The following is a 56,577-nucleotide window of genomic DNA, read 5'->3' as shown; positions in this document are numbered from 1 at the left end:
CGATGTCCAGCCCGGCAAAGGTAACGGTCAGCGCCTCGCGCTTGAGGCGCTTGCCTTCGCAGACCCGGCAGGGGCTGGCGCGCATATATTGCGCCACCCGCTTGCGCATCTGCGCGCTTTGCGAATGCATGAAGGTGTGCAACAGGTAGCGCCGGGCCCCGCTGAACGTGCCCTGGTAGCTGGGCTCGAGTTTGCGCTTGAGGGCGTCGCGGGTCTGGGCCGGGGTGAGCCCGGCGTACACCGGGACGGTGGGGGTCTCTTCCGTGAAGAGGATCCAGTCGCGTTGCTTCTTCGGCAGGTCGCGCCAGGGAATGTCGACGTCATAGCCGAGTGTCACGAGGATGTCCCGCAGGTTCTGCCCTTGCCATGCCATGGGCCAGGCGGCTACCGCGCGTTCGCGGATGGTCAGCGAAGGGTCGGGGACCATGGTGGCTTCGGTCACTTCGTAAACCCGGCCCAGGCCGTGGCATTGCGGACACGCGCCCTGGGGCGTGTTGGGCGAAAAGTCCTCGGCATAGAGCATCGGTTGGTCGGCCGGGTAGCTGCCGGCGCGGGAGTAAAGCATGCGGATCAGGCTCGACAAGGTGGTGACGCTGCCCACCGAGGAGCGCGCGCTGGGCGTGCCGCGCTGTTGTTGCAAGGCGACCGCCGGCGGCAGGCCTTCGATGCTGCCTACGTCCGGCACGCCGACCTGGTCGATCAGGCGCCTGGCATAAGGTGCAACGGACTCGAAATAACGACGCTGGGCTTCGGCGTAAAGCGTGGAGAAGGCCAGCGAGGATTTGCCGGAACCCGACACGCCGGTGAACACCACCAGGGCATCGCGAGGAATGTCCACGTCAACGTTCTTGAGATTGTGTTCGCGGGCGCCACGCACCCGGACGAAACCGGTGCCAGCGGTCAAAGCAGGGGCGGAGCGTTGGGGCATCGGGGATTCCTTGTGGTTGTCGGTGCGTTACGGGCGGTGGGAGCGGACTGCATCCCGGCATGGACGAGTATGCGACCGGGCTAGATCGTTTGCGTGCGAAAAAATTTACTGCGCAGGAGGGAGAGGGGCGAAGCGCTGCGCAGGACGGGAGGAACCTGTTCGTGCCCTATGCACCGCACCCCTTTGTGGCGAGGGAGCTTGCTCCCGCTGGGCTGCACAGCAGCCCCCGGAACAGTCGCCGCGGTAGGTCAGGTTGATGGCGTTTGGCCCGTTGGGGTCGCTGCGCAATCCAGCGAGAGCAAGCTCCCTCGTCACCGGGAGCGCGCCGTTTCCTAGAGCTTCGGCAACTGCCCGATCCGCCCCATCATTTCGGTCACGACCTGTAGGTCCAGCAGAAACTGCTCCACGGTCTTGAACTCGTTGTCGTTGTGGCCGGTGTACTTGACGTCGGGCATGGCCAGGCCGAACTGCACGCCGTTGGGCAAGTCATGGACCGACGTGGCCCCGGCAGACGTGCCAAACTTGTGCTCCATGCCCAGGTTCTCGGTGGCGACGGCCAGCAGTGCCTTGACCCATTCGCCCTCGGGGTTACGGTACATGGGTTCGTCGATAGTGTTGTCGAAGGTCACGACAACCCCGGACTTCTTGGCCCACGCGGAGAGCTTGTCGTTGATCTCAGCCTTCAGCGTGTCCGTCGGCTTGCCCACGGGCACCCGCAGGTTCACGGCGAGCTTGAAGCTCTTGTCGTCCATCCCGACGTAGGTGAGCGAGGCGGTCAGCGGGCCCATGAACGCGTCGGAAAAGCCGATGCCCAGTTTGTTGCCCAGGTAATCCAGGCCCCAGTTGTCGGTGGCGTAACGCGCGGCGTCGGTGATGTGGTTGTGCTTGAGCGCGACCTTGCCATCCAGGCCATTAATGAAGGCCAGCATCCTGGCGACCGGGTTGACGCCTGACTCGGGCTCGGAGGAATGGGCGGATACGCCGGTAAAGGTCAGCTTGACGGTTTTATCGGCCCCTTCGCTCCTTACTTCAAAGTCGCCGCCATTGGCTTTGGCGTAGTCGGTGCCGGCCTTGAGCAGGCTGGCGGCCAGTTCGGCGGGTTTGTCGGTGGTGAATGTCGCGACTGAAGTTGACGGGATCTGGTTGGTCGCCATGCCGCCGGTCATTGCAACGACTTCAGCGCCTTTGCCTTCGCCCGCCCGGCGAGGGAAGTTCGCCATGACCGTGCCGTAGCCTTTCTCGGCGATCACCACTGGGTAGCTGCCATCGAGCGCCAGGTTGTAATTGGGCGTCGGGTTGCGCTCGAAATAGTAGGGGATGGCGTCGCCGGTGGTTTCTTCGGTCGTGTCCACCAGCAGCTTGAAGTGGCGCGCCAGCGGCAGTTTTTCGTCCTTGATGATCTTCATGGCGTAGAGCGCCACGACGATGGCGTTCTTGTCATCCTCGGTGCCTCGACCGTACATGCGATCGCCCACCAGCGTGACCTTGAACGGATCGAGCCTGGTGCCGTCCTTGAGCACCCAGTTTTCCGGCGTCACCGGCACCACGTCGGCATGGGCGTGAATGCCCACGACTTCGTCACCGCTGCCTTCGAGTGAAATCTCATAGACGCGGTTGTCGATGTTGCGGAAGTTCAGGTTGAAGTCGTTGGCCAGGCTTTTGATCTTGTCGGCGATCTTGAGAAACTCGGGGTTTTCATGCTGGGCCACGCCGTCCTTGCGAAAGGTCGGGATTTCCACCAACTGGCGCAAGGTCTCGGTGGCGGCCTTGCCATACTTCACCCGGGCGTAGATACCGAGCAGCCGATGGATTTCGTTCTGTTGTTCCGCCGACAGGGTTTTGTTGCCTTGGAAGGCATCGATGGCCGGGCCGAGATTCGCGGATTCGGCCAGCTCACTCTTGGCGACGCTCGCCAGGAACTGGCGGAAATCGCTGACCGAGGTATCGGCGTAGGTCTTGACGAAGTCCGCGCTCTGTTGCGCGGTGATGTTGGCGTTGGCGGATATCGAGTAGGACGAGAGGGTGGACAGGACGAGGGTGGCAATAGCCAGGCGCTTGAACGGGAAGTTCATGGTGAGGGCATTCCTTTGCAAGGGAAAAGTGTCGTTTGGTGAAACAATCACTTACAACCTAGCACCATGAGCGCCGGTTGGGGGAGCCCTAAGAACGGAATATGTCGCCGGAAAAAGCGCAAACGGCGCAGAAATGAAAAATCCCCTGTGGGAGCGAGCAAGCCCGTTCCCACAGGGTTCGGTGGTGACTGGAGTCAATGCGTCCCGCGCGGAATCGTCTTGAGCAGATCTTCCGGGCTGATATGCCCCACCACTGGCTGAGCCGTGCTGCCCGGCAATGGCAGGTCGAGGATATGCCCCTTGATCTTGCCGACCACATGCATCTCGCAGGGTTTGCAATCGAACTTCAAGGTCAGCACTTCATCGCCGTGAATCAGCTGCATCGGCGCGACCTTGGTGCGCACGCCGGTGACGCCCTTGGCTTGCTTGGGGCAGAGGTTGAACGAAAAACGCAGGCAATGCTTGGTGATCATCACCGGTACTTCGCCGGTTTCCTCGTGGGCCTCGAACGCCGCGTCGATCAGCTTGACGCCGTGGCGGTGGTAGAAGTCCCGGGCCTTCTGGTTGTAGACGTTGGCCAAAAACGACAGGTGCGACTCCGGGTACACCGGTGGCGGCGTGGTTTCAGCCTTGCGCCCGCCCCGTGGATGCGCCGCGACGCGCGCCGTGGTCAGGGCTTCGATCACCTCGCGGCGCAGTGCCTTGAGCTGGGAGTTGGGAATGAAAAACGCCTGGGGCGCGTCCAGCTTGATCGACGTGGCGTGGTACTCGGTGGTGCCCAGTTGGCCGAGCAGGTCCTGCAACTGCTCCAGGGCTTGTTCTGGCTTGTTCGCCAGGCCGAAAGGACCGTCGAGGGCAACGCTGGCGCTGATGCCTTCTTCGCTGGTGGCGGTCAGCTCCAGACGCTCTTCGCGCAACTGCGCGACCCAGGCCAAGCCTACGCGACGCTCGGCGGAGGTCTTGAGCAAAGCTTGCTGCCAGTTGTGGTCCAGGTTGCGGCTTAGCGGATGGTTGGGCCGCAACTGATACATGCCGGCGGGCATCTCGTTGGGCTCGACGCGGTAGCGGTAGCGCTTCTGGCCTTCGTCATCGAGGAACTCGCCCTTGGGCTCGGCGATGTTGGCCCGGAAACCCACCACTTCGCGCTTGACCAGCACGTTCAGGCCGTCGCCGTTGGACAACGGATCAGACGTCACCACGTGCAGGTCGCGCTTGCCGACTTTCTCCACCACGCCCACCGGCACGCCGGTGAACGTGGGGGAGTCGAAGGCGCCGATATCGATCTTGCGCTCGCTGACGAAGTAGTCGGTGCTGCCACGGTGGAAGGTCTTGTCCGGGTCCGGCACGAAGAAGTGCGCGATGCGGCCACTGGAAGCGCGGGCCAGGTCCGGGCGGTCTTCGAGGACATCGTCCAGGCGCTGGCGATAGTAGGCGGTGATGTTCTTCACATAGGCCGCATCCTTGTAGCGGCCTTCGATCTTGAACGAGCGCACGCCAGCTTCAACCAGGGCGCGGATGTTGGCGCTCTGGTTGTTGTCTTTCATCGACAACAGGTGCTTTTCGTAGGCGACCACCCGGCCTTGATCATCCTTGAGGGTGTAGGGCAGGCGGCAGGCCTGGGAGCAATCGCCACGGTTGGCGCTGCGGCCGTTTTGCGCGTGGGAGATGTTGCACTGGCCGGAAAACGCCACGCATAACGCGCCGTGAATGAAGAACTCAATGGCCGCGTCGGTCTCGTCGGCGATGGCGCGGATTTCCTGCAGGTTCAGCTCGCGGGCCAACACCAGCTGCGAGAAACCGGCTTGGTCGAGGAATTTCGCCCGGGCGAGTGTGCGAATGTCGGTCTGGGTGCTGGCGTGCAGCTCGATCGGCGGAATGTCCAGTTCCATCACGCCCAGGTCCTGGACGATCAGGGCATCGACGCCGGCATCGTAGAGCTGATGGATCAACTGGCGGGCCGGCTCCAGCTCGTTGTCATGCAAGATCGTGTTGATCGTGGTGAACACCCGGGCATGGTAGCGATGGGCGAACTCCACCAGCCCGGCGATATCGCTCACCTCGTTGCAGGCGTTGTGACGCGCACCGAAACTCGGGCCACCGATGTACACGGCGTCGGCGCCATGCAGGATCGCCTCGCGGGCGATGGTCACGTCGCGGGCGGGGCTGAGCAATTCCAGATGATGTTTAGGCAAGGACATGTTTTTTTAGTCAGGCTGGTCACGGTCGAAGCGCGCATTGTAGCCGCCAGGCGCCGGATCGGCACCTGTGCAAGCCTGTGTCGGGGGAAATGAGCCGATACGCGGTCAGCCCTGGGCGGCGCCGATGCTGCACCAGCGGTTGCGCCCGGTGTTCTTCGCCAGGTACAGGAACGCGTCGGCGGCCTTGATCAACATGGCGGGGCTCACGTCCTCGTTGCTCGGCTGGCAGGTGTTGATGCCCGCGCTGATGGTGACGATGCCCAGGGGATGATCGCCATGCTCGATGTTCAGGGCCCTGACGGCTTCGAGGATTTGTTGCGCGACCTGGGCGGCGCCAGTGCTGTCGGTATTGGGCAGCAACACCGTGAATTCCTCGCCGCCGTAGCGGACCGCCAGGTCCCCGGGCCGCTTGATCGTCTGCCCGATCGCGCTGGCAATCGCCCGCAGGCAGTCGTCGCCGGCGGCATGGCCGTACTTGTCGTTGAAGCGTTTGAAGTAGTCGACGTCGAGCATGATCAGGGCCAGGGACGAACCCTGGCGCTTGGCCAGGCGCAGCTCATCGGCCAGGGCGCTGTCTAGCCGCCGACGGTTGCCCAGGCCGGTCAGGCTGTCGGTCAGGGCCATGTCCCGCATGGCCTGGTGGGCGCTGCGGATCTGCTTTTCCATGGTCATGCGGTAGCGCAGCTGGCTCAACACGATGAGCCCGAAACCCACCAGGATGGCGATCAGGAATATCAGGACCAGGCTGGTCTTGAACAAGTCCCGGCGCCACGGGGCGACGATCGATTCGCGGGACAAACCGGCTTCCACCACCAGCGGGTAGGTGGTCAGGGCCCGGTAGCCGTACAAGCGTTCGGTGTCGTCGACGACCGCCCGGGCTTCGGCCACGCCCTGGTTGGAGGTTGGCAGGTGCTCACGGAAGATCACGCTGTTGACCAGGCTCTTGCCGATCACCGAGGCGACGAAGGGCCGTCGTACCAGGATCGTGCCACTGCGCAATGCCAGGACCAGCGCGCCTTTGTCGTCGATCTTGAAGTCACCGTAATAGTCGACGAAATAGCTGACCTTGACGGTCCCGAGCATCACGCCGGCGAAAGAGCCGTCGGGGTTGTTCAAGCGGCGCGAGACAGGAATGATCAAGTCGTCGGTGGAACGACTCTTGATCACTTCGCCGATACGCACGCCACGGTCCTGGTGGGTGCGGTGGTACTGGAAGTAGTCTCGATCGGCGTTGTTCGCCATTTCCGGTATCACGTCCTTGTCTGTCGCCAGCCATTGACCGTCCGGGCCGTAGATAAACAAGCCGTGCAGTTGCGGCATGATCGCGGCTTGCTGGATGAGCAGCTTGTGGATACGCGCAATGTCCATGTTTTGCAGCCCGTCGCCTTCCACTCGTTCGGCAAGGGCGGCGGTGAGCACGTCCACTTGGCGGATGGCGTCTTCGGCGTGTTGGGCGGTCGCCCTCGCCAGGTTGGTGACCGAGTCGCGGGCGGAAGCGAAGGCCGCGCGATAATCGCGCCATGTGCGCCAGCCCTCGACGGCCAGGAAGGCCATGACGACCACGAGCATGAAACTGACCGTCAGCCGAAACGCCGCCCCGGCTCGCACAGCCTGCGGGAACGCTTGATCGGGGCTTTCAATCCTGGGCTCTGGCTGTTTGCGTCCGAGCATTGGCTTATCCTTCTACACGACGGGTCCGTGCGCTTGCAGCGCACAGCCTATCCTATTCCATTTCAGCACGTTAGCTAACTGCGACGAGGCCTATACAGCCGACGACACACGGCACAAGGGGAAGGTTCATGAAAGTTGGCGTCATATCCGACACCCACGGCTTGCTGCGCCCCGAAGCGTTGGACGCGCTGCAAGGCTGCGAGAGGATCATTCATGCCGGTGATATCGGCAGCCACCAGATCCTGGAAGCCCTGGCATCCATCGGCGAGCTGTACGTGGTACGTGGGAACAACGACCTGGAGGCCGACTGGGCGGGACAGATCGCCGATCAGTTGCAATTCGATCTGGGCGGGTGCCAGGTGCTGTTGGTCCATGACATCGCCGATGTGCCGGCGACGCTCGATCCAGCTGTAAGGGTGGTGATCACCGGCCATTCCCACAAGCCGCTGATCGACTGGCGTGGCGAGCGGCTCTACCTCAACCCCGGCAGCGCCGGCCGGCGGCGGTTCAAGCTGCCGGTGACGCTGGCGTTGCTGGAGGTCAGCGAGCAGGGGATCGAGCCGCGGATCGTGCCGTTGCTACCGTGACAGGTCTGAGTTACCTGAAGTATTTGTCGACGTAGGACTGGATCTCCTGGCGCATGAAACGCCCGGATTCATCGGCCCGTTCCTCCCAGCCGAACACACACGCCGTGACGATGCCGTCGAAGCCGGTCTTCGCCAGTTCGCCAAAGAACAGGTCCCAGTCGATCTCGCCCTGGTGCATGTCCATGTGCTGATGCACCGTCACCTTGGCTCCGGGTGGGTTGACGATATAGCGCAGGCCGGACGAGGCCTTGTGGTTGTAGGTGTCGGCAATGTGGACATGGGTGATCATCGACCCGGCTTCAGCGATCATGGCTTGCATGTCATCGCCGAAGTAGAACGTGTGGGGGGCACAGTACAAAAACTTCACGTTGTCTGAACCGACGGTCTTGAGCATGTCCAGGGCCGGCTGAAGGGTCTCGCACCAGTCCTCCGGATGCGGCTCGACGTTGAGGGTTACGCCTTCGGATTCGAGAATCGGCACCAGCTCTTCCATCGAGCGCCACCAGGCCGCTTCGCTCGACTCATGACTGTGCATGCCGCCACAGCAGCTGACCTTGTGCCCGCGATCGGGCGACGGCCCGCGACCAAACTCCGAGTTCATCGTCGTACACCCCATCTCCACGGCAACCTGGATCGCTTCCTTCCAGTAGTTCACCGCCGCCCGGCGTTCGTCCTCGTGGGGGCTGGCCCAGCGGTACATCGGCAGCAGCGACGCCAGTTGCAGGTCATGGTCGCGCAGGGCTTTCTTGAATTCGGTGATGCGTTCCTTGTGGGCGCGAGGGCGAACCCACCACGGCAGGAAATCTTCACGCGGCGACAGTTCCAGGTATTGGTAGCCGAGCTCGGCGGTCTTGCGGCACAGGTCCGGCAGGCTCAGGTGGCGGTGCATGTAGGGATCGAGGGCGATTTTCATTGTTGTTCTCCGTTGATCAACATTGGTTACCTGTGGCAGCAGGTTAATAGGCGATCCAGGTTGAATCGTTGTTGGCCGATTCCACGCAGCGCTCCACCCAGCGCACGCCGTCCACGCCGGCGTCGATGTCGGGATAGCGCAGCGCGGCCAGCATTTGGGCGTCGCCACGGTTGGCGGCGTCCATGGCGAGGGCGAAGCGGCGATAGAGATTGGACCAGGCCTCGAACAGCCCTTCGGGATGACCGCCACCGATGCGGTCGTCCAGCAAGGCGTCGTCGTGCAGATAGCCCATGCCGCGCTCCAGGGTTTGCGCGGGCTGGCCCTGGATCTCGAAACTGAGCTGGTTGGGGCGCTCATCCCACCATTCCAGGCTCGCCCGGGACCCGATCACGCGGATTTTCTGGCCGTGCATGGAACCGGCATTCACCGCGCTGGACCAGACCATGCCCATCGCGCCGCTTTCGTACTCCATCAAGGTGTAGGCGTTGTCCTCCAGCGGCGCGCGGCTGGCGACGAAGCTCTGCCGGCTGCACATCAAGCGCTTGATCTTGAGCTCGGGCAGCATCACCTTGGACAGATACAACGGATGCGTACCGACATCCCCCAGCACATAACTGGGCCCGGCCTGGCGCGGGTCGACGCGCCATTGCGTCGCCTGGCTCTGAGCCTCTACCGGCGCGCTGTGAAAACCGTGGGCGAACTGCATATGCACCATGCGGATCTCCCCCAGCTCCTTGGCTGCAATCATTGCCCGCGCCTGTTCGATCAACTGGTGCCCGGCGTAGCCGTAGGTCAGGCCGACGATACGGCCCCGGGACCTGGCCAGGGTCCGCAACGCCTCGGCTTCGTCGAGGGTGAAGCACAGCGGTTTCTCGCAAACCACATGCAAGCCGGCTTCCAGGGCGGCGCGGGTGATGGCGTAGTGCGTGCCGTTGGGGGTGGCGATCGACACCGCCTCGATGCCGTCGGGCCGCTGTGCTTCCAGCTCGAACAAGCTCAGGTAGTCCGGATAACAGCGCGCCGGGTCGATCCCCAACGCTTCGCCGAAGGCCTGGCCACGGCCCGGATCGATGTCCAGCGCGCCGGCGACCAGTTCGAAGTTGCGATCCCGCAGGGCGGCCGAGCGGTGGATGTAACCGATCTGGCTGTGCTCGCCGCCGCCGACCATGGCCCAGCGCAGGGGCCGTCCAAGGGTTTTGCTGCCATTGATCATAAGTGTTGTCCTCGTTTGGTCAGAAGCCGATGCCGGCTAGATAGGCGCGGCTGGCCGCCACGTCGTCCAGGCTGGTGGCGGCGTTGCGCGGGTCGCGTTCCTGTTCGACGGTAATCGCGCCTTGGTAGCCGAGCTCACGCAGCAGGCCATGCAGGGCCGGGTAGTCGATGGCACCGCGTCCTATCGGGCACATCACGCCCCGGGCACAGGCGGCGAAGAAGCGGATGCGCTCGTTCAGCACTTGGTCGAAGACCGCCGGGTCTATGTCTTTGAAGTGCAGGTAATCCAGGCGATGGGCGTAGGTGCGCAGCGATGCGAGCGGGTCCATGCCGGCGTAGTAAAGGTGCCCGGTGTCCAGGCACAACCCGGCAATGTCGTGGGGGATGTCATCCACCAGCCGCGCCAGCTCATCGGCGAATTCGATGTAGCCGCCCGCGTGAGGATGGATGACGGCGCGGATGCCATAGGTCTCCCAGGCGAGGGCGGCGATGGCGCGGATATGCGCCATCATCGCGTTCCAGTGCGCGTCGTCCAGGCGTGGCGCGCGGTCCGAATGGCCGGCCGCGTAATCGCGTTCGTCGTGGCCCCAGTCGATGATCACCAGGTAGGGCCCGCCGAAGCGCTGGCCGGGCTGGGGTTTGAAGGGCGGCAGTTGTTTGAGCGAGCCGCAGATGGAGTGGGTCTGGCGCAACAGTTCGGGCAGATTGGCTGGGTTTACCAAGTCATCGAAAATCGTTCCCGCGACGATGTGCAGGCCGTGCTCCGACAGTGCTGGATTGAGGATTTCCGCCTCCAGCGGCAGATAACCATAGGGCCCCAGCTCGATGCCGCGATAGCCCGCATCGGCGGCTTCGCGCAGCACCCGTCGCCACGGTGGCAGAAACGCGTTCTTGATGTCATCGACGCCCCAGCAGCAAGGCGCCGTGCAGATGTGGATCGCCATTTGAAGCACTCCGGCTGTGTTGTTGTTTTTGTCTTGGGCTGATGCTATTGCCTCGTTGCGGAGCGGGCCATGGGGAGATGGCTTAATGTGTCAGAACCCCTCATGATGGCGAAAAGAGGTGTCAAGACATGTCAAAGCAGCCACGCCGAAAATTGCGCCCCACCATGGCCGATGTCGCCCGGGAAGCCGGTGTGAGCCTGTCGACGGTGGACCGGGTGCTGAACCTGCGCGCCGACGTGCGTGCCGATACCGCCCAGCGCATCGCGGCAGCGGCGGGGCGCTTGGGCTTCCATGCCAAGGGGGTGATCGAGCAGCGTGTGCTCAACGACCGTCCCACCCTGCGTCTGGGGTTCCTGTTGCAGAAAAGCGGGGTGCCGTTCTATCAGGGGCTGGCCCACGCCCTGTCAAACGCCGCCGCCACCTGCACGCGAGCGCGGATTCGCGTGGTCATTGGTTACCTGGACGACCTTGATCCGGTCAACGTGGCCCAACGCATCCTCGCCTTGCGTGACCAGGTGGACGGCCTTGGCGTGGTGGCGGTCGATCACCCCAAGGTGCGTGAGGCGGTGGCCCAATTGCGCGCGACAGGCATATCGGTCGTGGCGCTGCTCTCGGAACTGTCCAGCGGCGCCGGCACTGGTTACGCCGGCCTCGACAATCGCCTCACGGGACGCACCGCCGGTTGGTTCATCAGCCGCCTCGCCAGGCAGCCCGGGCCAGCGGCGGTCATGCTCAGCAGCCAGCGTTTCCAATGCCAGGAATTGTGCGAATTGAGCTTTCGCAGCTACTTGGCGGAGCAAACCGGCGAATGGGAGCTGCTCGCCTCGCGCCTGACCCTGGAGGACGACGAGTTTGCCTATGGCAACACCGTCGACCTGCTTACGGCAGAACCCGACCTGGCAGGGCTTTACGTAGCCGGCGGCGGCATCGCCGGGGTATTGCGGGCCCTGCGCAGCCTCCAGCAGCAACAGCTGCGCCTGCCCGTCGTGGTGTGCCATGACCTGACGCCGCTGACCCGGGAGGCGTTGAAAACCGGATTGGTCCAGGCGGTGCTCTCCCACCCGGTGACCACCCTGGCCGAAGAAGCCGTGGATGCTCTGGTCGAAGCCGCGACGGCCACGTCGGTGGGGCCGGTGGCGAGGCGGGTGGTGGCGTTGCAAGTGGATGTTCCGGAAAGCGTCTAGGCTCTGTACGAAATGTATCCGCACTCACCCATACAGCGTTGAAACGGGGCTGGCCTTCGCGCGAACACATTTCAAACAGACCCTGGGACACCCGCGCGCGCTGGTCCAGCCATTCGTTCCCCAACCAGTTTTTTCCTTCCCAGCCACAACAAAAACCCTCGTTTCGTAAATTCCCGCCTGCCAACACAATCGCCTCGACAGCTTGTTTCGATAGCTGCAATCGCAGAACAACAAGAAACCGGAACCCGAGGCGGCGACACGCCGACTTGAGCCAAACCCTCTGCCGGAAGTGCCAAGACATGCCCGTTGAAACCCTACGCATCGATACGCTTGTAATAGGCGCCGGCCAGGCCGGCGTCGCCATGAGTGAACATTTGAGCCGCCAAGGCGTGCCGCATCTGGTGGTGGAGCGCGACCGCATCGCCGAGGCCTGGCGCACGGCGCGCTGGGACTCGCTGGTCGCCAACGGCCCGGCCTGGCATGACCGCTTTCCTGGGCTGGAATTCGACGGCCTGGATCCCGATGCGTTCGCCTCCAAGGACCAGGTGGCCGAGTACTTCGAAGCCTACGCCCGCAAGTTCAACGCGCCGATCCGCACGGGTGTGGAAGTGCGCAAGGTCGAGCGCACTGTCGGTCGCCCAGGTTTTACTATTGATACCTCCGACGGTGTGATCGAAGCCACTAACGTGGTGGTCGCCACCGGGCCCTTCCAACGTCCTGTCATCCCGCCCATCGCGCCGCAGATGCCTGCGGTCACCCAGATTCACTCGGCGCAATACCGCAACCCCGGGCAGTTGGCCGAAGGCGCCGTGCTCGTGGTGGGGGCGGGGTCGTCGGGGGTGCAGATCGCCGATGAATTGCAGCGTGCCGGCAAGCAGGTCTACCTCTCTGTCGGTGCCCATGATCGTCCGCCACGCGCCTATCGCAATCGGGATTTCTGCTGGTGGCTCGGGGTGCTGGGCGAGTGGGATGCCGAGGCGGTCAAGCCGGGCAAGGAGCACGTGACCATCGCTGTGAGTGGCGCCCGGGGCGGCCACACCGTGGATTTCCGCCGGCTGGCCCACGAGGGCATCACGCTGGTGGGCCTGACCCGAGCGTTCAACGGCCACGTAGTGAGTTTCGAATCCAACCTTGCCGAAAACGTCGCCCGTGGCGATGAAAACTACCTGGCGTTGCTCGACGCCGCCGATGCCTACATCGAGCGCAATGGCCTGGACCTGCCGTCCGAGCCCGAGGCGCGCCGGCTATTGCCCGATCCTGAATGCATGACCCATCCGATCCTTGAGCTGGACCTGGTCGAGGCGGGTGTCAGCACCATCATCTGGGCCACCGGGTACTCGGTGGATTACAGCTGGCTGAACGTCGATGCGTTCAAAGCCGATGGCAAGCCTCGGCATCAGCGTGGGGTCTGCAGCGAACCTGGCCTCTATTTTGTCGGCCTGCCTTGGCTGTCGCGCCGGGGGTCGGCGTTCATCTGGGGCGTGTGGCACGACGCCCGGCATATCACCGACCACATCGTCAAACAGCGCACGTATCTCGACTACCGCGATGCATCCCAGCGCATTTCGCCACCTTTGAAAACCAGCCTGACGGGAGTTCGTTGATGCCTACTCACACTCGCATCCGCATGTTCAACACCAAGGACACCTACCCCAACCAGACCCTGGACAACGACCTGTGCCAGGCCGTGTGCGCGGGCAATACCGTTTACGTCCGTGGGCAGGTCGGCACCGATTTCAACGGCCAGCTGGTGGGCCTCGGCGATCCGCGGGCCCAGGCCGAACAGGCCATGCGCAACGTCAAGCAACTGCTGGAAGAAGCCGGCAGTGACCTGAGCCACATCGTCAAGACCACCACCTACCTGATCGACCCGCGCTACCGCGAGCCGGTGTACCAGGAGGTCGGCAAATGGCTCAAGGGCGTGTTCCCGATTTCCACCGGGCTGGTGGTCAGCGCCCTCGGCCAGCCGCAATGGCTGATGGAAATCGATGTGATCGCGGTCATCCCCGAATAAGGAGCACGACATGACGTTTTCCATCGTCGGACGCTGCGCCGAAACCGGCCAGTTGGGCATCGCCATCAGCTCGTCGAGCATTGCCGTCGGCGCCCGTTGCCCCTGGCTGCGGGCAGGGGTTGGCGCGGTGTCGAGCCAGAACATCACATTGCCTGCGCTGGGCCCGCAGATCCTCGACGAATTGGCCGCCGGTTCGGTGGCCCAAGAGGCGCTGGACCGTGCCCTGGGACGCAACGGCTACAGCGAGTATCGCCAGGTGGCCCTGGTGGATGCCCAGGGGCGCACGGCGGTTTTCAGCGGTCGCCACGCGTTGGGCGTCCATGGCGCCGGGGTCGGCGAACAGTGTGTGGCGGCCGGCAACCTGCTGGCGAGCGACGGGGTCATTGCCGCAATGGTCACGGCATTCGAACAGGGTGAGGGCAGCCTCGCGTCCCGCCTGTTGGGCGCGTTACAGGCGGGACAGGTCGCAGGCGGAGAAGCCGGGGCGGTGCATTCGGCGGCGTTGTCGGTGGTGGATGACCTGACCTGGCCAATCGTCGATCTACGGGTCGATTGGGCGGATGAAAATCCCATCGGCGAACTGGAAAAACTCTGGCTCGCCTATCAGCCGCAGTTGCAGGACTACCTCATTCGCGCCCTCGATCCAACCCAGGCGCCCAGCTACGGGGTGCCGGGCGATGAGTGAGTTGCGCAGCCGTGCATTACTCGCCGAGCTGGTGGGCTTTGCCACGGTCAGCCGCGATTCGAACCTGGCGTTGATCGAGTTCGTTCGCGATTACCTGCACGGCCTGGGCGTGACCAGCGAGCTGATCTACAACACGGAACGGACCAAGGCCAACCTGCTTGCGAGCATCGGCCCGTCGGTGCCGGGCGGCGTGGTGTTGTCCGGGCACACTGATGTAGTGCCAGTGGACGGGCAAGCCTGGACCGCGGAGCCGTTCCGCCTTAGCGAGCGGGACGGCAAGTTGTTCGGACGCGGTACGGCGGACATGAAAGGCTACCTGGCCTCGGTGCTGGCTGCGGTGCCGACATTCCTGTCCAGCCCGTTGAAGCGTCCTGTACACCTGGCGTTCTCTTATGACGAAGAAATCGGTTGCCTGGGCGTGCGCGGCCTGCTGGAAGTCCTGCCGCAACGCGTCCCGCAACCGGCCTTGTGCCTGATCGGCGAGCCCACCGAGCTGCGACCGGTGTTGGGCCACAAGGGCAAGTTGGCGATGCGTTGCCACGTCAAGGGCGCGCCTTGCCATTCCGCCTATGCGCCTTACGGGGTCAACGCCATCGAACAGGCGGCGCGCTTGATCGGCCATCTGGGTGAGATCGGTGCGGAGCTGGCCGAGCCCTCACGACACGATCCGCGTTTCGACCCGGCGTATTCGACCGTACAGGTCGGCGTGATCCAGGGCGGCACGGCATTGAACATTGTCCCGGCCGATTGCCGCTTCGATTTCGAGGTGCGCGCCTTGCCGGACTTCGCCCCGCAGGCAGTGGTCGAGCAGTTGCGCGATTACGCCGAACAGACGCTGCTGCCCAGGATGCAGGCAGTAAACGCCGACACCGCCATTCGTTTCGAACCCTTGTCCGCTTACCCGGGCCTGGCGACCTCGCCGCACAGCGCGGCCGCGCGCCTGGTGGCCCGGCTGTGCGGCAACGACGATTTCGGCACCGTGGCGTTCGGCACCGAGGGCGGGCTGTTCCACCAGGCCGGCATCCCAACGGTGGTGTGCGGCCCCGGCAGCATGGACCAAGGCCACAAACCCGACGAATACGTGAGCGTCGAGCAAATGGCTGCCTGCGATCGCTTGATGGACCGCCTGGCGGTTTACCTCAGCGAACCCAATGACGTTTGATCCAAGGAAATACCCGTGAACGAATTCAATGATTGGAAGGCGCGTGCCGCTCAAGTGCGCCTGCGCGACAGCGCCCTGATCGACGGCGAGCCCCACGAAGCTCTCGATGGCGCCCGATTCGAAGTGATCAACCCCGCCAACGGCGTGTTGCTCGCCAATGTCGTGGCCTGCGCTGAACCGGAAGTGGACCTTGCCGTGAAAAGCGCACGCAAGGCATTCGAGCAGGGCCCTTGGGCGCGCATGGCGCCCAGCGAGCGCAAGGCCGTGTTGTTGCGTTTGTCTCAGTTGATGCTGGCTCATCGCGAGGAACTGGCGCTGCTGGATTGCTTGAGCATGGGCAAACCGGTCATGGATGCCTGGAACATCGACGTGCCGGGTGCCGCCCATGTGTTTGCCTGGTATGGCGAAAGCCTCGACAAACTCTACGACCAGGTCGCGCCCTCGGCGGCGAACGTCCTCGCCACGATTACCCGCGTTCCGCTCGGCGTGATTGCGGCGGTGGTGCCGTGGAATTTTCCGTTGGACATGGCGGCCTGGAAAGTCGCGCCAGCGTTGGCGGCGGGCAACAGTGTCGTGCTCAAGCCGGCGGAGCAATCGCCGTTTTCGGCCCTGCGCCTGGCTGAACTGGCCCTCGAGGCAGGCGTGCCACCGGGTGTGCTCAACGTCGTGCCGGGCCTGGGCGAGCAGGCCGGGCGGGCGCTCGGCTTGCACCCGGACGTCGATTCGCTGGTGTTCACCGGATCGACCGAGGTCGGTAAATATTTCATGCAGTACTCGGCCCAGTCGAACCTCAAGCAGGTCTGGCTGGAGTGCGGTGGCAAGAGCCCGAACCTGGTGTTTGCCGATTGTCAGGACCTCGACCTGGCGGCGCGCAAAGCCGCGTTCGGAATCTTCTTCAACCAAGGCGAAGTGTGCTCGGCCAACTCGCGGTTGTTGGTCCAACGGTCGATTCACGACGCGTTCGTAGAACGCCTGGTGGAACAGGCTCGCCTGTGGCAACCCGGCAATCCGCTGGACCCTGCGAGCCCTGCCGGCGCTATCGTCGATGCGCGTCAGACCGCGAGGGTCATGCAATACATCCAGCAGGCCAAGGCTGAAGGCGCACGCCTGGTGTGTGGGGGACGCCAACTGAACATCAATGGGTCGAGCAATTTCATCGAACCGACGATCTTCACCGACGTGCGCCCAACCATGCAATTGGCCCGTGAAGAGGTGTTCGGGCCGGTGCTGGCAATCAGCGCGTTCGATGACGAAGAGCAGGCCATCGCCATGGCCAACGAACACATCTACGGCCTGGCGGCCTCCGTGTGGACCGACGACCTGAACCGGGCCCACCGTGTGGCGCGGCGTTTGAACGCGGGCACGGTGTCGGTCAATACCGTGGACGCCCTCGACGTCACCGTGCCCTTTGGCGGCGGCAAGCAATCGGGCTTCGGACGCGATCTGTCGCTGCACGCCTTCGACAAATACACACAACTCAAGACCACCTGGATCCAGCTGCGCAGCTGACCGCGGTCCAGGTCGTCGTTCGCAATCGATTTGTTCTCCCTAAAAAAAGAAAACGGAGCAACCGATGGACAGTTCCTCAAGCGTGCCGCTACAAACCATTACGCCATCGCAGGTCGGCCCACGCAAACGGCTGGGCCTGAGCGCCCTGTTGGCCGTCGCCGTGGGCCTGGTGGTTTCCCAAGGCGTCATGGTGCTGATGCTGCAAGGGGCCGGGATCGCCGGGCTGGGCTTCGTGATTCCGTTGGCCCTGGCCTGGCTGTTGGCCCTGAGCTACGCCTGTTCGTTTTCCGAACTGGCCTTGATGATTCCCCGCGCAGGCAGCCTGAGCAGTTACACCGAAGTCGCCATCGGCCAGTTCCCGGCGATCCTGGCGACGTTTTCCGGTTATGTGGTGGTGGCGATGTTTGCCCTGTCGGCGGAACTGCTGCTGATGGAGTTCATCATCGACAAGGTCTACCCGCACTCGATGCCGCCGTTGAGTGTCGCGGTTGGCGTGCTGTGCCTGTTCACTGTGCTCAACCTGTTCAACATCGACATTTTCTCTCGGCTTCAAACGGTGTTGGCCCTGGTCATGGCGGTGATGCTGTTGGTCATGGGCCTCGGCGCCTTGGCGAGCGATGGGGCAGGCAGCGTATCGACGTTGGTGGCGGCTACGGGCTGGAACCCCATGGGCCTCGGTGTCATTGCCCTGACCGCGATGGCGGTGTGGGGATTTGTCGGGGCCGAATTCGTCTGCCCACTGGTCGAGGAAACCCGCCGTCCGGAGCGCAACATCCCGGCCTCGATGATGATTGGCCTGACGGTGATCTTCGTCATTATCTGCCTGTATTGCCTGGGCGCTTTGCTCACCGTTCCCCAGGCTGAGCTCGCCAGCAATGGCTTGCCGCACTATCTGTTCGCGACTTCGGTGTTCGGCGAGGCCGGGCAGGTATTCCTGGTGACCGCCGCCATCACCGCAACGTGCAGTACGCTGAACAGTTCCCTCGCTGCCATACCGCGCATGTTGTTGGGCATGGCCCGTAGCGGCCAGGCGTTCGGCATCTTCAAACGCCAGGGCAAGCGCAGCGGTGCTCCTTGGGTGGCGGTGCTGTTCGTGGCGCTGGTTACCGGCTTGCCGCTGCTGCTGATGCACGACACGCCCGACGCCATCAACCTTTTGCTTCTGGCGGCGGCCCTGGCCTGGCTGCTGGCCTATGTCATCACTCACATCAACGTGATTGCCCTGCGGCGCCGCTACCCCCATGTCCACCGGCCGTTTCGCACGCCGTTCTACCCGGTGCCGCAGCTGTTCGGCATCGCCGGCATGCTCTTTGCCATCTGGCACGTGTCCCCCAGCCCTGAAATGACTGTTCCGATCTTCGCCAGCGCTGGCGCGGTGCTGGGCATCGTTTCGCTGATCGCGCTGGTGTGGGTCAAGTGCGTGATGGGCAAACCGCTGTTCAAGCCCGAGCCGCTGGCGTCTGTCCAGGGCACCGAAACCGACAAGATCAACAAAGGAGACCTTTAATGAACGCGCCATTGAACCCGAACCGCAGCACCCGCGAATATCAGGCCCTGGATGCGGCGCACCACATCCATGCGTTTCTCGACCAGAAAGCCCTCAATGCCGAAGGGCCACGGGTCATCGTCCGTGGCGAAGGGCTGGCGCTCTGGGACAACGATGGCAAGCGTTATCTGGACGGCATGTCGGGCCTTTGGTGCACCAACCTGGGCTACGGGCGCCAGGACCTGGCGGCAGCGGCCAGCCGTCAGTTGGAGCAATTGCCGTACTACAACATGTTCTTCCACACCACCCATCCGGCCGTGGTGGAGCTGTCCGAGCTGCTGTTCAGCCTGCTGCCGGATCATTACAGCCACGCCATCTACACCAACTCCGGCTCCGAGGCCAACGAGGTGCTGATTCGTACCGTGCGCCGCTACTGGCAGATCCTCGGCAAGGCGCAGAAGAAAATCATGATCGGTCGCTGGAACGGCTATCACGGCTCGACCCTGGGCGCGTCGGCGCTGGGCGGCATGAAGTTCATGCACGAAATGGGCGGGGTGATTCCGGATGTCGCGCACATCGACGAGCCGTACTGGTTCGCCCACGAAGGTGACCTGACCCCAGCCGAGTTTGGCCTGCGGGCGGCCCGGCAGTTGGAAGAGAAAATCCTCGAACTGGGCGCCGAGAATGTCGCGGCGTTCGTGGCCGAACCCTTCCAGGGGGCCGGCGGCATGATTTTTCCGCCAGAGAGCTACTGGCCGGAAATCCAACGCATCTGCCGGCAGTACGATGTATTGCTGTGCGCCGACGAAGTCATCGGTGGCTTCGGTCGTACCGGCGAATGGTTCGCCCATGAGTATTTCGGCTTCGAGCCCGACACATTGTCCATCGCCAAGGGCCTGACCAGCGGCTACATCCCCATGGGTGGGCTGGTCCTGTCCAAACGCATGGCCGAAGTGTTGGTGGAGCAGGGCGGCGTGTTCGCCCACGGCCTGACTTATTCCGGGCACCCGGTGGCGGCCGCGGTGGCGATAGCCAACCTCAAGGCCCTGCGCGACGAGGGCATCGTGACACGGGTCAAGGACGACACCGGGCCGTATCTGCAACGGTGCCTGCGGGAAACGTTCGACGGGCACCCGCTGATCGGCGAGATCCAGGGCGCCGGCATGGTCGCGGCCCTGCAACTGGCCGAAGACAGGAACAGCCGCAAGCGCTTTGCCAACGAAAACGAAATGGCCTGGCAATGCCGCACCTTCGGCTTCGAGGAGGGCCTGATCATTCGCTCCACCTTGGGCCGGATGATCATGGCCCCGGCGCTCGTGGCCAGCCATGCCGATATCGATGAACTGGTCGACAAGACCCGTATTGCTGTAGACCGCACCGCCCGCGCTTACGGTCGCCTCTGAGTCCGTCGCCGGCTCGTGCGGGCGAGCCGGCATTTTCGAGGAACCGATTCATGTCCAGATCCTTGCGTTACAACATGGCGTGTGCCCTGGCGTTGCTGAGTACCAGCGTCCTGGCCGCGCCACAAAGCCTGACCGTGATTTCATTCGGCGGCGCCACCAAGTTGGCCCAGGACAAGGCCTACTTCCAACCCTTCAACGCCAGCGGTGCGGGAAACATCGTGGCCGGCGAGTACAACGGCGAGCTGTCGAAGATCAAGGCGATGGTCGCGGCCGGGCATACCAGTTGGGATGTGGTCGAAGTGGAGAGCCCCGAACTGCTGCGTGGTTGCGAGGAAGGCTTGTTCGAAAGACTCGACCCGGCGGCCATAGGGAAGCCTGCGGATTTCGTTCCGGGAGCGCTCACTGAGTGCGGCGTGGCCACGTACGTCTGGTCGATGGTCCTGGCCTATGACCAGAGCAAGCTCGCCAAGGCACCCACCTCCTGGGCCGATTTCTGGAACGTGACCGAATACCCGGGCAAGCGTGGGTTGCGCAAGGGGGCCAAGTACACCCTGGAAATCGCCTTGCTGGCGGACGGCGTCAAGACAGAAGATGTGTACAAGGTCTTGAATACGCCGGAAGGCGTGGCGCGGGCATTTGCCAAGCTGGACCAGATCAAGCCGAATATCCAGTGGTGGGAGGCGGGCGCCCAGCCGGCGCAATGGCTGGTGGCCGGGGATGTGGCGATGAGCGCAGCCTACAACGGTCGCATCGCCTCGGCGCAGAAAGAGGGCATGAAACTGAGCATCGTCTGGCCGCAAAGCCTGTATGACCCGGAATATTGGGCGGTGGTGAAAGGCACGCCAAACAAGGCCTTGGCGGAGAAATTCATTGCCTTCGCCAGCCAGCCGCAGACCCAGAAAGTCTTCTCGGAGAACATCCCCTACGGACCGGTGCATCGCCAGACACTGGGCCTGCTGCCCGCTGAAGTCCGCGAGCAACTGCCCACCGCCGAGGCCAACCTGGCACAGGCGCAAGCGGTGGACGCGGAGTTCTGGGTCGACCATGGCGAAGAGCTGGAACAGCGCTTCAACGCCTGGGCGGCTCGCTAGTATCCAACCTAATATCGAACCGCTCTTGTGGCGAGGGAGCTTGCTCCCGCTGGGGTGCGAAGCACCCCCTTTACCCTGTGATCGCGGTGTAGCAGGTGGACCGCGTCAGGTTTTTGGGGCTGCTGCGCCCGAGGCGTCGGACCGGCCCAGCGGGAGCAAGCTCCCTCGCCACGGAGGTATGAGGCTCGCCGGTCTACGCCAGCCATTCCCCGAACTGCTCCTTGCAGTAATCCACGAACAACTGCGCCGGCTTGGTCAGGTGCGCGCGCTTGAGCCAGCCGGCCACCAGGGCCGAACCGGTTACGTCCTCGGCGATGCTGACACACACCACGTCCTGTCCGTCGTAGGTGCAGCTCGATTGCGGGCGGGTCACCAACACGGCGAAACCAAATCCCTGGCCGACCATGCCGCGCACCATTTCGATGGAGGGCGAGCTGAAGACGATGTTTGGCGTCAGGCCCAGCTCCTCGAAAATACTGACGAAGTAGGTGCGGCTGGGCTGCACATCCAAGAGGATCATCGGTTCAAGCGCCAGGTCGCGAAGCGATACCTGGGATTGATTGGCAAAGCGGTGTCCGGCCGGCAGCAGTGCGTACGGCCGTTGCGGTGCCGTGAGCGCTTCGGTTTCGATCGTGCTGTCGAGATCGTGCTCATAAAAAATCGCCAGGTCGAAATGTCCACCGGTCAGGCCTTGAACCAACTCCTGCTGTTCGCCGTCCTGCACGCGGATCTCCACGCCAGGAAAACGCTCGCGAAAACCGGCGATCAGCCGTGGCAGGTAGAGTGGGGCGACGGTCTCGAAGCAGCCGATGTCGATCTGCCCGCTGACGACGTCATTGTCGGCCAACGCGTTCTGTTCGAATTCCCGGGCCATGCGCAGCAGCTCCTGGGCCTTTCGATAGAAACGCGCACCGGCCGGCGTCAGCGAGACGCCCTGGGCGTGATGACGGATCAACAACTGCACGCCGAAACTGTCTTCCAGGCCCTTGACCGCCGTGGCAATCGACGGTTGGGCGATATACAGCTTGCGGGAGGCTTCGGCGACGCTGCCACACTCCACGGTGGTGACGAAGTACTTCAACTGACGCAGGGAGTAGGACGCCACGGCACACCTCGGTCCGGATGATTTTGCCTACCTTACCGTGAGCCGCTTGCGCAGCGCGACGGGCGTTGTAACGGATTTTGCTAGGCAGTGGCGATATCCAGGCTGGCTTGTCGGACGGGCATAAAAAACGCCCGCCGAAAAAACCTTGGCAGGCGTTTGGGAAAGTCCGGCACAGAAGGAGGGACTGGCCGGTTGGCGCGTGAGTTTCAGGGCATTGGGATCAGGCGACAGGGATCAATGGATCCGCGGCAGCCAGTGCGGTGGCGCGGTCGGCGGCGGGTGGGTAGATCCACACAGAGTTGATCTGGGTCTTGAGGTCCTTCGCTTCTTGTCCGACCAACTTGACCTGGCGATCCCAACCTTCGGTGTACACCGCGCCCCAGGCGCCCAGGTCCAGGCACGTCACGTACTTGGGTTGGCTGTAGGTCATCGGCGCGACGCCCAGCAGATCGGCTGCCACGTTGTTGCCCGCGTAGCGGCCCAGGGCGATGGCGTGCTGGCAGGACATCGCCGCGTAATTGCCCAGGTCGTCGGTGGCGGCGTAGGCCACGTCGCCGGTGGCGAAGATATCGCTCTGCCCGAGCACCTTCAGGGTCCCGTCGACATGCAGCCGGCCCTGGCGATCGTGGGTGCCGGGCACTTGTTCGGTCAGCGGGCTGGCGCGGAAACCGACGGTCCAGATGACGGTCCTGGATTCGATGCGCTGGCCGTCCGACAGCGTGACGCCGCCGGCATCCACCGATTCGACCGAGGCATTGAGCATCCACTCGATGCCAAGGTGGTCGGACGCTTCGATGATCGAAGGGCTGATTCCTTCGCCCAGCGCCGCACCGATTGTCGGCCCCCGGTCGACCACGATCACGCGGATATTGGCGTCGCTGCCCAGGACGGCGCGCAGGCGGGCGGGCATCTCAGTGGCGGTTTCGATCCCGGTGAACCCGCCGCCGGCCACCACCACGGTGTTGCGAGCGGGGCTGTCGGGCAGGGTTGCGAGGGATTTCAGGTGGGCTTCGAGGCGCGTCGCCTGTTCGATCTCATCGACGTCGAACGCATGCTCCAGCATGCCCTCAAGGTCGGGGCGAACCAGCTTGCTGCCCGCTGCCAGTACCAGCCGGTCATAGCCCAGCGTGCCTTGACCGCCAAACACGTCACGATAGCCGACCTGCTTGCGGTTGACGTCGATGCTCTCGGCAAAGCCTTGGACGAAATTTACCCCGACCGCGTCGAACAACCCGGCCAACGGCGCCATCATGGTGTGGACGTCGGGTTCGTAGAAACGCGGGCGGATGCGCAACTCGGCCTGGGGCGCCAGGACGCTGATCTGTACGTCATTGCGATCATGCTGGTCGAGCAGGCGAGCCGCGCTGAGTGCGCTCCATACGCCGCCAAAACCGGCGCCGACGATCAAGATTTGCTGTTTCATGAGGTGCTCCCGAAGACTGAGTCGATACGTTGAATTTGTTTGATGTTTCAGCGTGACCGTGTTGCGAAACGCCCGGAAGTGCTTGGCCTGATGGGGTGAATCATTAGGCGCATTCAGCTTCGGTTCGCTATTGGAAATGGTATTCGTCGGCGGGAGCCGCGGCACTTCTACATAGGGTCAGTGGCGGCATGCGTGGGTGTTAGGGGGGCTATACGAAGGTATTAAAATCGTTGGGTTGTGGATTTTCAGCAGCCACAGAACCATGCGCACCCCATTACGCTTGTGGGAGCGAGCCTGCTCGCGAAGAGGCCATTGCAACCGCCTTCACCCCTCGCCACCCATCACCGATTCAATGCAGGCAATCAACTCACCACAATCAAACGGCTTGGGAAAAACCGCCACCGGGCTCATCCCGCCCGAGCGGGTTCGCGGCGGTACGGCAGGCAGGCCCGTTATGAAAATAAGCGGAATGTCGATGCCGCGGGCACGAAGCTCATCGCACAGTTGAATCCCGGTCATCCCCGGCATTTGAATGTCCGACAGCAAGCAGGCTGTATTCACATAGCCAGCTGAAGACAAGAAATCGAGAGCACTGGGGTAAGTCTTGACGCGATAACCGTGGGAGCGCAGTAAACCATCCAATGCAACTCGAACCGATTCATCGTCATCGATAATTGAAATAATTGCGGTGTCGGACATTTCGAAACCTGGCAGTAATGTCAGGACGCCATAAAGGCGCCCCTATCACTGCAAGATACGCGGTACAAAAGCTGCGCCTAGTATACGTGGGTATGAACTTTCACTGACCGCGCCCCGGGTCCAATGCCTGGGCCATGCGCACCAGCTCGGCAAACGAGCGCGCGCCCATCTTGCGCATGGCCTGGCCGCGATGAATCTTGACGGTGATTTCGCTCAAGCCGATCTGCCCGGCAATCTGTTTGTTCATCAACCCCGACGCAGCCAGGAGCATCACTTGGCGTTCCCGGGCGGTGAGGCTGGCGTGGCGGTCCTGGAGCGCCTTTTGGCTGTGCTCGGCCTCGCGACGCAGGCGGTCGCGCTGGTGGGCGGTGGACACCGCATCGATCAGGTCTTGCTCACGAAACGGCTTGGTCAGGAAGTCCACTGCGCCGGCTTTCATGGCCCTTACCGTCATGGCGATATCGCCATGGCCGGTCATGAACACGATGGGCAGGTGAACGTCGGCGCTCGCCAGCTGTTGCTGGAAGTCGAGGCCGCTGGTGCCGCGAAGGCGCACATCCAGCAGCAGGCAACTGGGCCCGTCGGCGCGTGGATGGCGCATGAAGTCTGCCACCGAGTCGAACAGCTCGACCCGCAGGCCGATGGACCGTAGCAGACTGCGGAGCGCTTGGCGTAACGACGCATCGTCATCGACCACGTAAACGATGGGCTCAGCGGTGAAGGCAGGGTTCGGGGTGTGGCTTGGGTTCATGGGCGGCGTCCTTGGCGGGGCGGGCAGAGGTAAGCAATGGCAACGAAAACGTGAACGAGGTGCCTTGTCCAGCCGCGCTGGCGGCCCAGATCCTGCCGTCATGGAAGTCGATGATGGAGCGGCAAATGGAAAGCCCGATGCCCAAGCCGTTTTCCTTGGTGGTGAAGAAGGGGGTGAACAAAGAAGGCAGGATTTCGTCGGAAATTCCGATACCGCGGTCCGCCACCTCCAATAGCACCTCGTGCTCCTGCGTCCAGGTGCGTATGCGCAGGATCCGATCGGGCGCGTCAATCGTTTCCATCGCGTGGCACGCATTGATGATCAGGTTGATGATCACTTGCTGCAGTTGCACCCGGTCGGCGTTGACCTGGCACGCCTTTGCCGCGAGGTTCGCCTTCAGGCTGATCTTGTGATGAGCCAACTGCTGGCGCACCAGGTTCAGCGACTCGTTGACGATGTCGTCCAGTAGCTCAGGCTGACGCAGAGGGTCGCATTTGCGCGCCATTGCTCGTGTACGATTGATGACTTCGCTGGCGCGACAGGCATTGGTGACGATCCGCTCCAGCGCGTCGAGGGCTTCCTTGAGGTCCGGAACCGGGCGATCGAGCCAGCGACGACAGGCCTCGCCGCTGCTGGTGATGGCGGTCAGCGGCTGGTTGACTTCATGGGCAATCGAGGCGGCCATCTCTCCCAGGGACGTCAGGCGCGTGACGTGGGCCAACTGGGCGTGGGCGCGGGACAACGCTTGCTCGGCGTGTTTGCTGGCGATCAGGGCGTTGATCAGGTAGGCCTGGTTGTGGCGCAGGCGGTCCGCGGCCTGCTTGCTGCGCAACGCGAGAAACGCAATGGCGGACAGGGCCGTCAGGCAACGAAAGAACCCAGTGATGGACTCCCAGCGGTGATAGCCACCGTTGTACGCAAACATCGCCGTCAGCAAAAACATGCACATCAGCGCTACGGTGATCACCAGGTTGATGGAAAACAGGTTCGCCGCCATCAGCAGCAAAGTGATGTACAGCAGCGTCGGCGCCAGGTCGGAATGGGTTTCGGAATTGATGATGACGATTCCGCAGGCCACCACCAGGCCCACGGCCCAGCCCAAGGCGTTGACCAGTGGGTGGGCGCTGATGCCCATCGATGGCTCCCCGCCCATCGGGCATGGGATGTACCGGAAGCTGTCATAGACACTCTTGAACATCGTGGCGGGTGTGGGCACGGCGCAGACCTTCTGTTTTGCGGTGCAGCCCGAGGAGACGGGGCATCGATTTCGGATCTTAGAAGTTGCCCCTGGCATCGGGTAGGACATAAATCCCTGAATTACTGCCAACCCCGGCCGGTTGTCGATGCATACCCACGTATCAATGAATCTACCCAAAGCGTGAGTCCGGTGTCCCCCAGTACAACAGACACCGGAGGGGCTCAGGCATAACCTTCCTGGTACGTCGTCGTTGTCCAACCGTGCAAACGGCCCGAGGCACGACGTTTCTTTGCTGACTCATTGGCCCTGTGCCTGGAATGGCTACCATGATGAACAGAAATGACCTGCGTCGTGCTGACATCAATCTGCTGGTTGTCTTCGAAACCATGATGCATGAGCGAAATGTCACACGTGTGAGCGAGAAGCTGTTTCTCGGGCAACCGACCATCAGTGCGGCCCTGGCGCGTTTGCGCTTGATGTTCGACGACCCGCTGTTCGTCAGGACCGGGCGGTTGATGGAGCCGACGTCCCGGGCCCGGGAGATTTTTTCCAACCTTTCACCCGCTTTGGACGGCATCGCCGCCGCCTTGAGTCGCTGCCAGGCGTTCGACCCTGGCACCAGCGAGGCAACGTTTCATATAGGCCTTTGCGACGATGTCGAGTACGCGCTGCTGCCGGATTTGCTGCGCCGCCTGCGGGTCGAGGCGCCGGGCACGACGTTGGTGGTGCGTCGCACCGATCAATGGCAGATGTGCCAGTTATTGGTCAGTGGGGAAATTTCCCTCGGTATCAGCCATACCCTGGAACTGCCGGCCAACGCCCGGCGCAAGGCGCTGCGCCCGATCCGGCCGATGCTGCTGCGGGCCGATTCGCGTCCCGGCGAATTGACCCTGGACGACTTTTGCCGCCGGCCCCACGCCGTGGTTTCATCCATGGGCCACGTCATCGATGATTCGGACCGCGCGTTGAGCCTGGTAGGCCGGCAGCGGCGGGTGGTGCTGACGGTGCCGCAATTCAGCGCATTGCCCGTGTTGTTGGATCGCAGCGACATGATCGCCATCGTGCCCGACTATGTAGCCCGGGCCATGGCGGCAGTCGCAGGCTTGCGGGCGGAGCCGGCGCCGGTCCAATTGCCTGAGCATGAGCTGTCGATGGTCTGGCGAGGTGCCTCCCATGATGATCCAGGCGAGCGCTGGCTGCGTTCTCGTTGCTGCGCGTTCATCGCCGAGCAGGCCCAGTCGGCGCCGCAAGCCCGGCGCGTGGCCTGACGCGATCGCGCAAGCCTTCTCAAAGGGAAAACCGGCTGCGATATTCGCGCGGTGAGATCGACAGATGCCGCTGGAACGTATGGCGCATCCGTTCCTCGTCGCCGAAGCCGCACGAGCGGGCGATCTGGTCGATGTTGCGCTCGGAGTCCTCCAACAACCTTCGCGCGGCTTCGAGGCGGAACATTTCGACGGCCTTGGCCGGCGTTCGTCCGGTCTGGCGCTTGTAGACCCGGGCAAAATTGCGCGGGCTCATCCGCGCCTGCCGGGCCAGACGTTCGATGGTCAGGTCGGCCTCGTCCAGGTGCTCGGCGAGCCAGGCGTGCAATTCATCGAACCCGGCGCTGTCCTGGGTCTGGGACAGCAACAATTGGCTGAACTGTGCCTGTCCACCGGGCCGCTTGAGAAACACCACCAGTTCCCGGGCCACTTGCAGAGCCACGTCGCGACCGCAGTCGGCCTCCACCAGCGCCAGGGCCATGTCGATGCCGGCGCTTACCCCCGCGGAGGTCCAGACCTTGTCCTGTTGGATGAAGATGGCGTCCAGGTCCACTTCGATCAATGGGAAACCGCTCTTGAGCATCTCGCACATGGCCCAATGCGTGGCGGCACGGCGGCCATCGAGCAAGCCGGCCTGGGCCATGAGGAAGGTCCCGCTGCACACCGACGCCGTGCGCCGGGCCCTGGTGGAGGCCGCGCGCAGCCAGTCCACCAGTTCGACACAGTCAATCATCGCCTGACGAATGTTCGGGGCACCGGGCACGATCAGCGTGTCGATGATGACGTCGTCGAACTGATGCAGGGACGCCGTCTCGACGACCAGGCCTTCAGCGGTCTGCATCAGCCCGCCGGCCAGGCTTGCGGTGTGCATCCGATAGCCCGGCCGGCCGCGTTCGGCCATGGCTTTGGTGGCGGCCCAGAACACGGTCTGGGCGCCGGTCAGGTCCAGAAGGCCCATTTGCGGATAGGCGAGGAACACCAACGCACGCGGTTGGGACATCGACTCGGCGGCGATGTGAATGTCATGGGTCATCTCGTTCATGGTCGCGTCGGCTCGGTAGGGCGCATTTTGAGGATAAAGGTTTCGGCCTGCCCCCCGCTTTCGCGAGCAGGCTCGCTCCCACCGGTAAGCGACGGTGGGAGCGAGGTCATGGGTCATTGCTTGAGCGGAATCAGCACCGCTTCGTTCTCACCCATCACCATGAACACCAAAAGCTTTGCTGGTTGGGTGGCGCTGGCGTTCCTGGAGACCAGATGCTCGGAACCGGCGGCTTCGTACCAGTACTCGCCAGCCTTGTAGGTGATGGCCGGCTCGCCCTTGACCTGGGACGTGATTGCGCCTTCGAGCACATAGGCCATGGCGGTGCCGTCATGCTTGTGGGCGATGGACGACTGGCCCGGTGCATAGTCGACGGTCAACATCATGGCTTTCTTGCCGGGCAGGTTTTTGAGCAGTTTTTCCTGAAGCACCTGAACGTTCTCCGACGGCGCGGTTTCGTGGGCGTAGAGCGCGGCAACGGGAAGCAGGCTCAGGGCGGCGATCAAATAGAGCGTTTTCATGGGGCGGGACCTTTGTGGTATCGAGTGAGTTCGCGTTCACCCTAAGCCCCAAGGTGTCGGGGACAAACGTCCAATTTATTGAAAGACGAGTAGACCACGGTGGCGAGGGAGCAAGCTCCCTCGCCACGCCAGAGATGAGCCCATTCACACCACCGGGAAACTGTTGAAATCCACGCTGCGAGCCAGGCGGCTTTCGATCAGGCTGATGAAGCCCTGGACTTCGGGGCAGTTGAAATGCGCCTGCATCGCTGCTTCCGATTGCCAGCGGGCGCTGACGTTCCAGCGGTCATTGTCTTGCGGGCAACGGTCGACCATATAGGCGTCGCAGCCTGGCGAGGCCCGCAGGGTTTCGACGATTTGCTGCAACTGCCGGCCCAGTTCTTCCGAGCGCCCGGCGGCGGCCTGCACCTGAACGGTATTGATCACTTGGCGAGACATTGTCCTGGCTCCTGAATCAAGTCGAACGGAATCTGATGACACCCAGGCAGGATAGGCCCGGCAAGACAAGGCTAAAACAGCCAATGGGCGGATAAATGCCCAGTCCAATCGGTCAGGCGACCTGCTGCAGGATGTCCCGCAGGCGATCGAAGGCGATATCGATGTCGAGCAGTTCGATGGCGCCAAAGCCCAGTATCAAGCCTGGACGCACCGGTGTCGCGGTAAAGAATCCGTCGAGGCTATAGAGCCCAACCTCGGCTTTCTTCGCCAATTCGATCACCAACGGCAGGTCGATCGGCACCTTGCACAGCACCGCCATGTGAAAGCCCGCTGTGGTGGGCACGGCCTCGAACCACGGTGACAGGTCATCGGCCAAGCGCGCCAGGATCCGCTCGCGCCGGCCGGCATACAGCGCGTGGCAGCGGCGGATGTGCTTGAGCAGGCAGCCCTCGGCGATGAACTTGGCCAGTGCCCATTGGGGCAGGGTGGAGGTGTGCTGGTCGGTAAGGCGCTTGGCGAGGATCACCGCCTCGAGAATCGCCGGCGGCAGGACGGCGTAGCCGAGCCGCAGCTCCGGCAGCAAGGTCTTGGAGAAGGTCCCGACGTACGCCACGATCCCGCGCTCGTCCATGCTTTGCAGGGAGTCGGTGGGCCGGCCTTCATAGCGGAATTCACTGTCGTAGTCGTCTTCGATGATGATCGCGCCCAGCTCATACGCCCGTGCCAGCAGCGCCTCGCGCCGGGGCTGGCTCATGGGCATGCCCAGGGGAAACTGGTGGGACGGCGTCACGTAGATCAACCGCGTGCCGTCGGGAATCATGTCCACGCGCATGCCTTGCTCATCCACCGGCACCCCGGCCACCGTCGCGCCGTGGGATCCGAACAGCAGGCGTGCCGGCGGGTAGCCGGGATCTTCCATCGCCACCAGGCTGCCGGGGCGGGTCAGTACCCGGGAAATCAGATCGAGGGCCTGTTGCGCGCCGTTGCACACCACCACGTCGTCGTCCTGGCAGTTGACCCCTCGGGAAAACGCGATGTGCCGGGCGATGGCATTGCGCAGCGCCGGCAATCCCTCGGGTTGGCTGTAGAAACCCTTGGCGGTGGCGATCTGGCGAAGGGCGTGGGCGGTGCAGCGACGCCAGTCATCCAGGGGGAACTGGCCCTTGCCGGTGGCGCCGCCGATGAAGTCATAGCGCAGCGCGCTTTCGGGCAGCGGATGGCGCAGCAGGTCCGGCATGTTGCGCCAGGTCTCGACCACGTCCGCCCCGGCCAGCTCACGGTGACTCTGCTTGCGCACGACGCTGGCCGAGCGCGCGTTGACATAGGTGCCCTTGCCGATGACGCCGGTGAGGAGATTTTCGTAGGTCAGTTGCGCGTAGGTGTCGGAGACGGTCTTGCGCGAGATGCCCAACTGCTCGGCCAGCAGCCGGCTGGGTGGCAGTTGCGTGCCGGCCGCCAGCCGACCGCTCTCGATGGCGCTGCGCAATTGTCGGTACAACTGGCCCGCCAGGTCCTTGCGGCCGTTGATGACGACGTGAAGTTCCATACCTGCGGGCTCCCGGATAATCGATGACGGCAAGGGCCGCGGACGCAAGGTTACCCGCAATGCGCCGGCGCGGAGAAGTTGCGTGGGCGTTTATCGTCAGATTGGACCTGTCACGGGCGGCGCCGACGTCCTACCGTGGAATCATCAACCACCACGGAGGCCGCCATGAGCCCGCGTCTTGACTACTACAGCGCATCCCCCGGGGCGATGAGAGCAATGATTGGCCTGGAAGCGCTGACCAGCCGCCTGAGCATCGAGCCGGCGCTGCAGCATCTGATCAAGATCCGCGCCTCGCAACTCAATGGCTGCGCCTTCTGCACCGACATGCATTCGGTGGATGCGCGCCGCCAGGGCGAGACGGAGCGGCGTCTGTATGCCGTGGCGGTATGGCGCGACAGCGGATTCTTCAGCGAACGCGAAAGGGCGGCCCTGGCCTGGACCGAAGCGGTCACCCTGTTGGCTGAAAGCCAGGTGCCCGATGACGTCTATGCCGTGGCCAGCGCCAGCTTCAGCGAAGAGGAACTGGTGGACCTGACGCTGGCGATCAGCACCATCAACAGCTGGAACCGATTGGCGGTGAGTTTTCGCCAGAGTCCGGGAGGCTAGGCAGTGCCTAAGCGGCGTGCTGAAAACAGACCGTCCAACATTCTGCGGTCAGTCCAACAAAAGCCATGAAGCCTAGAGCCACCGCGGCGTTGTAAAGAACGAGGCCATTTCCGAGCGAGCCAATGCCGCGCCGAAGTAAGGCCCTTGTACCTGGTCACACGCCACGCTGCGCAATTGGCTGAACTGCCGGGCATTCTCGATGCCCTCGGCGGTGACCATCAGCCCGACGCTGCGGCTCAGCCGGATCATCGCCAGCACGCCTTCCTGATCATGCTCCAGGCCCAATTGCGTGAGGATATTGCGATCGAAGCGGATGCCGTCGAATGGCTGGTCGAGGACTTCCCTGAGGGAAGCGATGTTGGTGCCGAACTTGTCGATGTTGATCCGTACGCCCAGCGCCTTCAAGGCATGCAAGGTATTGGCGAGGGTCTTGTGGTCGGTGAGCAGTACGCCTTCGGCCACTTCCAGGGTCAGGCGTTGGGCGGAAAGACCGCTGGTCTCCAGGGCTTTGTGTACCTGGTTGAACAGGAAACTGCTGCTGAACCACCGAGGCGAAACGGCCAGGGAAACGTTGAGTGCGTTGGGCCAGCTCGTCGCTTCTTCGCAGGCGTTGATCAGCATCCAGGTGCCCAGCTCTTCCAACTGCCCGGACGCTTCGGCGACCGGGATGAAGTCGATGCCGCCCAGTTCGCCGCGTTCGGGATGGTGCCAGAAAGCCTGGGCTTCAAAGCCATGCAACTGCTCGGCATTCACGTCGAAGCGTGGCAGGTAACGCAGTTCGAGCTGGCCTTCCTGCATCGCGTCGCGCAATTGCTGTTCATAGCGGCGCCGGTCACGGGCGACGTTGCCCATGGCCTCTTCATAGATGCGCCAGGTGTTGCGGCCGGCGGCCTTGGCCGCATACAGGGCAATGTCAGCCTGGCGCAGCAGTTCCTCGGCACGTGGGTCACGGGGGTGCGACCACGCCACGCCGATACTCACGCCCAGGTACAGCGTATTGCCGTCCAGGTGCATGGGGCGCTGCATGCAGTCGATCAAGCGCTCGCAGAGCTGATCGAGGTCTCTTGCGCTGCCTGGGTTGGGCATGACGATGACGAATTCGTCGCCCCCCAGTCGCGCCACAAGATCGCTGTTGCGAACGTTTTGCTGGAGGATATGAGCCACTTCCTTGAGCACTTTGTCGCCCACGGCATGGCCCAGGGAGTCATTGACCGGCTTGAATCGATCCATGTCCAGGTTCAGTAGCGCCAATGGTGTGCTCTGCGCTTGGTCCAGGTGTTCGCTGAGGCAATCGAACAGACGGTTGCGATTGGCCAGCCCGGTCAGCGGGTCGTGCTGGGACAGGTGCTTGATTTGTGCCAGGGCGCGCAATTCATCGGTAATGTCGGTGGCGGTGCCACGAAAGCCCTGGCTACCGGCGTCGATGGCCCGTACCGAAAGCTTGCAGGTGCGTATGCGTTGGTTACGCGCAATGTACTCGCACAGCAGAGGGGCAGACGAGGCACTGTTGGCGCCGCCGAGCAGCCAATGGGCAATGGAGATCGACCCGCTGTGGGATTCCAGCAACCGGTGCAACGGTTTGCCGATCCATTGCGTGGGGCTGAAGCCCGTCACCTGTTCAAAGCGTTCTGACAGATAGGTCAGGTTTGCGGCCGAGTCGACTTCCCACAGCCAGTCTGACGACACTTCGGCAATGTCGCGAAAGCGTTCCTCGCTGCGCTCCAATGCCTTGCGATGGGCCAGGAGGCTGACGTACTGCTGTTCCTGGGCACGAAGCATGACCAAGGCGTGGCGCAATACCAAGAGGGCCATGACGCCCAGGAACAGCAACGCCAGCGCCAACAACGGCAACAGGGCTTTACGCAGATCCTTGCCAGGGGTAGCGGGGCGCCAGGCCAGGGCTTCGCGGGTCAGGTCATTGAGCAGCACCTGGGCGGTGTCTTTCGGGCCTGGGGTATGGGCGATATGGGCGTCCGGCAGGGCAAAGTCTCGTGCCAGGTCCTGCAACGCGTCCGTATCGAGGACTTTGACGAATAAAAGCAGGCTCGGCGGGCCAGGAATCTCAGCCACGCTGTTGTCGGTGCCGGTGGTGATGGCAGAGACGGCGACAAAGGCGGGCGCGTCCTGGTGATGGAGCAATTCGACGATCACTTCATCGCGATTCTCGGCGGCGCTGGCCTTTCTGGCGAGTGCCCGCAGGTTGCCAGTCAGCCATGTGTCGGCGTGCACTTCGCTCATTTCACCATCAATGACCGAATAAACCGTCTTGCCGGTCGGGGAAATCACGAACACAGCCTGGTAGCCATACAGCGAGAACACGCTGCTGCCGACATTTTCCTGGTCGTAGGCCCAGTCTTTGTCGACTTCGACGTGCAGGTGGCGGTAGGCGTCGCTCCACTTGGAATAATCGCTCAGGTCGCGGCCGATGCCGGTACGAATCCCGTCGACGGCCCGTTGGGCAAAGAACAGGCTCTGGGAACGGGCCTGTTCGTCCTGGGTCTGGGTGATGTTGAGCAATACCGCGATGGCCAGCGCGGACATGATGAACAGCAACAGCATGATGGCCGGAAAGGTGCGGCGAGTGAAACTTCGGGTAGGCCGCTCGCCGGAAATCACCGTGGAGCCATTGCCAGCATCTTCATTCATAAAAACAAGCCATCAGCTGAACGCGAGACATCCCGCACTAGTTTTGTATCGGCTGACCGCCTGATTAACTTAATGAAAGTGGAAAATAGCTGACCAGTTGCACCATTTTTAACGGCAGCTGCCCTCAGGTGCTACGCCTTGGCGGTATCGCCGCCCATATAGGCGCCGCCGATCGATCCGATCAGCTCATAACGGCGCGCTCGAGTCTCCATGCTTATTCTTTGTCCTTGCGATGACCGGGCAGCAACGCGCCGAGCACCTGCTTGGCGGTCTCGACCACGATGCCGCGCTCGTTCGGATCGCCCTGGAGCAAGGTCGAGGCGAACTTCTTCGCCTGTTCCAGCTTGATGTGCGGCGGCAGCGGAGGCACGTCGGGGTCGGTGCGGAACTCGATCACCACCGGGCGTTCGGCGGCGAACGCCTGGTCCCAGGCGCTCGCCACGTCGCTTTCCTGGTCGACGAGGATGCCCTTGAGGCCGATCGACTCGGCGAACAGATGATAGGGCACGTCGGGAATATCCTGGGACGCCTCGAATTTCGGGTCGCCTTCCATCACTCGTTGTTCCCAAGTCACCTGATTCAGGTCCTGGTTGTTGAACACCGCGCAGATCCAGGTGGTGTTGGTCCAGGTGCGCCAGTATTTGGCGACGGTGATCAATTCGGCCATGTTGTTCATCTGCATCGCGCCATCACCGACCAACGCGATCACCGGACGATCCGGGTGGCAGAACTTGGCGGCGATGGCGTAGGGCACGGCGGCGCCCATGGAGGCGAGGCCGCCGGAGAGTGAACACATCATGCCGCGACGGATCTGGACATCCCGCGCATACCAGTTGGCGCAGGAGCCGGAGTCGCAGGTGATGACGGCGCGATCCGGCAGCCGTGGCGAGAGTTCGAACGTGACGCGCTGCGGGTTGATCGGTTTGGCCGAGACCAGGGCGCGTTTTTCCAGGGTCTTGTCCCAGTCCGCTCGCCATTTCTCGATTTTTTCGCGCCAGGTTCGGTCGGTCTTTTCTTCGATCAGCGGCAACAGGGCCCGCAGGGTGTCGGCGCTGTCACCTTGCAAGTTGACTTCCATGGGGTAGCGCAGGCTGAGCATGTCTGGCTTAAGGTCGATCTGCACGCCACGCGCCTGGCCCTCGCCAGGCAGGAATTCGGCATAGGGAAAGCCGGACCCGATCATCAGCAGGGTGTCGCAACCGGCCATGAGGTTGTCGCTGGGCTCGGTGCCCAGCAGCCCGATGGAGCCGGTGACCCATGGCAGTTCATCGGGCACCACGGCTTTGCCGAGCAGGGCCTTGGCGACGCCGGCGCCGAGTTTGTTGGCGATGGCGATCACTTCGTCCGTTGCATGCAGGGCGCCGGCGCCCACCAGGATGGCAACTTTCTTGCCGGCATTGAGCACCTCTGCCGCTCGGCGCAGGTCTTCCTCGTAGGGCACGACCTTGGGTTTGCGGTAGCCGACGCCGGAATGCAGCGTGCCGTGCTTGTGGGGCGGCGGTGTGTATTCCAGGTCTTGGAGGTCGTTGGGCAGGATCAGCGCGGTGACCCGACGCTCACCCACCGCCGTGCGTACCGCGCGGTCGAGCAGGTGGCGGACCTGGGCCGGGGCGCTGGCTTGCTGGACGAACGCGCCTGCAACGTCCTTGAACAGGCTGGGCAGGTCCAGTTCTTGCTGATAATGGCCGCCGAGGGCGTTTCGGGCCTGCTGGCCGCAGATTGCCAGGACCGGCATATGGTCCATGCGCGCGTCATACAGGCCGGTAATGAGATGCGACGCCCCAGGGCCGGAGGTTGCGATGCAAACGCCCAGCTCGCCAGTGAACTTGGCATGGGCGCAGGCCATGAAGGCCGCCATTTCCTCGTGCCGCGCCTGGATGAATCGGATCTTGCCCTTGGCCCGGTTCAGAGCCCCGAACACACCGTTGATGCCATCGCCCGGATAGCCGTAGATGCGCCGAACGCCCCATTCATAAAGGCGTTCAACCAGAAAATCGCCGACGGTCATGCTCATGTCTGTTCCTCGTCCTGATGGGCTGTCTTGAGCGTTGCGCCCGCTGGGCAGCGGTACGCAGCGCCATGGCTCTTACAGGACTGGACCGACTCAAGCCCTTCAAGGTTTCGATTTTTTTGACCGGAGCAACGACTTCAATAGCGCATCGACGCTCAACCGCCCGGCGCCCTGCAACAGCAGCGGCAGCAATGCGACCAGGTAAATCAATGGCAGCTTGAAGTTACCGTAGCCCTTGTTGGTGATCGCGTACCCTTGGGCCAGCTCGCCCAGGCTCGACCAATCCGCCGGCCAGTGCACGGCGGCGGTAGCGACCACGGTGACGATCATCAGCACCAGCGCCGAGGCACGTGTGCCCAGGCCGATCAACAGGGCGAGGGCGCAGATCAGCTCCGCCCACATCGACAATTCCCAGTTCCAACTGGCCGGCACATGGTTGAACGGGAACGGAAAAGCCGACTGGATCTCGGCGAACCAGTTCTGGCCGTTCCATTTTTCCAGGCCGGATTCAAAGAACTCCCAGGCCAGGAACAGGCGCAGCCCCAGCGGTGCGAGCCACGAACCGGCGTGATCGAGGTTCAGGTGCAGGCCGTTCAGGGCTTTCGAGAAAGAGGCGTACATGGTTGATCTCCTCGGCTCAGGCCGCACGTTGCAGGGATTGACGCTTGTTGGCCTGGGCCAGCTTGCCCACCAGGCGGACCGCCGTGGCGGCGCATATCAGGCCGAAGGGCAGCACGTACCAGGCGCTCATCGGAATGCGCTTGAAATTGGAATAGGCAAAGATCGCCGCCAGTACCCACATGCCGGTGGTATGCAGGCGCTTCCAGGCGGTGGCGCCGATCAGCCGCGTGGTGCTTTTGAACGAAGTCAGGGCCAGCAGCAGGATAAACACGTAGCCCACGGTGCCGGGCACGTTGCCAAGGGTGGTCCGGCCGGGCCAGAACTCGGTGTTGAGCTGGCCGTACCAGTAGATCAATGCGGCGTGGACTAAATGGGAAAAGGCAAAGGCCAGCCCGATGAAGCGCCGTTCGCGCACCAGGGATTTGCTCAGGGGCGAGGGCACCAGCACGGCGAACGCCGACGCTGTAAAGGCCAGCAGGAACAGGACGAAGGACGAACGGGCGGTCGCGCGAATGGCACTGCGCACGCCTTCTGTGAGGTCTGGATTGATGATCAGGACCAGCACGGTCATCAGCAATACCAGGGCGGCAAGCAGGCTGAACAGCGACCAGCCCTGGTAACGGAAAGCAGGCGGCGTTGCGGTGGCGGTAGGCATGGGGAAGCTCCTTGGATGGCCCGGCATCGTGGTGGCCGGGAATAGAAGGAGTCTTTCAAGTGGGTGTAAGCGGGGTGTGTCGGGAAGGGGGCCGGTGTGCAAGTTTGTGTATGCGGCGTGGTGGTTGACACACTGATATACAAACCCCGATACCGAACCTTGCACATGACCTTGTGGGAGCGAGCCTGCTCGCGAAAGCGGTGTGTCAGCTACATCAGCGTTGGATGTGCCGCCGTCTTCGCGAGCAGGCTCGCTCCCACAAGGGATATCCACAAGGGATTCAGTAGTCTTCAGACCTGGGTATCGCAACCCAACCGCAGCTCAGCGCACAGCCCACCGCCCTCACGGGTGCTCAAGGTCAGCGAACCGCCCATGGCATTCGCCAGTTGCTGGGCTATGGCCAAACCCAGGCCGGTGCCACCGGTTTCCCGGTTGCGCGAGCTTTCCACCCGGTAGAACGGCTTGAGCACTTCGGCCAGTTCCTGCTCGCTGATGCCGGGGCCACGGTCCAATACCCGGATCGCCAACTGCCCGTTCGAGGCGGGCAGGACCTGGATCTGCGCCGCGCCGCCGAACTTCAACGCATTATCCACGAGGTTGACCAGCACCCGGCGCAATGCGTGGGGACGGGTATCGATGATCGCGGCGTTCTTGCCGGACAGCTGCACGTCCTGCCCGGTGTCCTGGTAGTCGAACACCAGGCTGTCGAGAAACGCGTCCAGGCTGATCCGGCAACTGGCCTCGGTGGCGCCATGGATGCTGCGGGCGTAGGCCACGCCTTCACGCACCAGGTGCTCCATTTCCCCCAGGTCGCTGTAAAGTTTGTCTTTTTCGATGCCGTCATCCATGAATTCGGCCCGCAGCTTCATGCGGGTGATGGGGGTCTGCAGATCATGGGAGATCGCAGCCAACAGATGCATGCGCTCCTTCAGATAGGCGGCGATGCGGTCCTGCATGGCATTGAAGGCCTTGGCCGCATGTACCACCTCGGTCGGGCCTTTTTCGTCCAGGCGCACGCCGTGGGCGTTGGGGTCCAGGGTTTCGACGGCCTGGGCCAGACGGGTGAGGGGGCTGATGGCGATGCGCACGGCAAGCCACGTGCAGCCGATCAGCAGCGCCAATTGCCCCAGCAAGACCACCGGCAGCCAGGGCGACAGCGGTGCCATCGCCGGACGTACGTCGATGGTCAGCGGATTGCCGTCCTTGAGGCGCAGGTGCGCCTGATAGTGCATCTTCGGTCCCGGGATCTGGTTGTAGGTCAGGGCATAGGCTTCGCCCAAGGCTTCCTGGATCGAGCTGACCGATATCGGCGCGTTGTCCGGGAGCATCGGCATGCCAGGCTGGCCCTCATCAAGCACATAGCCGTAGTTGCGTCGCGCAAGCTTTGGCAGCCACGCGGGGCGTTCGGCGGCAGGCAGGCGATCGAGGATCGCCACGGACGTCGAGACGTCAGTCTCCAGGTTGCCGAGCATGGTGTTCTTGGCGCTCTCGTAGCGTTCGTAGTATTGGACGCCAAACGACAAACCCTGGGCCAGGACCAGACCGATCAGGAAAATCAACGACAAGCGCGAGGCGAGGGTACGCGGCCACCGCAGAGACAGGGTCATACCGAGGCCTCGAGGATCTCCACCGGCAGCGAGAACACGTAACCTTCACTGCGTACCGTCTTGATGTACGCCGGCTCGCGGGCGTCGTCCAACAGGCGTTGGCGCAGGCGACTGACCAACAAATCGATGGAGCGGTCGAACAGGTCCGCGTCACGGCCCTGGGTCAGGTTCAATAACTGGTCGCGGTTGAGTACCCGCTGTGGATGGTCGAGGAATACCCGGAGCAAGCGGTATTCGGCGCCGCTCAGGGCCACCATGGTGCCGTCGCTGTCCAGCAGGTGGCGAGCGGTGGTATCCAGCCGCCAACGGCCAAACGCCAGCAGGCGCCCGCTCTCGGTGACCACAAGGTTAGGCGGCAACATGCGCGTGCGGCGCAGCACGGCGTTGATCCGCGCCAACAGCTCCCGGGCGGCGAAAGGCTTGACCAGGTAATCGTCCGCGCCCATTTCCAGGCCGATGATGCGGTCGGTCTCGTCGTTGCGAGCGGTGAGCATCAGGACAGGCGTGGCCTTGTGCTTGCCGGCCCGCAGCTCCCGGCACAACACCAGGCCATCGTCGCCGGGCATCATGATATCCAGCACGATCAGGTCCACCGGAGTGGTCTCCAGAAAGGCGCGCATTTGCCGGCCATCCGCGACCACGGTGGTGCGCAAACCGTTCTTTTTCAGGTAGTTGCCTACCAGCTCCCTGATCTCGCGATCGTCATCCACGATCAGCACATGATCGACATGATCCATGGTGTTCTGCCCCTTGGCGTTTTGGTGTGGGTCAGTCTACAGCCAGCAGCCGGCCTGGCTCGCGACGGTTTGTATTGCAGTGTATCTGGCGCGTGGCGGATACACAGCGATGCAAAAAGCCACCTGCTCGATACAGGCGCGATACGTGGGGGGCATTCAATGGCATCCATCGAGGCGACACAACCGGCCTCTGCGACAAACACCCATTGAATCGAGGACCGCACCATGAACACCAAAGCCATCTACGCCGCCTGCCTGTTCGCCGCGCTGAACATCTGCACCCTGTCGGCCCGGGCCGAAAGCACCGCGCCGGCGCACACCTACACCTACGGCACACACCTGGATGTACGCAAAGTGCTGTCCCTGAGCGAAGACCCGCAGCCAGCCTGTGGCGTGGTCAACGCCCACATGACCTACCTGGACTCGGCGGGCCATGAGCAGGCGCTGGATTACCGCAAGCTCTCCGATAACTGCACCAACCAGAACTGACCTTCGCCAGCCTTTTATATTGAGGTGTTGCCATGCTTCTGATCGCATTTCTCGGCGGGATCCTGACGATCCTCAGCCCTTGTATCCTCCCGGTGGTGCCGTTCCTGTTCGCCCGGGCCAATCAATCGCGCCGTTCGGTGTTGCTGACGCTCGCCGGCATGGTGCTGACCTTTGCCTTGGTGTCCAGCCTGGCGGTGGCCAGCAGCGAATGGGTGATACGCGCCAGTAGCGTCGGCCGGCAGGTCGCCTTGGTGGTGATGGTGCTGTTTGCGCTGTCGCTGATGTTCAGCCGGGTGGGCACTTGGTTGGCGCGGCCGCTGGTCAGCCTGGGCAACCGTCTTGACACCGGTGCCGGGCGGATGGGCGGGCCTCTGGCGTCAGTGTCGGTCGGTGTCGCCACCGGGTTGCTCTGGGCGCCGTGTGCCGGGCCGATCCTCGGCGTGATCCTGACCGGGGCCATGCTGCAAGGCGCCAGCGCCCAGACCAGCCTGTTGCTGTTCGCCTACGGCCTGGGCAGCGCCTTGTCGCTGGGTACCCTGATCCTCGCCGGTCGAGGCCTGATCGGTCGGTTGAAACTCTCGCTGCCGATCACCGCCTGGCTGCGCCGCGCCACTGGGGCACTGGTGTTGCTGGCCGCCGTGGCGATCGGCACTGGGGCGGATGACCGGTTATTGGCCGCGACGTCGTCGCAACAGTCGGCCAGCCTGGAAAAAAGCCTGTTGAAGAGCGTGCCCAAAGCCATCGACTATGTGGTGAGCAAGGCCAGCGCGAGCGCCATGCCGGACCTCGAAGCCCAAGGCGCCATGCCTTCGCTGGACGGCGCGGTGCAATGGCTCAACTCGCCGCCGCTGAGCAGCGAGTCGTTGCGGGGCAAAGTGGTGCTGGTGGATTTCTGGACCTACGACTGCATCAACTGCCAGCACACGCTGCCGTATGTGAACGAGTGGGCGAAGAAATACGAAAAGGACGGGCTGGTGGTCATCGGCGTTCATACCCCGGAATACGGCTACGAAAAGATCATCGACAACGTACGCGCACAGGTGCGCAAGCTGGACATCCAATATCCGGTGGCCATCGATAACCGCTATGCGATCTGGCGTGCCTTCAACAACCAGTACTGGCCGGCCCATTACTTCATCGATGCCAAGGGGCAGGTGCGCTATAGCCACTTCGGCGAAGGGCGGTATGGCGAACAGGAACAGGTGATCCAGCGATTGCTACAAGAGGCGAAGGCTGGATAAAGATCCTATTTATCAAGAGATTATAGTGTCTATATAAAGTTGTTTGTACGAATAGACATAGGCTTGAGAACGGCGCGCCAATGCTGGCCCCTTGCTCCATAAGTTGAGGTCAAACTCCTTTCATTTCAGAAAGTTGGACGACAAACCTATGCGTGTTTCTATCTGGTTCGCGGCGGCCATGCTCATGGCCGCCGTTTCGCATGAAGCCCAAGCCAGGGCGCTGACGGCAAACCAGCAATCGGTGTGTCGCTGGGGTTCGGACATTGCCGCTGGAGCGCAGGCGTCCAAGCTGTCCGGAGTGAGCCTGTATGGGGCGCGCAAGAAACTGCAGGTGCGCAAGTTTCCCCGGCCCTGGATGCGCATGACCGCCCTGGGCATCACCGAACAGACCTACAACAGCACCTCGCGGCTCAAACCTGCCGCAGTCAAGCAGACCTACTACGAACAATGCGTGCGCCATGAGCTGGCGCGACGATAAGCCATCAGCCCGGGTTCCTGCCGTAATACCGTTCACTTGAGAAAAAGACGATCCCGTGGCGAGGGAGCTTGCTCCCGCTGGGCCGCTAAGCGGCCCCATACCTGCCGAATGCAGAGCTTCAGATACATCGCATTCTTCGGTTTTACGACTGCTTCGCAGCCGAGCGGGAGCAAGCTCCCTCGCCACAGCTGTCTGGCGACCTTTAGTGAACAGCGTCAGGACGCCTGCCGGGCATCTCGATCCCGTGCTGATGCACCCGTCGATACAGGGTCGCCCGGGAAATGCCCAGCGCCCGGGCCGTCGGGGTGGGTTTCCAGCGATGACGCACCAGGGCGTCCAGCAACGCCTGGCGTTCAGGGCTGGCGCTGGGCTCCGGCCCATGATCGGCGGCGTCCGTGATGTGCAATGACTCAGGCAAGTGGCTAAGCTGGATCACGCTCGCCTCGCACACCGCGCAGGCATAGCGCAGCACATGCCGCAACTGGCGGACATTGCCCGGCCAGTGATAACCCAGCAGGCATTCCAGCGCGGCGCCGCTCAGTCGCACCGCACCGCCGCACAGCGCCGACTCTTCTTCAAGGATTCGGTTGATCAACGCCAGCCGGTCGGTGCGTTCGCGCAGCGGCGGCAGCTGGAAGCGGGCGCCGCCGAGACGGAAATACAGATCCTCGCGAAACTCGCCGGCCGCCACCAGCGCCTCCAGGTCGCGGTGGGTGGCGCAGATCACCTGGATGTCCACGGCCTTGCGCCTTGAAGCCCCCAGTGGCGCCACTTCGCCTTCGGCCAGCACCCGCAACAGGCGGGTTTGCAAGGCGAGCGGCATGTCCCCGATTTCATCGAGGAACAGCGTGCCGCCATCGGCCTGCTGCAACAGACCCTGCATGCCCTTGGCCGAGGCCCCGGTGAAGGCACCGGCGACGTAGCCGAACAGCTCACTCTCGATCAGGCTTTCCGGTATGGCCGCGCAGTTCAAGGCCACGAAGGGCCGATCGCGGCGCTGGCTGGCCTGGTGCAACTGGCGGGCGAAGACCTCCTTGCCGGAACCGGTTTCGCCCTGGATCAGCACCGGCAGGTTGCGATCCTTGACCCGCACCGCCAGGTTCAGGCTGTCGGCCAGGCGTGGATCGAGTTCGGTGGGAGTCATCGCGACGCGCTGGCGAGGCTTGGCCCGGCGCCGTGGCGCGCTCAGGCGGCCATGCAAATCGACATCGAGTGGGTAGAGGCTTTCATCCCGGGCCCGGTGCAGCAATTGCGGGTCGAAAACCTGGCTGATGTGGCGAGGCAACTGGCCGTAGCGTTGCATCAAGTATTGGCGCGCCGCCGGGTTCAGGGCTTGCAGGCAGCCATCGTCGTCCCAGGCAAGCAGCAGATCCGGCTGGCTGTCGACGTACCCGGCGTTGCGATGGGCCCGCAACACCCAGTAACCCTGGGCGCTGCTCATGAAAAACGCCTGTTCGATCTCCCGGGCGCTCTGCACCACCATTTGCCGGATCAGGTGCTGGGAACGTCGATCATCCGGCGAGCGCACCGCCGAGACGTCCAGCACGCCGAGCAGCTCGCCCTGCGGATCGAAGACCGGCGCGGCGGAGCAGGTCAGGCCAATGAATGCCGCGCGAAAGTGATCACGCTTGTGCACCGTCACCGCAGTCTTGGCCGTGAGTACCGCCGCCACGCCACATGTGCCTTCTTCGCCTTCCGACCAGCACGTACCCAGGTAGAGCCCGGCCTTGCGGCAGTCGTTGCGAAGGGTGGTTTCCACCCGGTAATCGATGGTCTGGCCCTGGGCATCGGTCAGCAGCACGCAATAGTCGGCATCGCGCACCCGGCCGTGCAGGCGCGCCACTTCGTCGCTGGCGATATTGAGGAACAGTTCCGAGCGCTCGCGGCATTGCTTGAGCACGTCGTGGGACAGGATCCGTGGGCCCTGCAGCGAGCCGGGGTCCAGGTGATGTTGCTCCATGGAGCGGCGCCAGGAATCGAGGATCAGGTCCGGCACGGGCAGCTGCGGCAGTTGGGCGGCGTTCTTCAGCACGCGGCTGATGCAATCCACGTGCGCCCTGGAGTGAGCGGAAAGCATAGGGGCCTCCGGTTCAGCTTCTTGTCATTGTCGGCACATTAAGCGCTGATCGCCGGGCGCAGACAAGCCCGACGGAGCGCAGGCAACCCGGTGAGACGCCACGTCTCAACGTCTCGCGGTTAGGTCGTGCAGGCTGGCATGTGGCGTCTCACCGGGCCTATGGCCAATGCTTGCAGCGGAGCGCCGCAAGCGCTCTGGCTCGGGCGTTAGCGTCCAGTTTCCGGCTATTGGCACCGCCCTTGCTCTAGGCCTTGGACCCACCCGTTGGGCTTCCAATAATAAAAAGAGGTGCCTATGACTTGCACGCCAAGCCCGTTGACTGTTCCCGCCACGGTGGCGCCATGAGCCGCCGTCCGCTCACCGTCGGCATCATCGCCAACCCCGCGTCGGGCCGTGACGTGCGGCGGTTGACCGCCAATGCCGGATTGTTCTCCAGCACCGACAAGGTCTCGGTGATCCAGCGCTTGCTGGCGGCGTTTGGCGCCACCGGCATCGAGCAGGTGTTGATGCCCACCGACATGATCGGCATGGCCGCCGCCGTGCTGAAGAACAGCCACAGCCGCCAGGCCCGCAGTAGCCATTGGCCGGCCCTGGAGTTTCTCGACCTGACCCTGCGCCAGACCGTCGAAGACACCCGCCGCGCCGCGCGCCTGATGGCCGAGCGCGAGGTGACGCTGATCGCCGTGCTCGGCGGCGACGGCACCCACAAGGCTGTCGCCGCCGAAGTGGGCGACACTCCTCTGTTGACCCTGTCCACCGGCACCAACAATGCCTTCCCCGAATTGCGCGAAGCCACCAGCGCCGGGCTGGCCGGCGGGTTGTACGCCAGCGGGCGAATTCCAGACGAGGTCGGTCTGCGTCGCAACAAGCGCTTGCTGGTTTGCGACGCCGGGCGTGGTTTGCGGGAAGTCGCTCTGGTGGACGTTGCCGTGTCGCCGCTGCGCTTTGTCGGCGCGAGGGCGATCAGCCGCGCGCAAGACCTGGCCGAAGTGTTCGTGACCTTCGCCGAACCTCAATCCATTGGCCTGTCGGCGTTGTGCGGCTTGTGGTTTCCGGTGTCCCGCCAGGCTCCGGGCGGGGCCTGGATGCGCCTGGATCCGCAATCCCCTGAAGCGCTGCTGGTGCCGCTCGCCCCGGGCCTGTTGCAAGGCTGTGGGGTGCTCGCCGCCGGGCCTCTGGAGCCCGGCGTCGCCCATGGCTTGTCGCTGTCCGCCGGCACCTTGGCCCTGGATGGCGAGCGGGAAATCGAATTCAACGTCCATGACCGGCCCACGGTCACCCTCGATGCCGGCGGCCCGCTGAGCATCGACGTCAACGCGGTGCTCACCTACGCCGCGCAACAGCGCTTGTTGGCCATTGGTCGCGAGCACCCGCAACACCCCTCGAACCTTCAAGAAGACACGCCTGGAGAATAAAAATGTCGACATCGCTCAACCATGATCAATTACTGCACGCCTATCAAGTCATGCGCACCATCCGCGCCTTCGAAGAGCGCCTGCACGTGGAATTCGCCACGGGGGAGATCCCCGGGTTCGTCCACTTGTATGCCGGCGAAGAAGCCTCGGCCGCGGGCGTCATGGCCCATCTCGGGGACGACGATTGCATTGCCTCGAACCACCGTGGCCACGGCCATTGCATCGCCAAGGGCGTGGATGTGTACGGGATGATGGCCGAGATCTACGGCAAGAAAACCGGCGTCTGCCAAGGCAAGGGCGGCTCGATGCACATCGCCGATTTCGAAAAAGGCATGCTCGGCGCCAACGGCATCGTCGGCGCCGGTGCGCCACTGGTCGTCGGCGCTGCCCTGGCGGCTCGGCTCAAGGGCACCGACAGCGTCGCCGTGGTGTTTTTCGGCGACGGCGGTTCCAACGAAGGCGCAGTGTTCGAAGCCATGAACATGGCCTCGGTGTGGAACCTGCCATGCCTGTTCATCGCGGAAAACAATGGCTACGCCGAAGCCACCGCGTCCAATTGGTCAGTGGCCTGCGACCACATCGCCGACCGCGCCGCCGGCTTCGGCATGCCCGGCGTGACCGTCGATGGCTTCGACTTCTTCGCCGTCCATGAAGCCGCCGGGGCCGCCGTCGAGCGCGCCCGTGCCGGGGAAGGGCCGTCGCTGATCGAGGTCAAGCTGACCCGCTACTACGGCCACTTCGAAGGCGACGCCCAGACCTATCGCGCACCCGACGAGGTCAAGCATTTCCGCGAAAACCAGGACTGCCTGATGCAGTTCCGCGAGCGCACCACACGGGCCGGGCTGCTCACCGTCGAGCAGTTGGACCAGATCGACAAAGAGGTGGAAATGCTGATCGAAAATGCCGTGTACAAGGCCAAGTCCGATCCCAAGCCGGCGGCGTCCGACCTGCTGACCGACGTCTACGTCAGCTACCCCTGAACGCCCCTGAAAACAACAAGAGAGAATCCCATCATGGCGAGAAAAATCAGCTATCAGCAGGCAATCAACGAAGCCCTGGCCCAGGAAATGCGTCGCGACTCCAGCGTGTTCATCATGGGTGAAGACGTGGCCGGCGGCGCTGGCGCACCCGGTGAAAACGATGCCTGGGGCGGCGTGCTCGGCGTCACCAAGGGGCTTTACGACCAATTCCCCGGGCGGGTGCTGGACACGCCGCTGTCGGAAATCGGCTATGTCGGCGCGGCGGTCGGCGCCGCCACCTGCGGCGTGCGCCCGGTGTGCGAACTGATGTTCGTCGATTTCGCCGGGTGCTGCCTGGACCAGATCCTCAACCAGGCGGCGAAATTCCGCTACATGTTCGGCGGCAAGGCGTCCACGCCCCTGGTCATTCGCACCATGGTCGGCGCCGGCCTGCGCGCCGCGGCCCAGCATTCGCAGATGCTCACTTCGTTGTGGACACACATTCCGGGACTGAAAGTGGTGTGTCCGTCATCGCCCTATGACGCCAAGGGTCTGCTGATCCAGGCCATTCGCGATAACGACCCGGTGATCTTCTGCGAGCACAAGTTGCTTTACAGCATGCAGGGCGAGGTGCCGGAAGAGCTCTACACCGTGCCGTTCGGCGAGGCCAACTTCCTGCGCGACGGCAAGGACGTGACTCTGGTGTCCTACGGGCGGTTGGTCAACACCGCGATGGATGCGGCACGCAACCTGGCCGGACGTGGCATCGACTGCGAAGTCATCGACCTGCGCACCACCAGCCCGCTGGACGAGGACAGCATCCTTGAAAGCGTCGAGAAAACCGGACGCCTGGTGGTGATCGACGAGGCCAACCCGCGCTGCTCCATGGCCACCGACATCTCGGCGCTGGTGGCGCAAAAGGCCTTTGGCGCGCTCAAGGCACCGATCGAGATGGTCACCGCGCCGCACACGCCGGTGCCGTTTTCCGACTCCCTGGAAGACCTGTACATCCCCGACGCGGCAAAAATCGAGCAAGCCGTGCTCAACGTGATCGAGTGGAGCAAGCACTGATGAGCCAGATTTTTACCCTGACCATGCCCAAGTGGGGCCTGTCGATGACCGAGGGCCGGGTCGATGCCTGGCTCAAGGAAGAAGGCCAGGCCATCACCAAAGGCGATGAAGTGATGGACGTCGAGACCGACAAGATCTCCAGCAGCGTCGAGGCGCCATTTTCCGGCGTATTGCGCCGCCAGGTGGCGCGCCAGGATGAAACCCTGCCGGTCGGCGCCTTGCTCGGCATCGTCGTCGAAGGCGAAGCCAGCGACGCCGACATCGACGCGGTCATCGAGCAGTTCCAATCCAATTTCGTGCCTGGCGACGCGGCTGACGAGGACAGCGGCCCGAAACCGCAGAAAGTCGAGGTGGACGGTCGGCTGATCCGCTATTTCGAGCGCGGCGAGGGCGGTACGCCGCTGGTGCTGGTGCACGGTTTTGGTGGTGATCTCAACAACTGGCTGTTCAACCATGAAGCCTTGGCCGCTGGGCGCCGGGTGATTGCCCTGGACCTGCCAGGGCATGGCGAATCGGCGAAAACCCTGGAGCGCGGTGACCTCGACGAGCTGAGCGGTGTGGTGCTGGCCTTGCTCGATCATCTGGACATCAACGCGGCCCATCTGGTCGGGCATTCCATGGGCGGGGCCGTTTCGCTGAATGCCGCGCGCTTGATGCCGCAGCGCTTGCGCTCACTGACCCTGATCGGCAGCGCCGGCCTGGGCGCCCAGATCAACGGCAGTTACTTGCAAGGCTTCGTCGACGCCGCCAACCGCAACGCCCTCAAGCCACAGCTGGTGCAACTGTTCTCCAATGCCGAGCTGGTCAACCGGCAGATGCTCGACGACATGCTCAAGTACAAGCGCCTGGAGGGTGTGGACGTGGCCCTGCGCCAATTGGCAGAGAACTTGTTCAAGGACGGCCGCCAGCAAGTGGAGCTACGCGAGGTGGTGCAGGCCGGCCATGTCCCGACCCTGGTGATCTGGGGCAGTGATGACGCCATCATCCCGGCGGTCCACGCCGAAGGGTTGAGTGCCCAGGTCGAAGTGCTGCCGGGCCAGGGCCACATGGTGCAGATGGAGGCGGCCGAGCAGGTCAATCGATTGATTATCGAGTTCATCGGACAGCACTGAACCAGCGGGCGGCGGTTGAGTCGTCGCCCTATGAAAAATCCTGGAGGTAACGCTATGAACGCTTCAATCAAGCCGACCCGCAGCATGCGCGCCGCCGTTTGGCATGGCCGTAATGACATCCGCGTCGAAGACGTGCCGCTGCCGGTTTCACCGCCCGCCGGTTGGGTGCAGATCCGCGTGCAGTGGTGCGGCATCTGCGGTTCGGACCTGCACGAGTACGTGGCGGGGCCGGTGTTCATCCCGGTGGACGCGCCACACCCCCTGACCGGGATCAAGGGCCAGTGCATCCTCGGCCATGAGTTCTGCGGCGAGATCGTCGAGCTGGGCGAGGGCGTCGAAGGTTTCAACGTCGGCGAACCAGTGGCCGCCGATGCCTGCCAGCATTGCGGCACCTGCTATTACTGCACCCATGGGCTCTACAACATCTGCGAGAACCTGGCTTTTACCGGGCTCATGAATAACGGTGCGTTTGCGGAGCTGGTCAATGTCCCGGCCAACCTGCTGTACAAACTGCCGGCCAACTTTCCTGCCGAGGCCGGCGCGTTGATCGAACCGCTGGCGGTGGGCATGCACGCAGTGAAGAAGGCCGGCAGTTTGCTTGGCCAGAACGTCGTGGTGGTCGGCGCCGGGACCATCGGCCTGTGCACGATCATGTGCGCCAAGGCGGCCGGCGCGGCCCAGGTCATCGCCCTGGAAATGTCCGGCGCGCGCAAGGCCAAGGCCCTGGAAGTCGGGGCCAGCCATGTGATCGATCCCAATGAGTGCGACGCCCTGGCCGAAGTTCGGCGCCTGACCGGCGGCCTGGGCGCCGATGTCAGCTTCGAGTGCATCGGCAACAAGCACACCGCCAAGTTCGCCATCGACCTGATCCGCAAGGCGGGCAAATGCGTGTTGGTGGGGATTTTCGAAGAACCGAGCGAGTTCAACTTCTTCGAACTGGTTTCAACCGAGAAGCAGGTGCTGGGCGCATTGGCCTACAACGGTGAGTTCGCCGACGTGATTGCCTTCATCGCCGACGGACGCCTGGACATCTCGCCGCTGGTGACCGGGCGCATCCAGTTGGAAGAAATCGTCGGCCAGGGCTTCGAGGAGTTGGTAAACAACAAGGAACACAACGTGAAAATCATCGTGTCACCCGCACGGATCTGACGGCGCCTGAAGTGGGCGATTTGGCGATGGCCGGAAGCGGCCATCGCCTTTTTTTCAATGCTCGTTCAGGTGTAGGCCAGCAAGCGCCCGCAGCCGATCACCGCGATCCACAACGCCACGGACAGCAACGCCTGGAGCTTGGCCAGGCTCGGCGCCGTGACGTGGGTATTCCATTGCTGGACGGAGCGGTAGGGCACCAGATGGAACAGCAGGGCATTGACGCCTGCCGCCGCGATCAGGCACAGCTTGAGAATGAACACGTTGTTGCTGGCGAAATCATGAGGGTGCGCACTGAACATCATCAAGCCGGCAGGCACGATCAACAGCAGGGCCCCGACGGCCCATCGCAGCAGATGGCGAGCCAGTGCGGTCACGGCGATGTCCCTGGACAGCCCGAGGACGCGCAGATCGAACATCACCACCGCGCCCACCAGTATCGAGAACCCGATGATGTGTAGCACTTCCACCAATGGATAGAGCCATAGCTCGCTGCGCATGGCCGAGGCCAGGGGCGAGTCGCCCAATCGGTCCATCCAGCCTTGCGCGACCGGGCCAGTGACCTGCATCAGCGCAGCTCGGTGGTTCTGTCGTCGATGGTGATGCGTTCGGCGCGAAGCTCGTCAGGCTTGTTTTTATTGGCGTAGCCGACCACGGTGGCCCGGTTACCGGCTTTGAGCATGTCTTTGGTCAGCCCCCGATTTTCCATGCGAGAAGGCGGCGCGAGCACGACGAACCACGTCTTTTCCGTTGTTTGCAGGCGCACGGTCCCGTGGGGGTGGGAGTAACCGGACTCCTTGATCGTACCTTCGAGCGTCAGTGGCTTGCTGGCGTCGTATTCGCTCCAGCCATGGTGGGCAAGGGCGGCGGTGGCGACCAGCATCGTGGACAAGCCGATGCAACGAAAGATCAGGTTCATTGCAAGGTCTCCTGGGTTATCGATTCAATCGGGCTGGTACTCTCGCCAGACCCGCTGCTCGTCGAGTTGCAGCAACTGTTCCTCCTCTTCGCGGAAGCGGCGGTCGCAATCGAGGAAAAACTCGTCGAGCTGCGGCGGTTCGACGTGGGTGGCGCTGAGCATGGTGTGGACCTGGCCGCGGTGATGGATCTGGTGCTCGAACAGGTGCAGCAGTAAGCGGTCGATCCGTTCGCGAACCCGACTGTCGGCGCGCACCAGATCGACGGAACGGGTAAGGTCCTCGTACCTGAGGTTTTTGCAGAATGCCGCCAGTTGTCGGTCAGTCCGGTCCTGGCTTTCCCTGAGCTGGTTGAACGCCAGCATCTCGGAAAAATCCCGCTCCTGGCCCAGGACATCGCCTTTGAGGGCGGTGAGGTAATAGCGATCTACTTCCAGTATGTGGCACAGCGTGGCTTGGATGGAGGGGAAGAAACTGGTGCGGTAGGCCTCGTACTCCACGGTGTTCAGCTGTGCGCAGGCGTCCAGCAGCCTGTGATTGGCCCATTGGTTGTTCAGGGCCTGGGCCAGGAAATAATTCATGGGACGCCTCCCGTGCGTCATTGCGCCGGGGAAAAAGCGTAGCAAAGACTGGCGATAACGCCGTGTTGCTGGTCGGTTGGTCCCGTGTTTGCACCACAACCCCCTGTGGGGGCGAGCAAGCTCGCTCCCACAGGTTTCTCACATGCCTGAGCCTGCGCCCCGGCTTAAAGCCCCACCTCCGGCAACACCGGCCGATTGGCCAGGGCCGTGGCCATGATCTGCTCCACGTACACCCGGTCTGCTTCCGGCAGGGCCAGGCGCGGTGGGCGGGTGAGAGCGCTGCCTCGGCCGGCAATGGCTTCGCAGAGCTTGATGCACTGGACCAGGTCGGCGCGGGCGTCGAGGTGCAGGATCGGCATCAGCCATTCGTAGATCGGCATGGCTTCGGCGAACCGTCCGGCGCGGGCCAGCCGGAAGATCGTTTCACCTTCCTTGGGGAACACGTTGGACATGCCCGAGACCCAACCTTCCGCGCCTACGGCGAGGCTTTCGAGCACCACATCATCGAGACCGGCGAACAGCACGAAGCGATCGCCCACTTCATTGCGCACGTCGATGAAACGCCGGGTGTCGCCGGACGAGTCCTTGAAACACACCACGTTGTCGCAATCGGCCAGGGAAATCAGGATGTCCGGGGTGACGTCGTTCTTGTAGATAGGCGGGTTGTTGTAGACCATCAGCGGCACGTCGGCATGCCGGGCGACGTAGCGGAAATGTTCGGCGGTTTCGAACGGCTTGGAGCCGTAGACCAACGCGGGCATCAGCATCACCCCGTCGACACCGACCTTGCGCACCGCATTGGCGACTTTGGCGGCCTGCACGCTGGTGAACTCGGCTACGCCGCAGATCACCGGCACTCGGCCCCCGGAAGCGTCCACCGCCACTTCGGTCACGGCAATCTTTTCCTCCGCGCTCAGGGAAGTGTTTTCCCCCACCGACCCGCAGACCACGAGGCCGGATACGCCATCGCGAATGACGTTGGAAATGACCTGATGGGTTTTTTCCAGGTTGATGGAAAAGTCATCGTTGAATTGGGTGGTAACGGCGGGGAATACGCCGCTCCAGTTGATGCGTTGGCTCATGGGTGTCTCCTTTTGGTGTGTCTCTGTGGCGAGGGAGCAAGCTCCCTCGCCACAAGGGTTATGGGTGGGTATGAAAGTCATGCGCCGGGCCAGGTGTCTGAGAGCCGGTAGCCCTGCGGCCACGGATCGGCCGGGTCCAGCAGCAATTGGTGGGTTCCGGTGATCCACGCCCGCCCGGCGATGCACGGGTAGATCGCCGGGCGACCGGCAACGTCGGTCAGTGAGTCGATGCGGCAATGGAATTCGGAGCCGATGATCGAGCGGCCGATAAACCGTTCACCCACCTGCATCAGGCCTTTGGCGTGCAGCACCGCCATGCGGGCCGAGCAACCGGTGCCGGTGGGCGAGCGGTCGATCTTGCCGGGCTGGATGACGACGGCGTTGGCGCCGGTGGCGATGCCGTTTTCCATGACGACGGGCGCGGCGACCTGGCAGAACGAAATGTGCGACCAATCGGGATTCAAGGGGTGTACGAAGCCCAACTGCTCGTTGGCGGCCCGGGTGATCTTCAGCCCCACGGTCACCAGATCGGCGGCCTCGTCGGGGCGAATGGCGAAGCCCAGGCGCTGGGCGTCGACGATGACGAAGCTGTCGCCGCCATAGGCGGTGTCCACCTGCAATGTTCCCAGGCCCTCGACTTCGATCCAGGCATCGAGGCGGTCAGCGAAGGAGGGCACGTTCTTGATCTCGACCCGTTGCACCTTGCCGTCGCGGCAGTCGGCCACGGCCTCGATCAAGCCGCCCGGTGCCTCCAGGACCAAGCGCGTCCGGGGTTCGGTCATCGGCAGGATGCCGCTGTCCAGCAGCACGGTGGCGACGCACAACGAATTGGAGCCGGACATGGGTGGGGTGTCGGCCGGTTCCATGATGATCCAGGCCATCTGCGCCCGCGGGTCCTTGGCCGGCACCAGCAGGTTGACGTGGCGGAACACCCCGCCACGAGGCTCGTTGAGGACGAAGTTGCGCAGGGTCTGGTCCTGGGCGATCCAGCGTGATTGTTCCCAGACCGTGGCGCCGGGTGGCGGCGCGACACCGCCGACGATCACATCGCCGACTTCGCCTTCGGCGTGGCAGCTGACTATGTGGATGATTCTGGATGAGCGCATGGGTCAGATCCTTGTGTTGTCTGGTGGGGCCTCATCGTCGGATCGCCGCCCGGAGCAAGCTCGCTCCCACAGGGTTCTGTGGTGGTTAGCAGGTCATTGCGGCCTACACAAAACCCGTGTGGGAGCGAGCCTGCTTGCGATAGGCCATCCGCTATTTCACCGATTTGAGGAACGCCGCCGTCTCCGGCTGCACCGGATTGCCGATCACCTGCTCCGGCGGGCCGATCTCATGGACTCGCCCATTGCAGAAGAACGCCACGCGGTCGGATACGTCCCGGGCGAAGCGGATCTCGTGGGTCACCAGCACCATGGTCATGCCGTCTTCGGCCAGCATGCGCATGGTGTCCAGCACCTCACCGACCAGTTGCGGGTCGAGGGCCGAGGTGGCTTCGTCGAACAGCATGTAGTCCGGCGACATCGCCAAGGCACGGGCGATTGCCATGCGCTGCTGCTGGCCGCCGGAGAGCTTTCCGGGAAAGGCCTTGAGCTTGTCCCCCAGGCCCACGTGCTCAAGCTGTTTGACCGCCAGCGCCTCGGCGTCCTGCTTGGTCTTGCCCAGCACCTTGCGCGGCGCGAGCATCACGTTTTCCAGCACGGTCAGGTGGGGAAAGGCGTTCCACTGCTGGAAAACGATGCCGATCTTCTGCCGGAGGCGGTTGAGGTCGGTGGCGCTGTCGTGTACCGAGACGCCGTCCACGCGGATGCTGCCTTTCTGGATCGGCTCCAGGCCATTGATGCACATCAGCAGGGTCGATTTACCGGAACCGGAGCCACCGATGATCGACACGACTTCGCCCTTGTCTACCGTCAGGCTGACACCCTTGACGACTTCCAGGTTGCCGAAGGATTTATGCACGTTTTCGATCTCAATCATTTTCTTGCCACCTTCTTTCCAGGCGAGCGCCGAGGCGGGCGACCACCAGGCTCATGAGGTAATAAATGAGGCCCGCGATGCACAGCACCAGCAGGGGTTCCTGAATACGCGTGACGATGGTTTGCGAAGCCCGCAGCAGTTCGACGATGCCGATCCACATCACCAGCGCGGTGTCTTTCATCACCCCCAGCACCAGGTTCAACCAGCCGGGAAACGCCACCCGCGTGGCAATCGGCAGGACGATGAAGCGCAGGTCCTGCCAGTACGTGAGCCCCAGGGATCGGCTGGCCCGCCGGGTGCTCGTCGGTACCGCCAGCACGCCACCGCGGACAATCTCGGTGAAGTACGCGGCGGCGTAGACCCCCAGCACGATGCAACCGACGGCGAAGGCGCTGAGGTCCAGGCCGACGATGCTCTTGAGGGAATTGAACAGCACGAACTGGATCAGCAGTGGCACGCTGCGAAACGCATCGAGTACCCAGGCCAATGGCAGGCTGACCCTGGGCAACAGCGCCCGCAACAGGCCGAACAACAACCCGGCCACGGTGCCCAGCAGGATCGACCAGACGGTCAATTGCACCGTGACCCAGGCACCTTCGAGCAGATACAACACGTCGTTGACGGTAAGGCTTGTAGAGAACATGTCCCGCCCTCAATAACGAAACAGGCGCCAGGACAACAGCCGGGCCAACCCGACGATCAACTTGGCGATCAGGTAATAGAGCACCGCCGCGAGGGCGAAATATTCGAAGGTGCGGAACGTCTTGACGTTGTATTCCTGGGTCACCCCCGTGAGGTCGTTATTCAAACCGACCACCACACCCAGGGACGTCATCAACACCGCCCAGACCATCTGATTGGTCAGCGGGTAGAAAACGATGCGCAACAGTTGCGGGACGATGATCATCCGGTAGGCCTGGAACGCGCTCATGCCCAGGGAACGGGCGGCGCGCATCTGCGTGCCCGGTACGGCCTTGAGGCCGCCGCGAAAATTTTCCGCCAGGTAGCCGGCGTTGTTGAAGGTGATACCCGCCAGCAACGCAAACCACGAACTGACGTGCAGCCCGAGGGAGCCGAGGCCAAAGTAGAGGATGTAGATCTGGAACAAGGAGGGTGTGTTGCGGGCGATCGACACCCAACCATTGCCGACACCGCGCAACAGCGGATGGCGTGCCTGGCGCATCACCGTCAGGACGAGGGCGATCAGCACGCCGAAAATCATCGACAACGCGGCGGTCTCGAAGGTCACCCAGGCGCCGGCAAGCATATCGGGCAGGGCGCGTAAGGCGGGGCGCCACTGGAAGCTGTAGTCAAACATGGCTCGGAGTCCCCTTGGGTGCGGAAGGTTGCAACCACTGTGGCGGCTGATCGCTGGCGGTGGCGGTGCAGGCCGCCTCGATGCAATCGGCCAGACCGGCAAAATGCACGCCGCGCCCCACCAGGCCCGGCGCGTAGTGCGCGTATTTTCCGGAATTGGTCATCAGGGTGGTGGCGGTCGGCGGGATCACCGGCTCGCCCAACATGCACCAACAGGTGTCAGTGACCAGCGTCGCCCCGAAGGCCCGGATCGCGTCCAGGTAACCTGCTTGGCGGGCCTGTTCCAGTACGGCACGGCCACAGGTGATCGCCAGCACCACGCCGGGGTGTTTGTTCCGGCCCGAACACAGGTGTGCCAGGGCGGCGAATTCGCTGAGGGAGAAATGTGGATTGCCCAGGGAAATCACATCCACGTGGCGATGCCGGGCACTGTTGAGCTCGCGCCAGCTGACAAGCAGTCCGGCAGCGTTGACGGTTTCCACCGGTAACACAGCGTCGCAGTCCAGCACATTGGTTGCGTCCATGGCCTCGGGCGTTATCCCGGCGATGTGGAACAGTGGCGCGGCGCTGGTGGTCGCGAACGCGGCGCCAAACGCCTTCAAATCATCCCGGGTGGGCGCGGCGTCTTCCAGGCCCCGTATCAGCGGGACACGTCGTCCCGTCAGGCCGCCGATGTGATAGCCCAGCAGCGGATAAAAACTGTCGTCCATCGGGTCGGGCCTTGTCACTTCGACGATCAGCCCGGCCTTTCGCGGCCCATCGAGATGACATCCGGCCAGCGGCGC

General features: G+C 63.2%; 52 protein-coding genes (2 of these 52 cut by a window edge). 20 read left to right on the top strand and 32 right to left on the bottom strand.

Features of this window, described 5'->3' with window-relative positions; all coding sequences use genetic code 11:
• The 4 genes from J3P81_RS13260 to J3P81_RS13245 all read right to left on the bottom strand — a co-directional run.
• Positions 1-928 carry the 5' end (the start) of an excinuclease ABC subunit A gene (locus J3P81_RS13260; protein WP_434558996.1) on the bottom strand. It extends 1,709 nt beyond the left edge of the window, so the window shows 928 of its 2,637 coding nt (coding positions 1-928); its start codon is at positions 926-928; its stop codon lies off the left edge, out of view.
• 332 nt (positions 929-1,260) lie between these two features.
• Positions 1,261-3,000 carry a dipeptidase gene (locus tag J3P81_RS13255; RefSeq protein WP_434558994.1) on the bottom strand — a complete coding sequence of 580 codons (1,740 nt, stop codon included), beginning with the start codon at positions 2,998-3,000 and terminating at the stop codon, positions 1,261-1,263.
• A 194-nt stretch (positions 3,001-3,194) separates the two neighbouring features.
• Positions 3,195-5,198, bottom strand: a complete 2,004-nt coding sequence (locus tag J3P81_RS13250) for a peptidase U32 family protein (RefSeq protein ID WP_420763817.1) — start codon at positions 5,196-5,198, stop codon at positions 3,195-3,197.
• Positions 5,199-5,303: 105 nt separating this feature from the next.
• Positions 5,304-6,869 (bottom strand): sensor domain-containing diguanylate cyclase, encoded by a 1,566-nt coding sequence (locus J3P81_RS13245; RefSeq protein ID WP_434558992.1) that lies wholly within the window; start codon positions 6,867-6,869, stop codon positions 5,304-5,306.
• A 128-nt stretch (positions 6,870-6,997) separates the two neighbouring features.
• Here J3P81_RS13245 and J3P81_RS13240 point away from each other — a divergent pair, with 128 nt between their 5' ends.
• Positions 6,998-7,456: a metallophosphoesterase family protein gene (locus tag J3P81_RS13240; protein WP_434558990.1), complete on the top strand. Its 459-nt coding sequence runs from the start codon at positions 6,998-7,000 to the stop codon at positions 7,454-7,456.
• A gap of 10 nt (positions 7,457-7,466) precedes the next feature.
• On the opposite strand, the gene J3P81_RS13235 is transcribed toward J3P81_RS13240, so the two are convergent.
• The 3 genes from J3P81_RS13235 to J3P81_RS13225 are packed head-to-tail and all read right to left on the bottom strand — an operon-like array spanning position 7,467 to position 10,525.
• Positions 7,467-8,369: a sugar phosphate isomerase/epimerase family protein gene (locus J3P81_RS13235; protein WP_434558988.1), complete on the bottom strand. Its 903-nt coding sequence runs from the start codon at positions 8,367-8,369 to the stop codon at positions 7,467-7,469.
• A gap of 43 nt (positions 8,370-8,412) precedes the next feature.
• A complete protein-coding gene (locus J3P81_RS13230; RefSeq protein ID WP_434558986.1) occupies positions 8,413-9,582 on the bottom strand; it encodes a Gfo/Idh/MocA family protein in 1,170 nt (389 codons plus the stop codon).
• A gap of 19 nt (positions 9,583-9,601) precedes the next feature.
• Complete coding sequence (locus tag J3P81_RS13225) at positions 9,602-10,525, bottom strand: TIM barrel protein (protein ID WP_434558984.1); 924 nt, start codon at positions 10,523-10,525, stop codon at positions 9,602-9,604.
• Positions 10,526-10,653: 128 nt separating this feature from the next.
• Here J3P81_RS13225 and J3P81_RS13220 point away from each other — a divergent pair, with 128 nt between their 5' ends.
• The 9 genes from J3P81_RS13220 to J3P81_RS13180 all read left to right on the top strand — a co-directional run bounded on the left by J3P81_RS13220 (position 10,654) and on the right by J3P81_RS13180 (position 21,059).
• Positions 10,654-11,709 (top strand): LacI family DNA-binding transcriptional regulator, encoded by a 1,056-nt coding sequence (locus J3P81_RS13220; RefSeq protein WP_420763823.1) that lies wholly within the window; start codon positions 10,654-10,656, stop codon positions 11,707-11,709.
• Positions 11,710-12,008: 299 nt separating this feature from the next.
• A complete protein-coding gene (locus tag J3P81_RS13215; RefSeq protein ID WP_434558982.1) occupies positions 12,009-13,313 on the top strand; it encodes a flavin-containing monooxygenase in 1,305 nt (434 codons plus the stop codon).
• Positions 13,313-13,723, top strand: coding sequence for a RidA family protein (locus J3P81_RS13210; RefSeq protein ID WP_434558980.1), 411 nt, complete (start codon positions 13,313-13,315; stop codon positions 13,721-13,723). Before J3P81_RS13215 ends, J3P81_RS13210 begins: the two co-directional genes overlap by 1 nt.
• Before the next feature lie 10 nt (positions 13,724-13,733).
• Positions 13,734-14,408, top strand: a complete 675-nt coding sequence (locus tag J3P81_RS13205; RefSeq protein WP_434558978.1) for a DUF1028 domain-containing protein — start codon at positions 13,734-13,736, stop codon at positions 14,406-14,408.
• The gene (gene argE / locus J3P81_RS13200; RefSeq protein ID WP_434558976.1) at positions 14,401-15,570 is read left to right on the top strand and encodes an acetylornithine deacetylase; all 1,170 of its coding nucleotides are present in this window, start codon (positions 14,401-14,403) and stop codon (positions 15,568-15,570) included. The genes J3P81_RS13205 and argE overlap by 8 nt, the downstream gene beginning before the upstream one ends.
• A gap of 15 nt (positions 15,571-15,585) precedes the next feature.
• Positions 15,586-17,079, top strand: a complete 1,494-nt coding sequence (locus tag J3P81_RS13195; protein WP_434558974.1) for an aldehyde dehydrogenase — start codon at positions 15,586-15,588, stop codon at positions 17,077-17,079.
• 64 nt (positions 17,080-17,143) lie between these two features.
• Positions 17,144-18,586 (top strand): APC family permease, encoded by a 1,443-nt coding sequence (locus J3P81_RS13190; protein ID WP_434558972.1) that lies wholly within the window; start codon positions 17,144-17,146, stop codon positions 18,584-18,586.
• Complete coding sequence (locus tag J3P81_RS13185; protein ID WP_434558970.1) at positions 18,586-19,968, top strand: aspartate aminotransferase family protein; 1,383 nt, start codon at positions 18,586-18,588, stop codon at positions 19,966-19,968. The genes J3P81_RS13190 and J3P81_RS13185 overlap by 1 nt, the downstream gene beginning before the upstream one ends.
• A 74-nt stretch (positions 19,969-20,042) precedes the next feature.
• Positions 20,043-21,059, top strand: a complete 1,017-nt coding sequence (locus J3P81_RS13180; protein ID WP_434564110.1) for an ABC transporter substrate-binding protein — start codon at positions 20,043-20,045, stop codon at positions 21,057-21,059.
• A gap of 193 nt (positions 21,060-21,252) precedes the next feature.
• On the opposite strand, the gene J3P81_RS13175 is transcribed toward J3P81_RS13180, so the two are convergent.
• The 5 genes from J3P81_RS13175 to J3P81_RS13155 all read right to left on the bottom strand — a co-directional run bounded on the left by J3P81_RS13175 (position 21,253) and on the right by J3P81_RS13155 (position 26,172).
• Complete coding sequence (locus tag J3P81_RS13175; protein WP_434558968.1) at positions 21,253-22,164, bottom strand: LysR family transcriptional regulator; 912 nt, start codon at positions 22,162-22,164, stop codon at positions 21,253-21,255.
• Positions 22,165-22,384: 220 nt separating this feature from the next.
• Positions 22,385-23,587, bottom strand: a complete 1,203-nt coding sequence (locus tag J3P81_RS13170; protein ID WP_434558966.1) for an NAD(P)/FAD-dependent oxidoreductase — start codon at positions 23,585-23,587, stop codon at positions 22,385-22,387.
• A gap of 324 nt (positions 23,588-23,911) precedes the next feature.
• Complete coding sequence (locus J3P81_RS13165) at positions 23,912-24,286, bottom strand: response regulator transcription factor (RefSeq protein WP_434558964.1); 375 nt, start codon at positions 24,284-24,286, stop codon at positions 23,912-23,914.
• A gap of 100 nt (positions 24,287-24,386) precedes the next feature.
• A complete protein-coding gene (locus J3P81_RS13160) occupies positions 24,387-25,037 on the bottom strand; it encodes a response regulator transcription factor (RefSeq protein WP_420763833.1) in 651 nt (216 codons plus the stop codon).
• Complete coding sequence (locus J3P81_RS13155; protein WP_434564109.1) at positions 24,997-26,172, bottom strand: sensor histidine kinase; 1,176 nt, start codon at positions 26,170-26,172, stop codon at positions 24,997-24,999. The genes J3P81_RS13160 and J3P81_RS13155 overlap by 41 nt, the downstream gene beginning before the upstream one ends.
• Before the next feature lie 389 nt (positions 26,173-26,561).
• On the opposite strand from J3P81_RS13155, the gene J3P81_RS13150 reads away from it, so the two are divergent.
• Entirely contained in the window at positions 26,562-27,503 is a 942-nt protein-coding gene (locus tag J3P81_RS13150) for a LysR family transcriptional regulator (protein WP_434558962.1), read from the top strand.
• A 19-nt stretch (positions 27,504-27,522) separates the two neighbouring features.
• On the opposite strand, the gene J3P81_RS13145 is transcribed toward J3P81_RS13150, so the two are convergent.
• The 4 genes from J3P81_RS13145 to J3P81_RS13130 all read right to left on the bottom strand — a co-directional run bounded on the left by J3P81_RS13145 (position 27,523) and on the right by J3P81_RS13130 (position 31,044).
• Positions 27,523-28,542: a GlxA family transcriptional regulator gene (locus J3P81_RS13145; RefSeq protein ID WP_434558960.1), complete on the bottom strand. Its 1,020-nt coding sequence runs from the start codon at positions 28,540-28,542 to the stop codon at positions 27,523-27,525.
• 113 nt (positions 28,543-28,655) lie between these two features.
• On the bottom strand, positions 28,656-29,060 hold the full coding sequence (locus tag J3P81_RS13140; protein ID WP_434558958.1) for a cupin domain-containing protein: 405 nt from the start codon (positions 29,058-29,060) through the stop codon (positions 28,656-28,658).
• A 144-nt stretch (positions 29,061-29,204) separates the two neighbouring features.
• A complete protein-coding gene (locus J3P81_RS13135; protein ID WP_420763837.1) occupies positions 29,205-29,498 on the bottom strand; it encodes a putative quinol monooxygenase in 294 nt (97 codons plus the stop codon).
• Positions 29,499-29,610: 112 nt separating this feature from the next.
• Positions 29,611-31,044 (bottom strand): PLP-dependent aminotransferase family protein, encoded by a 1,434-nt coding sequence (locus J3P81_RS13130; RefSeq protein ID WP_434558956.1) that lies wholly within the window; start codon positions 31,042-31,044, stop codon positions 29,611-29,613.
• A 165-nt stretch (positions 31,045-31,209) separates the two neighbouring features.
• Here J3P81_RS13130 and J3P81_RS13125 point away from each other — a divergent pair, with 165 nt between their 5' ends.
• The gene (locus tag J3P81_RS13125; RefSeq protein WP_434558954.1) at positions 31,210-31,650 is read left to right on the top strand and encodes a carboxymuconolactone decarboxylase family protein; all 441 of its coding nucleotides are present in this window, start codon (positions 31,210-31,212) and stop codon (positions 31,648-31,650) included.
• A 72-nt stretch (positions 31,651-31,722) separates the two neighbouring features.
• Here the strand turns inward: J3P81_RS13125 and J3P81_RS13120 are convergent, their stop codons facing one another.
• From J3P81_RS13120 to J3P81_RS13095, 6 genes are all read right to left on the bottom strand, one after another.
• The gene (locus J3P81_RS13120; protein ID WP_434558952.1) at positions 31,723-34,296 is read right to left on the bottom strand and encodes a bifunctional diguanylate cyclase/phosphodiesterase; all 2,574 of its coding nucleotides are present in this window, start codon (positions 34,294-34,296) and stop codon (positions 31,723-31,725) included.
• A 214-nt stretch (positions 34,297-34,510) separates the two neighbouring features.
• Positions 34,511-36,310 carry a thiamine pyrophosphate-requiring protein gene (locus J3P81_RS13115; RefSeq protein WP_420763841.1) on the bottom strand — a complete coding sequence of 600 codons (1,800 nt, stop codon included), beginning with the start codon at positions 36,308-36,310 and terminating at the stop codon, positions 34,511-34,513.
• A gap of 99 nt (positions 36,311-36,409) precedes the next feature.
• The gene (locus J3P81_RS13110) at positions 36,410-36,928 is read right to left on the bottom strand and encodes an HvfX family Cu-binding RiPP maturation protein (RefSeq protein WP_434558950.1); all 519 of its coding nucleotides are present in this window, start codon (positions 36,926-36,928) and stop codon (positions 36,410-36,412) included.
• Positions 36,929-36,944: 16 nt separating this feature from the next.
• Positions 36,945-37,583 (bottom strand): ferric reductase-like transmembrane domain-containing protein, encoded by a 639-nt coding sequence (locus J3P81_RS13105; RefSeq protein ID WP_420763843.1) that lies wholly within the window; start codon positions 37,581-37,583, stop codon positions 36,945-36,947.
• Between the two features lie 290 nt (positions 37,584-37,873).
• Positions 37,874-39,190 carry an ATP-binding protein gene (locus J3P81_RS13100; protein WP_434558948.1) on the bottom strand — a complete coding sequence of 439 codons (1,317 nt, stop codon included), beginning with the start codon at positions 39,188-39,190 and terminating at the stop codon, positions 37,874-37,876.
• On the bottom strand, positions 39,187-39,927 hold the full coding sequence (locus J3P81_RS13095; RefSeq protein ID WP_123344949.1) for a response regulator: 741 nt from the start codon (positions 39,925-39,927) through the stop codon (positions 39,187-39,189). The genes J3P81_RS13100 and J3P81_RS13095 overlap by 4 nt, the downstream gene beginning before the upstream one ends.
• A 225-nt stretch (positions 39,928-40,152) precedes the next feature.
• On the opposite strand from J3P81_RS13095, the gene J3P81_RS13090 reads away from it, so the two are divergent.
• The 3 genes from J3P81_RS13090 to J3P81_RS13080 all read left to right on the top strand — a co-directional run bounded on the left by J3P81_RS13090 (position 40,153) and on the right by J3P81_RS13080 (position 42,135).
• On the top strand, positions 40,153-40,416 hold the full coding sequence (locus J3P81_RS13090; protein ID WP_434558946.1) for a DUF2790 domain-containing protein: 264 nt from the start codon (positions 40,153-40,155) through the stop codon (positions 40,414-40,416).
• Between the two features lie 32 nt (positions 40,417-40,448).
• Positions 40,449-41,657 carry a cytochrome c biogenesis protein DipZ gene (locus tag J3P81_RS13085; protein WP_434558944.1) on the top strand — a complete coding sequence of 403 codons (1,209 nt, stop codon included), beginning with the start codon at positions 40,449-40,451 and terminating at the stop codon, positions 41,655-41,657.
• Between the two features lie 184 nt (positions 41,658-41,841).
• The gene (locus J3P81_RS13080) at positions 41,842-42,135 is read left to right on the top strand and encodes a hypothetical protein (protein ID WP_420764035.1); all 294 of its coding nucleotides are present in this window, start codon (positions 41,842-41,844) and stop codon (positions 42,133-42,135) included.
• A gap of 202 nt (positions 42,136-42,337) precedes the next feature.
• Here the strand turns inward: J3P81_RS13080 and J3P81_RS13075 are convergent, their stop codons facing one another.
• Entirely contained in the window at positions 42,338-44,212 is a 1,875-nt protein-coding gene (locus J3P81_RS13075; RefSeq protein ID WP_434558942.1) for a sigma-54-dependent Fis family transcriptional regulator, read from the bottom strand.
• 341 nt (positions 44,213-44,553) lie between these two features.
• Between J3P81_RS13075 and J3P81_RS13070 the strand changes: the two genes are divergently transcribed.
• From J3P81_RS13070 to J3P81_RS13050, 5 genes are all read left to right on the top strand, one after another.
• A complete protein-coding gene (locus tag J3P81_RS13070; protein ID WP_434558940.1) occupies positions 44,554-45,627 on the top strand; it encodes an ATP-NAD kinase family protein in 1,074 nt (357 codons plus the stop codon).
• A 2-nt stretch (positions 45,628-45,629) separates the two neighbouring features.
• Positions 45,630-46,607 (top strand): thiamine pyrophosphate-dependent dehydrogenase E1 component subunit alpha, encoded by a 978-nt coding sequence (locus J3P81_RS13065; RefSeq protein WP_434558938.1) that lies wholly within the window; start codon positions 45,630-45,632, stop codon positions 46,605-46,607.
• A gap of 33 nt (positions 46,608-46,640) precedes the next feature.
• Positions 46,641-47,657, top strand: a complete 1,017-nt coding sequence (locus J3P81_RS13060) for an alpha-ketoacid dehydrogenase subunit beta (RefSeq protein ID WP_434558936.1) — start codon at positions 46,641-46,643, stop codon at positions 47,655-47,657.
• Positions 47,657-48,769, top strand: coding sequence for an acetoin dehydrogenase dihydrolipoyllysine-residue acetyltransferase subunit (locus J3P81_RS13055; protein ID WP_434558934.1), 1,113 nt, complete (start codon positions 47,657-47,659; stop codon positions 48,767-48,769). Before J3P81_RS13060 ends, J3P81_RS13055 begins: the two co-directional genes overlap by 1 nt.
• A gap of 84 nt (positions 48,770-48,853) precedes the next feature.
• Complete coding sequence (locus tag J3P81_RS13050) at positions 48,854-49,918, top strand: 2,3-butanediol dehydrogenase (protein ID WP_434564108.1); 1,065 nt, start codon at positions 48,854-48,856, stop codon at positions 49,916-49,918.
• Between the two features lie 65 nt (positions 49,919-49,983).
• Here J3P81_RS13050 and J3P81_RS13045 read toward each other — a convergent pair whose 3' ends face one another.
• The 9 genes from J3P81_RS13045 to lhpI all read right to left on the bottom strand — a co-directional run.
• A complete protein-coding gene (locus J3P81_RS13045; RefSeq protein WP_420763853.1) occupies positions 49,984-50,484 on the bottom strand; it encodes a DUF6644 family protein in 501 nt (166 codons plus the stop codon).
• Entirely contained in the window at positions 50,484-50,834 is a 351-nt protein-coding gene (locus J3P81_RS13040; RefSeq protein WP_420763854.1) for a DUF6152 family protein, read from the bottom strand. The genes J3P81_RS13045 and J3P81_RS13040 overlap by 1 nt, the downstream gene beginning before the upstream one ends.
• 24 nt (positions 50,835-50,858) lie before the next feature.
• Positions 50,859-51,413 carry a DinB family protein gene (locus J3P81_RS13035; RefSeq protein WP_434558932.1) on the bottom strand — a complete coding sequence of 185 codons (555 nt, stop codon included), beginning with the start codon at positions 51,411-51,413 and terminating at the stop codon, positions 50,859-50,861.
• Positions 51,414-51,577: 164 nt separating this feature from the next.
• A complete protein-coding gene (locus tag J3P81_RS13030; RefSeq protein ID WP_420763856.1) occupies positions 51,578-52,495 on the bottom strand; it encodes a dihydrodipicolinate synthase family protein in 918 nt (305 codons plus the stop codon).
• 77 nt (positions 52,496-52,572) lie between these two features.
• A complete protein-coding gene (locus J3P81_RS13025) occupies positions 52,573-53,601 on the bottom strand; it encodes a trans-3-hydroxy-L-proline dehydratase (protein ID WP_434558930.1) in 1,029 nt (342 codons plus the stop codon).
• Between the two features lie 151 nt (positions 53,602-53,752).
• Entirely contained in the window at positions 53,753-54,475 is a 723-nt protein-coding gene (locus tag J3P81_RS13020; RefSeq protein ID WP_420763858.1) for an amino acid ABC transporter ATP-binding protein, read from the bottom strand.
• A complete protein-coding gene (locus J3P81_RS13015) occupies positions 54,468-55,118 on the bottom strand; it encodes an amino acid ABC transporter permease (protein WP_420763859.1) in 651 nt (216 codons plus the stop codon). The genes J3P81_RS13020 and J3P81_RS13015 overlap by 8 nt, the downstream gene beginning before the upstream one ends.
• 9 nt (positions 55,119-55,127) lie before the next feature.
• Complete coding sequence (locus J3P81_RS13010; RefSeq protein ID WP_434558928.1) at positions 55,128-55,793, bottom strand: amino acid ABC transporter permease; 666 nt, start codon at positions 55,791-55,793, stop codon at positions 55,128-55,130.
• On the bottom strand, positions 55,786-56,577 hold the 3' portion of the coding sequence (gene lhpI / locus J3P81_RS13005; protein ID WP_434558926.1) for a cis-3-hydroxy-L-proline dehydratase. It continues 987 nt past the right edge of the window; only the last 792 of its 1,779 coding nucleotides appear in the window; its start codon lies off the right edge, out of view; it ends in the stop codon at positions 55,786-55,788. Before lhpI ends, J3P81_RS13010 begins: the two co-directional genes overlap by 8 nt.

It is taken from the genome of Pseudomonas sp. R1-6 (assembly GCF_051132115.1).
Taxonomy (GTDB): Bacteria; Pseudomonadota; Gammaproteobacteria; order Pseudomonadales; family Pseudomonadaceae; genus Aquipseudomonas.
Note: the sequence above shows the minus strand (reverse complement) of the source record. Positions and strands in the feature narration are given on the sequence as shown.

Bases quoted from the DNA above. Each gene is read 5' to 3' on its own strand.
- J3P81_RS13100 (WP_434558948.1), bottom strand. From the start codon at position 39,190: ATGACCCTGTCTCTGCGGTGGCCGCGTACCCTCGCCTCGCGCTTGTCG.
- J3P81_RS13085 (WP_434558944.1), top strand. From the start codon at position 40,449: ATGCTTCTGATCGCATTTCTCGGCGGGATCCTGACGATCCTCAGCCCT.
- J3P81_RS13110 (WP_434558950.1), bottom strand. From the start codon at position 36,928: ATGTACGCCTCTTTCTCGAAAGCCCTGAACGGCCTGCACCTGAACCTC.
- J3P81_RS13155 (WP_434564109.1), bottom strand. From the start codon at position 26,172: ATGGGCATCAGCGCCCACCCACTGGTCAACGCCTTGGGCTGGGCCGTG.
- J3P81_RS13185 (WP_434558970.1), top strand. From the start codon at position 18,586: ATGAACGCGCCATTGAACCCGAACCGCAGCACCCGCGAATATCAGGCC.
- J3P81_RS13055 (WP_434558934.1), top strand. From the start codon at position 47,657: ATGAGCCAGATTTTTACCCTGACCATGCCCAAGTGGGGCCTGTCGATG.
- J3P81_RS13205 (WP_434558978.1), top strand. From the start codon at position 13,734: ATGACGTTTTCCATCGTCGGACGCTGCGCCGAAACCGGCCAGTTGGGC.
- J3P81_RS13215 (WP_434558982.1), top strand. From the start codon at position 12,009: ATGCCCGTTGAAACCCTACGCATCGATACGCTTGTAATAGGCGCCGGC.
- J3P81_RS13225 (WP_434558984.1), bottom strand. From the start codon at position 10,525: ATGGCGATCCACATCTGCACGGCGCCTTGCTGCTGGGGCGTCGATGAC.
- J3P81_RS13180 (WP_434564110.1), top strand. From the start codon at position 20,043: ATGGCGTGTGCCCTGGCGTTGCTGAGTACCAGCGTCCTGGCCGCGCCA.
- J3P81_RS13010 (WP_434558928.1), bottom strand. From the start codon at position 55,793: ATGTTTGACTACAGCTTCCAGTGGCGCCCCGCCTTACGCGCCCTGCCC.
- J3P81_RS13030 (WP_420763856.1), bottom strand. From the start codon at position 52,495: ATGAGCCAACGCATCAACTGGAGCGGCGTATTCCCCGCCGTTACCACC.
- argE (WP_434558976.1), top strand. From the start codon at position 14,401: ATGAGTGAGTTGCGCAGCCGTGCATTACTCGCCGAGCTGGTGGGCTTT.
- J3P81_RS13140 (WP_434558958.1), bottom strand. From the start codon at position 29,060: ATGAAAACGCTCTATTTGATCGCCGCCCTGAGCCTGCTTCCCGTTGCC.
- J3P81_RS13165 (WP_434558964.1), bottom strand. From the start codon at position 24,286: ATGTCCGACACCGCAATTATTTCAATTATCGATGACGATGAATCGGTT.
- J3P81_RS13160 (WP_420763833.1), bottom strand. From the start codon at position 25,037: ATGAACCCAAGCCACACCCCGAACCCTGCCTTCACCGCTGAGCCCATC.
- J3P81_RS13075 (WP_434558942.1), bottom strand. From the start codon at position 44,212: ATGCTTTCCGCTCACTCCAGGGCGCACGTGGATTGCATCAGCCGCGTG.
- J3P81_RS13015 (WP_420763859.1), bottom strand. From the start codon at position 55,118: ATGTTCTCTACAAGCCTTACCGTCAACGACGTGTTGTATCTGCTCGAA.
- J3P81_RS13035 (WP_434558932.1), bottom strand. From the start codon at position 51,413: ATGAATTATTTCCTGGCCCAGGCCCTGAACAACCAATGGGCCAATCAC.
- J3P81_RS13245 (WP_434558992.1), bottom strand. From the start codon at position 6,869: ATGCTCGGACGCAAACAGCCAGAGCCCAGGATTGAAAGCCCCGATCAA.
- J3P81_RS13065 (WP_434558938.1), top strand. From the start codon at position 45,630: ATGTCGACATCGCTCAACCATGATCAATTACTGCACGCCTATCAAGTC.
- J3P81_RS13255 (WP_434558994.1), bottom strand. From the start codon at position 3,000: ATGAACTTCCCGTTCAAGCGCCTGGCTATTGCCACCCTCGTCCTGTCC.
- J3P81_RS13090 (WP_434558946.1), top strand. From the start codon at position 40,153: ATGAACACCAAAGCCATCTACGCCGCCTGCCTGTTCGCCGCGCTGAAC.
- J3P81_RS13115 (WP_420763841.1), bottom strand. From the start codon at position 36,310: ATGAGCATGACCGTCGGCGATTTTCTGGTTGAACGCCTTTATGAATGG.
- J3P81_RS13230 (WP_434558986.1), bottom strand. From the start codon at position 9,582: ATGATCAATGGCAGCAAAACCCTTGGACGGCCCCTGCGCTGGGCCATG.
- J3P81_RS13050 (WP_434564108.1), top strand. From the start codon at position 48,854: ATGCGCGCCGCCGTTTGGCATGGCCGTAATGACATCCGCGTCGAAGAC.
- J3P81_RS13220 (WP_420763823.1), top strand. From the start codon at position 10,654: ATGTCAAAGCAGCCACGCCGAAAATTGCGCCCCACCATGGCCGATGTC.
- J3P81_RS13170 (WP_434558966.1), bottom strand. From the start codon at position 23,587: ATGAAACAGCAAATCTTGATCGTCGGCGCCGGTTTTGGCGGCGTATGG.
- J3P81_RS13025 (WP_434558930.1), bottom strand. From the start codon at position 53,601: ATGCGCTCATCCAGAATCATCCACATAGTCAGCTGCCACGCCGAAGGC.
- J3P81_RS13135 (WP_420763837.1), bottom strand. From the start codon at position 29,498: ATGTCTCGCCAAGTGATCAATACCGTTCAGGTGCAGGCCGCCGCCGGG.
- J3P81_RS13210 (WP_434558980.1), top strand. From the start codon at position 13,313: ATGCCTACTCACACTCGCATCCGCATGTTCAACACCAAGGACACCTAC.
- J3P81_RS13190 (WP_434558972.1), top strand. From the start codon at position 17,144: ATGGACAGTTCCTCAAGCGTGCCGCTACAAACCATTACGCCATCGCAG.
- J3P81_RS13235 (WP_434558988.1), bottom strand. From the start codon at position 8,369: ATGAAAATCGCCCTCGATCCCTACATGCACCGCCACCTGAGCCTGCCG.
- J3P81_RS13080 (WP_420764035.1), top strand. From the start codon at position 41,842: ATGGCCGCCGTTTCGCATGAAGCCCAAGCCAGGGCGCTGACGGCAAAC.
- J3P81_RS13070 (WP_434558940.1), top strand. From the start codon at position 44,554: ATGAGCCGCCGTCCGCTCACCGTCGGCATCATCGCCAACCCCGCGTCG.
- J3P81_RS13145 (WP_434558960.1), bottom strand. From the start codon at position 28,542: ATGAACGAGATGACCCATGACATTCACATCGCCGCCGAGTCGATGTCC.
- J3P81_RS13020 (WP_420763858.1), bottom strand. From the start codon at position 54,475: ATGATTGAGATCGAAAACGTGCATAAATCCTTCGGCAACCTGGAAGTC.
- J3P81_RS13250 (WP_420763817.1), bottom strand. From the start codon at position 5,198: ATGTCCTTGCCTAAACATCATCTGGAATTGCTCAGCCCCGCCCGCGAC.
- J3P81_RS13150 (WP_434558962.1), top strand. From the start codon at position 26,562: ATGATGAACAGAAATGACCTGCGTCGTGCTGACATCAATCTGCTGGTT.
- J3P81_RS13105 (WP_420763843.1), bottom strand. From the start codon at position 37,583: ATGCCTACCGCCACCGCAACGCCGCCTGCTTTCCGTTACCAGGGCTGG.
- J3P81_RS13095 (WP_123344949.1), bottom strand. From the start codon at position 39,927: ATGGATCATGTCGATCATGTGCTGATCGTGGATGACGATCGCGAGATC.
- J3P81_RS13125 (WP_434558954.1), top strand. From the start codon at position 31,210: ATGAGCCCGCGTCTTGACTACTACAGCGCATCCCCCGGGGCGATGAGA.
- J3P81_RS13120 (WP_434558952.1), bottom strand. From the start codon at position 34,296: ATGAATGAAGATGCTGGCAATGGCTCCACGGTGATTTCCGGCGAGCGG.
- J3P81_RS13130 (WP_434558956.1), bottom strand. From the start codon at position 31,044: ATGGAACTTCACGTCGTCATCAACGGCCGCAAGGACCTGGCGGGCCAG.
- J3P81_RS13040 (WP_420763854.1), bottom strand. From the start codon at position 50,834: ATGAACCTGATCTTTCGTTGCATCGGCTTGTCCACGATGCTGGTCGCC.
- J3P81_RS13060 (WP_434558936.1), top strand. From the start codon at position 46,641: ATGGCGAGAAAAATCAGCTATCAGCAGGCAATCAACGAAGCCCTGGCC.
- J3P81_RS13240 (WP_434558990.1), top strand. From the start codon at position 6,998: ATGAAAGTTGGCGTCATATCCGACACCCACGGCTTGCTGCGCCCCGAA.
- J3P81_RS13045 (WP_420763853.1), bottom strand. From the start codon at position 50,484: ATGCAGGTCACTGGCCCGGTCGCGCAAGGCTGGATGGACCGATTGGGC.